Consider the following 57,671-nt stretch of genomic DNA (forward strand, 5'->3'; position numbering starts at 1 on the left):
TGAATTCACTTCCCGCTCCTCTTCTCTTTCTGCTCCCGAACGGACTCGAACCGCCACTACTGGCGTCGGAGGCCAGCGCTCTATCCATTAAGCTACGGGGGCGACTTCCCTAGTTTAAAACAAGTACCCGGAAAATACAAGCTGAAATCAGAAAAACTTTATTTCCGAAGAGAGCATTTTTATTGAAAATAATTTTTTAACATGCTATATTTAATAGAGAATCGTGATAAATGACAGTTGCTCGGAGATGAGCGATAAATGATAAATGATAAATGCTAAGTCATAAGCGCATCGGAAAGAGGAAGCTTTCGGAAAGACAGGTGATTCCATGCAGGAGGATTATCTCACAAAAATACGTTCTGCCTATAATCAGTTTACGAGGGCGGAGAAGAGGGTGGCGGACTTTATCCTCGAAAATCCGAAGAAGGTCCTGTTTATGTCGATCTCTGACCTCGCGGAGGCCTGCGATGTGGGGGATACCTCCGTCTTTCGCTTCTGTAAGACCATGAATATGAAGGGCTATCAGGAGTTCAAGATGACGCTCTCCCTCTCCATGCGCTCCGGACGGGAGGAGCTCCCGGAGACGGAGGAGAGGATCCGGCTGGAGGATGATATCTCGGATCTTGCGAAGAAGGTGCTCACGGAGAATATCTCCGCGATCCAGGAGACCTACTCTCTCCTGGACTTAAAGCAGGTGACGCTTGCGATGGACGCGATTTCCCGGGCGAAGCGGGTGATTTTCTTCGGTGTCGGAGCGTCCATGCTCACGGCGATGAAGGCGATGAACAAATTTCTCAGGGTCGAGCCGAAGGTCTATTGCAGCGAGGTCGCCAATGTGCAGCTTATGATGGCCTCTATGATGGGGCCGGAGGACGCGGCGGTGATCTTTTCCTATTCGGGGGCGACGAAGGATATCGTGGAGATCGCGAGGCTTGCGAAGGGCTCCGGCGCGAAGGTGATCGCGATCACGCGCTTTACGAAATCCGAGCTCACGGAATATGCGGATCTCATCCTCCTTTCCGGTGCCAATGAGGGCGGCCTGCAGAGCGGTTCCACCTCCGCAGAGATCAGTCAGCTCTTCCTCGTGGACATCATGTACTCCGAATACTATAGAAGACATTACAGAAGCTGCATGGAAAATCATGAGAAGACGGAGAGGGCGCTCGCCGATAAATGAGAGGGGATCGGCTGGGCGGAAGCGGAATAGATACACGGCCCGGCGGATCGGGGAAACGGAGCGATCGAGAGCCCGCGGCCCGCTTTTTGCTTGAGACCGGGAGAGGAGGAAGGGATGGAAGAGAGGAAACTGCCTCTCACGGAGGAGCAGTGGAGCTGTCTTCGCGTCCGGATGCAGGAGACGGGGGAGGGGATGAAGAGGGTCGTCCCCTGCCTCATAAAGGCGCTGGAGGGACAGCTCTCCGCAAAGAGAGTGCGGCGCGCTGTAGCGGAGCTTTCGGATGCGGGCTATCTTTCGGAGAGGGAGTACCTCCCGACGAAGAAGGCGGAGAGGCTCTACCGCTATTACCTTCTCCCCTGGGAGGCGATCTGCCATGAGCAGGAGAAGCTCGGGATAGAGCCCGGGGAGAGGGAGAGGATCGCGGATCATCTGCTCGTGCTCTATCCCTCTTCGGCGCTGGAAAGGCTCTCGGAGCGCTGCCGGGAGGAGCAGGAGAGGGCGGCGGGGGAGGTCCACGGGGAGCTGATCACGGATACGGATTTCTCCGGAAAGATCCCCTTTGGAAGCTATCAGGTGGCGTTTGAGCTTTTGGAAGGGGGGAGAGGATCGGATCGGGGGGATGCGGAAGAGAGCATGCGGCAGAGATACCGGGAGGCAGAATTCTCCTCCGCCTTTCTTCCTTCCGCAAGGCTCATTATCGCCCCGCAGAGAAGCTGTCTGGAGCTTAGCTGGATTCGGGAGGGGGAAAGGCTTTGCAGTATCCGCTGCCGCTCGAAGAACGAGCGGACGGATTTCAAAAACGAGGGAGGGAAGGTCCGCATCCCCCTCACGGCCTTCAGCTTCGAATATGTGCCAAACTACAAGATCCTGCAGGGAGAGCTCGCGGTTCAGCTGATCACGGAGGGCGCGGGAGAGGAGGAGACAGAGCGGAAAAGCCGTGCGCTTCTCCTGGAGCTCCCGCTCCTTTTTGACTGAGGGGAGGCAAGGTGGAGAAAATCGACTATCTCAGGGCGCTCCTTGAGGATGGGAAGGAGGATGAGTCCGGCGTTCCCTCCTTGAGCCGGATCGCGAGGAAGCTCAAGGTGAACCGCTCTACGGTGATGCGGGGACTGATGCCCTATCGCGCGGAGGGGATTTTAGATGAAAAGTATCGCTTCACGGAAAAGGGAGACGCCTGGCTCCGCTCGACCAATCAGCGGGTGACGAGACTTCGGAACTGGCTTTTGGCACATCAGGTGGAGGCGGAGAAGGCGGAGGCGGATGCCGCCGCTGTGATCCAGAACTGCTCGGAGGAGGGGGCGATGGTCCTCAGCAATATCGGCGTGCTCTGCTCCTCCTGCGGCTACCGGAATGTCGCCTCGGGAAAGTGGTTCGGGAGCTCGGGGGAGGAATTTCTGCAAAAAAGAAAGCTTCGCTTTCGGGAGGGGCAGCTTCTTTTCCTCAGCTTTTGGAAGGAGCGGAAGGAGAGCAGCATCCGGGAGCTCTCCATGGCGAATGAGGGCTTTGAGCGGACGGGGGAGCTCACGGAGAGGGACGGCGCATGGATGCTCCGGCTTCGGCTTCGGACGCTGACGCATCAGTCCGCCATGGGACAATGGTTTTCCGGGATCGCGAGGGTCTTCGAATTTGAGCGAGGGGAGCAAAACGCGGGAGACTGGGAGAGGGCGGAGATCCGTGAGAAGGAGCTCCTGCTCCCCCTGTCCTCCTTCTGGATCGCCTACCGGGGCGATCTCTCCCGCCTTCGGGCCCGTCTCCATGTACGGATCTCCTGTTCCGTCGGGCCGTTGGCGATGCCGATGGGGAGCGCGTATCTGGAGGCAAGGATGTACGACTGAGCAAAGGCAGACAGCCGCTGCCGCTCGATTTTTGATTTTACGTGTGGAATCCAAATTTCCCATTGGGAAATTTTTCAATAAAGGGGAAGCTTTCGTTGCAGGCTATGCAACGAAAGCTTCCCCTTTATCCAGGCTTTTTGAGCCGGAGCGCCTCGAAAATTCCTCCGGAAGAATGTTGCGTAATCTGCAACGACAAAATTCTCGTATTGACAGGCTGAAAAAGCAACTATATTATACAAAATGATGTTAGTTAAGACGAACTAACTTTACCGCGGGAGAGAAAATCGAGAGGATTCCGCCGGGAGCGCGGAGAGAATTTCGCGGCGGGGAAAAAAGATTTCGGAAGGGGAAAAGGACGGTCTTAGAGCTATGAATCTGGAGAAGACATTCAGGATGCTTCGGAAAAACTGGAAGCTTGGAAAGTATCGGAGGCTTTTGCAAAATGCGGGGCTCTGCGCGGCGACAGCGTGTATCGTGCTTCTCCTCGTCTATTTTGTCCGGGGCAGGGAGGCGGAGAAGGAGATCGAGGCGCTCCGGGCTTTGAAAAATCAGGCGGCGGCGGAGTCCCCCGCCGCACTCCCGAAGCTGGACGGACGGGAGGTCTCCGGGGAGTATCAGGAACTTTTCCTGAAGAATCCGGATCTTGTCGCCTGGCTCACGATCGACGGCACGAAGATCGATTACCCGGTCATGTGGACGCCGGAGGACCCGGAATTTTACAGCCACAGGGGCTTTGACAAGAAGGAATCGCAAAACGGCCTTCTCTTTCTGGACAAGGGCTCCCGCATCAATGAATACGGGGGAAATCTGATCGTCTACGGCCACAACATGAAGAACGGCTCCATGTTTGCGGATCTTCTCCGCTATGGGAAAAAGAGCTACTGGGAGGGGCATAAGAGCATACAGCTCGATACTTTGCAGGAGTCGCGCCGCTATGAGATCTTTGCGGCGGGGAAGAGCGGGGATCCGAAGGCGCTCCCCTATGGCTTTACGACGGCGTCCGAGAAGGAGTGCAGGGCGGCGCTGGAGGGGATGCAGGCGCTGAGCCTCTATGATACCGGGGAGAAGGGAAACTGGGGGGACGATTTCCTGACGCTCTCCACCTGCGACTACAGCACGAAGGACGGGAGATTCGTCGTGATGGCGCGGCGAGTGAAGTAGGGGCGAGGATCTTTTCATGAGGAGAGCTTTTCAAAGAGCGGTTTTTTCCGTGTTTTTCCTCCTGGCATTGCTGGGAAGAGCGCCCCTCGTATGGGCGCTTCCGAAGGGGAATTATCTTGTAACGGTGAGTCCGAGCTACCGCGATCCGGAGAGCGGAGAGATCGAGGACCCGGGAAACAATGAGGCTATAGGGCAGGGCATGACGGAGAAGCTCTGCGGAAGGAGCGGCCTTCTGGAGGTGGGAGAGGGCGGAGAGATGTATCTCACGGTCCGCTACTATCTGAGCCAGTTCGTGCGCGACGTGGGCTTCGAGGAGCGTTCCGGAGGCTCCTTCTCCCCTCTCTCCTTTCAGGAGATGCAGACGAGAGCGCCCCGGGAGGGAGCCGACAATATCGACGAGAAGTACGGCTACACGGATTACCGGATGAAGGTCAAAAGCATGGATTCTGTCTTCCGGGGGAAGGCCTATGTAGAGCCGATGGGGAGAAATGTCGTCTATTTCTTCCGCTTCGGAAATCCGGTTCCGGGGAGCGGGGATTTCGTGCTTTCTCAGGAGAATGCCCGGGCGGAGAGCTCGGGGGCTCAGGGGAGAGAGAGCAGAGGATCGGAGAGGGAAGCTTCTTATTCTGTTTCTGAGGGAGGATATCCCGAGGAAAGGGGCAGAGAGCAGAGCGAAGTCTCCCCTGATCCGGCGGAGCGCCCGGCAGCTTCCTTCTATCGGGAGTATCGGGAGAGGGATGCGGGAGATGGAGGAAATGGTGGAAATGGAGGCAATGAAGGAAATGGAAGCGGAGACGCGGATTCTCCTGTGACAGGCATCCCGGAGAAGCCCGCGGATCTTAAAGCGAGGAGAGCTTCTTCGGACGGCAGAGGGCTTTCGGGAAGCGGAGACTCTTCAGAAAGCGGAGAGAGTCTTTCCGGAAGCGGGAATCCCTCCGGAGACGGAAGCTTATCGAGAGGCGAAGGCTCCTTCGTATCCGGAGGTGAAAGCTTATCGGGAAGCGGGGATTCCGGGGACAGCGGCTATCATTTGGATACCGATTACGATCTCTCGGCGCAGCCCATGGAGGAAGCGAGGAAGCTGACGGAGCCCCTCCTGAAAAATGCGGTCGGGATCTCCGGTGAGAGCTGGAAAAAGGACGAAGCCTCCTCTCCGGAAGAAAAGGGGGAGAAAAACCATAAGAGTGAGTTCTCCGCTTCGAAGCTTGTCATGCTCTTACTGCTCGCTCTCTCCGCTGTCCTCTTAGGCTGCTTCTTCTTTTTCGGAAGGAGGAGAGATAGGGGATCGGCCGGGGATGAGAGAGCGAATGCGGAGAAGAATGGAGAAGGAAGGCCCAAAGAGCGGGGAGGAAGAGAGGAAAGATGAGGCTTTTGAGAGGAAGAGGGGGAGCTTTTTGCAGGGGAGCGGCGCTTCTTCTCGCAGCGGCAGTCCTCCTTGGCTCCTGCATCGATCAGAGCGGGGGCAGAGGGGGACAGGGGCTTTCGGAGAGCGCGGAGAGCGGGAGTGAGCTCCCCGAAAAGGAGAATACAGAAGGCGGGAGAGAGCTTCCGAAAAAGGAGAGCGCGGAGAGTGAAAGAGGGGTCCGGAAGGAGGAGAGCGAAGAGGACAGAAGCGAAGCCTCTTCCTCCCCGAGGATCGTCGCGACCAGTCCCGCGACAGTGGAAATTATGGCGAGGCTCGATCTTTCGCTGGTCGGCGTCCCGGAATCCAGCCTCTCTTCCCTCCCGTCCCGCTACAGCGCGGTGACGAGGGTCGGGACCGCCATGGGGCCGGATATGGAGATCATCAAGACGCTGAAGCCCGACTATGTCATCGGCCCCGCCTCTCTGGAGAAGGATATGGAGCCGAAGCTCCGGGCAGCGGGGCTTCAGGGGATCTTTCTGAATCTGGAGAGCGTGGAGGGACTGTATAAGAGCGTGGAGGAGCTGGGGGCACTCCTTGGAAGAGGGGAGGAGGCAGATCGGATGGTCGATGAGTTTTCCGCCTTCTACTATGCCTATCAAAAGGAACATGCGGGCCGGGAGAGTCCGAGCGTTCTGATCCTGATGGGGCTTCCGGGCTCCTATGTCGTCGCGACGGGGAAGAGCTATGTGGGAAGTCTGGTCCGGCTTGCGGGCGGGAGAAATGTCTATGAGGACGAGGCACAGGACTTCATTGTCGCAAATACGGAGGATATGCAGAGGAAGGACCCGGACATCATACTGCGGGCGGCCCACGCTCTGCCGGAGGATGTAGAGGCCATGTTTCATCAGGAATTCGAGACGAATGAGATCTGGAGACATTTCCGGGCGGTAGAGGACGGATGTGTCTACGACCTTCCCTACCAGGAGTTTGGGATGAGCGCGAAGTTCAATTTCCCGGCGGCGCTCCGGATACTGGAGCCCATGCTCTACGGAGAATGAGAAAAAAGGGAAGGAAGAAAATGAAGGAAACGAAGGAAATGAAGGGAAAAAGGGAAACGAGGGGGGAGAGATGAAGGAAATGACAGCGGAAGGAAATACGGGGAGGAGGGGGCGCACAGCAGTGTTTTTCCTCGTCGCGGCGCTGCTCCTTCTCCTTCTTTTCTGGTTTTCCGTGAACACGGGGAGCCTTCCCATCACACCGAGGGAGCTCTATCTGGGACTCTTCGTGCGCTACGATCAGAATGTCGCCGCGGTCTGGGATCTCCGCTTCCCCAGGATCCTCATCGCAATGCTCGGCGGGGCGGCGCTCTCTGTCTCCGGTGTGCTGTTCCAGGCCTGCATGAGAAATCCGATCGCCGATCCCGGCATCATCGGGATCAGCGCGGGGGCGGGCTTCGCATCCGCTCTGACCACGGCCCTCTTCCCCTCTCTCTACTTCTTCCTTCCGATCTTTTCCTTCGCCGGAGGGATCGCCGCCTGCGTGCTCGTCTATCTCCTGGCCTTTCGAAACGGACTGAATCCGCTTCGCATCATCTTAGTGGGCGTCGCGGTGAACGCGGTGTTCACGGGACTGATGCAGGCCTTCACCGCGATGAGCGGGGGAAATCTCTCCGGTGTCGCCGGGATCGCGAACGCGGGCATCTCCCAGAAGACCTGGGAGGATGTCTTCCTCCTCGCCGGCTATGCGGTGCTGGGGCTCACGCTCTCCTGGATGCTCTTCTACCAGTGCGATCTCCTGCTCCTTAGTGATCAGACGGCGGAGGGGCTCGGGCTCAATGTGACGGCCGCTCGGATCGCGGTCTCTCTGGTCGCCGTGGTGCTCGCATCCTCCGCTGCCGCGGAGCTTGGCGTAGTATCCTTCCTGGGGTTGATTGTGCCCCACATCGCAAGGCTTCTCGTCGGCTCCCGGCATAAGATCCTGATCCCCTTCTCCGCACTGGGAGGGGCGCTTCTTCTCCTTCTCGCGGACACGATCGGGCGGAGGATCGCCTTCCCCCACGAGATCCCGGCTGCGATTCTCCTCTCGATCGTCGGAGGACCGCTGCTCATCCTGCTGATCAGAAGGAGCGATAAAAGCTATGGCATATAGACTGGAAAAGGAGAGGGACATGGTGGAAGCATCGGACGCGATGGAGATCCGGGATCTCAGCTTCTCCTACGACGGGCGGGAGAAGGTGCTTTCACATATCGATCTTTGCATCCCGAAGGGAAAGATCACCGTGCTCCTTGGCGCAAACGGCTGCGGGAAGACGACGCTCTTTCGCCTTATGGCGAGGAATCTCTCCCCGGATGAGGGGGAGATTCTGCTCGGCGGAGTGAGGATAGAGGAGCTCAGCCGGAAGGAGTTCGCCCGGAGGGCGGCGATCGTTCATCAGAGCAATACTGCGCCGCCGGACCTTTGTGTGGAGACGCTGGTCGGCTACGGGAGGACGCCCTACCTCCACGCCTTCCAGAGCGCGGGATCGAAGAGTGACTGCGAAGCCATTCGCTGGGCGATGGAGCTTACGGATGTCTTAAAGCATCGGAAAAAGATGGTCTCGGAGCTCTCCGGGGGACAGCGGCAGCGGGTCTGGATCGCGGCGGCGCTGGCCCAGGAGACGGAGCTTCTGATGCTGGATGAGCCGACGAGCTTCCTCGATATCCGCTATCAGATCGAGCTTCTTCAGCTCATACGGAGGCTGAACCGGGACTACGGCATGACCATCGTCATGGTGCTCCACGACATCAACCAGGCGATCCGCTACGCGGATGAGATCGTGGGGATGAAGGACGGCAGAATCACGGCGCAGGGTCTGGCGGAGGAGCTCGTGACACCGGACTTCCTTCGGGAGCTCTACGGCATCGCGCTCCCGCTCACGGAGCTGTCGGGGCAGAAATTCGTGCTGGCGGTATGACTTATCTTCCTATTTTGCGCCGCCCGGCCGTTCCATAGGCAGGCTGCCTGCCGCAGACAGCGGCGCATAAGCAATTTACGTGCGTAAGACTACCTTTCCTGCTGCTTTGCCGCCCCGACGCAGGACGCTCTCGCTCCGACTGCCGCGGCCAGCGGCCGATAAGCGATCTTGAGAAACCAGATCGCTAAACGCCGGGGCGGCAGACGGCCTGCTCACAGGTCGACAAAGCGGCAGGCGGCAAAGGAACAGTTTTTTCGGAATTTTCGGAGAGGTGGATGCCGGGCGGAGGGAAGGCCTCCGTATCGAAAGAACACTCGATGCTCTGGAAGGGGCGAGAGGAAAACATTGTTTGATTTACAGAAGGAGGAATCAAGATGAAGACAAGAAACAAACTGGCGTCGGTAATTCTTACCATGGCTCTGCTGATCGGGACTTCCCTTTCCGCATTCGCCAGCAACCTGAATGGGCCCTTCCTGTTCCGCGATGCGGCGCTCACGAAGCAGTATCCACAGCACGCGCAGGCCTGCTTCCGGCAGGTTTTGACAGAGGAAGGAGAAGAGACGACGGGGCTGAAGGTCTACGTGAAGGATGTGACCTACTTCTTCATCACGGGGAGAATCACCTCGATGACGATTAACGGAGAGAGGAGGGAGCCTGATAAAAACCAGGTGATCACCTTCTCCGCGGTCGACAATGATCTGATCTCAAAGGACGGCGCCGTAAAGGTCAGCCTCGAGCTGAGCTATCTCGGACACAAGCACGATGTGAGAAACGTCTACCTGGATGTGATCAACTAAGGCTCTCGGGCGAAGGGCGCCCGTAAGGCATCAGGGCGGAGGGCGAAGCAGACTGCCCTCCGTCCCTCACAGGCTCTGCCCGCCGCAAAAGAGCGGGCGGAGCCTAAGTCAAGGAAAGGACCTGAATCATGAAAAAGCTTTGGAAGAGGATGATACGGAAGGGACTCGCGGGGCTCCTCTGCCTTTCGCTCCTTCTGGCTCCGGCGGCACTTCCCGGCTCTCTGCATCCCCTCGCGGCCCCGAAGGAGCAGGATCTTGCAGAGGGGGAGAGCTATCTCGTCCCGATGGAGTTCTATACGGCGGGCGCTAATACGGACTGGAGTCATCCGAAGCTGAAGAAGATGGGTCTTTTCAGTACGGTGAGGACGCAGATCTATGATCTTGCGGAGATCCGAAGGCTCGGCGGGAAGTACGAGGTCAGTCTCTACTACCACGGCTTCCATGTCTCGGATATGGTGCAGCTCATGGATATCGAAGGGGCAAAAAGGGCGGAGAAGGACGGCTACGCCTACTGCGATAAGGTTCCGATGGGAAGCTTCAATAAGCCCGCGCAGTACAAGGATCCGGGGGCAGAGGGACTGGAAAAATCCGTGAGTGCGGCGGGAGACCGCTATTGCAGGACGGACGCAAGGACCGTCCTCTTCGATGAGGAGAGGGATACGGGAAAGATCACGCTCACGCTGGAGGAGCTCTCCGGCGGGCTGTATTTCCGGAGCCTGTATACTCCAAACTCCGGTCTTCCCGTATCACAGTACATCAGCTTTGATCTCTCCAAGGCAGAGCGGATCGCAAGCTACGGGGCGGGACAGTATACGCTTGGCTATGACTGGTGCAATTACGTGGCCGCAATCAAAAGAGATGACTTTTCCCGGAAGTACACGGATCAAAGCGTAAAGATGTATGAGCGAATCTCAAAGCTTTTTGAGAGAGCCGTGGAGACGGAGGCGGACGGAGCGGGAAGGCTCCGGGCGAGCCTTCGGCTTCGCGACACGGAGGGAATTGAGAGCATCTCCCTCGCCGGGAAGAAGGGGCTGGACTTTGGCGACTCCAATAAGGCGAGGAAAAGGCTGGAGCAGGAGTTTGAGGGGACAGACTTTACGGAGCTTTGGAAAAAGGGATCGGGAAAGGATACGATCACGCTGGACTTTAAGGATATCCGGGACGGCCGCTATCTCCAGATTCTGACGGAGGAAGACAGCGCGTACAACAGCAAGAAAAAGCCGAATTCCGTACTTCGAAGGGGCTGGTATGCCTATCTTCGGCTCACGCCGAAGGTGAAGGAGGAGAGCGAGGAGGAGCGCCTCCTCTCCGGAGAGGCGGAGCTTCGCATGGCGAAGGGAGTCATACCGGAGAACAGCGAGTTCCGCTTTGAGCGGGTGGAGGGCGCGGTGAAGCCGCTCTACTGCTCGGAATACGACCTTAAGGGGGCAGCGCGCTTCAGCAGAAGCGGGAGTGCCTGCGTGAGCTACAACAGCTCCTTAAAGGCGAATGGGGAGCAGTTTTCTCTGAACGGGCAGGTGACGCTCCGCCTCAAGCTTCCGGAGGACTTTGACCTTTCGACGACGACGGTACAGATCAGTAAGAGTAGCGGAGAATTCGAAAATACCTACAGTAAGTACATCGACAGGGACAGCCGGACCTTCGTTTTCACGACGAGCCAGGCGGAGGATCTGAACGCGACCTACAGCTTCTACGATTACGGGCAGCATCTCCGGCCGGAGGAGCTTGCGGAGCTTCCGGCGGGACTCTACCGGGTGCGGCTCACGATGGCGCACGCCTCTCTGCCCTATTTCCCCTCCATGTCGAACCAGTCCATCGTGGACAATACGGGCTATCTCGAGGTCTCTGAGGCGGAGGGGAAAAAGAGCTTCCGGGTCTACTACGCCCTGGAGCCCGTCTATGTATCCGGGATCACCGGATATATGACGGGGGAGTTCTGCTGCGACGGAGAGGATCAGAGTGTCTATACGCCGGTGGAGGTCCATTCGTATTATACGGCGGAGGACGGCGGTCTCGGCTTCGACGCCTGGGCGAGGGAATATCATTTTCAGTATCTGAAGAGCCTGAGCTTCCCCCTCGGGAAAGCGCGGGACGACGGCTCCTACCTGATACGCTTCACGGTTCCGGCGATGGATGTGCACACCGGGGACGGGACCGGCGTCCAGGTCGCATCCCTTCGGATCAGCGAGCCGGAAAAGCTTGAGGACGGGGCGGCAAATCCCCTTGCAGGCCACGATAAGTCTGTACTTCGAGCCGTGATCGAGAGGGCGGAGCGCGCTCTCGAGAGCATGGATAAGGCGGGGGAGGCCTACCGCTCGCTGCAGAGCGCGGTCTCGGAGGCGAAGCAGTGCTACGCCGGGAATCCGTCGGAGGAGGAGCTCCTGAAGGGGAGGGATAAGCTTCTGCAGGCGATGAAGGATTCCGGAGCGGGAGAGGGGAAGCGTCTCTCGGACGGGGTCTATCGTCTTCCCTTTACCGTCTATGAGAATGGAGGAGAGGCTCCCTCTTCGCTCAGCGGATACTTCGGCCGCACGCTGATCCTGACAGCAGCGGGCAGTACGATGAAGCTTAAGCTTCCCCTTTCGGAGCTGGACGGAGACAGCGTCACGGAGCTTCAGTATGATAACGGGGTGATGTTAAAGGATGCGGAGAAACTTAAGGACAAAGAGGGAAGGCTCAGTGCCTTTTTGATCGACCGCGCCTATACGGAGGCGAGCTTCGAGATCGACATAAAGACAAAGCGGAAGGATTATCAGCAAACCCTCTATCTCCGGCCGGATTTCTCAAAGGCGGAGGAGTCCGCGGCGCCGGAGGAGGAGATCCGCACGCTGAAGGAGCTGATCCTGGAGCTTCAGGCACTTCGGGGAGAGGACTATACGAAGGCCTCCCTGGGGGAGGCCCGGAAGGCGGCACAGGAAGCGGCGGCGGTCTATCGGGAAACGGCGCCGGAGCGGGACGCCGTGCGGGAGCAGATCGAGAGCTTAAGACGCGCGAAGGAGGGGCTGGTCTCCCTGAAGGAGCTCCGGGAAGCGCTTTCCGAGGCGAAAAAGCTCACTCCTACGGAGGCTCTCTCTGCGGCGATTGCGAAGGCAGAGCAGCTTCTCTTAAAGGAGGATGCGACGAAGGAGGAGGTCCGGGACGCGCTCTCCGCCCTGCACTTTGCATCGGGAGGTGCCGGCGGCATCTCGCAGCTTTCCGACGGCTATTATCTCCTTCCGCTCCGGATCCTCTCTAACGGCGCGGTATCGGAAAAGTGGAAGGAGGTCTTTCGGAGGGCGGAGCTCTCTGTGAGCGGGGACAGCGCGGAGCTGATTCTTTGCCTTCGGAAGAATACGCTGCGCTCTCTGGACTTTGCCCTGTCCGGGAAGGATTTCGAGAACATGGAAATCCTGGGAAGGGACGGAGACAGCCCGGAGAGAGTGAGGATCCGTTTCCTTCGCTCGGAGGCCGAGGGGTATAAGCTTCTCCTAAGGCTTCATCAGGATCAGGATCAGGGCGAGGAGAATGTGGAGCTGCAGCTTGATTACGCTTCTTCGCAGAGCGCTGCGGATCCCGCAGAACTCTATCAGGAGCTTCTCCGCGCGAGAGCTTATCTTTCGGACGGGGAGCGCTATACAGAGGAGACGAGGGGACGGCTTTTACAGGAGATCTCCCGGACCGAGGAAGCGCTTTACGGAAGTGCTTTGAGCGAGGAGAGGATCTCCGGGCTTCTCCGGGAGCTCAGAGCCGCGGAAGCGGGACTTAAGAAGGCCGCGGATCGGAGCGCTCTGGAGGGAAGGATCGGGGAGGCCGGCGCGCTCTCCGAGCGAAGGGAGCTCTATACGGAGGAATCCTACGCGCTCCTTGCGGAGGCACTCTCCGCAGCGCGGAGGGTCTATGCGGATCCGAATGCCTCTCAGGAGGCCCTGGACACAGAGCTTCGGGCACTGGAAGCGGCGATCGACGGACTGGAGCTTCGCTCCCGGAGAGAGCTCCGCTCGGAGATCGAGGCGGCGGAGCGCTACCGCGAGGGGGAATACAGCGCAGAGAGCTGGAAGGCCTTCTCCGAGGTCCTCTCGAGAGCGAGAGAATGCTATGGGGACAGGAAACGATCCGACGCGGACTACCGGAAGGCGCTCTCCGAGCTGAGACAGGCGGAGGAGGCCCTTCGGAAGCTTCCGGAGGAGAGTGAGGCGAGACAGGCTCTCGAGGAAGCGATCCGGCTTCTCCAAAAGGAGGCGGGGGATGGCTCCCGCTATGAGGAGACGAGCTTCCGCTCCTTCTCCGGCTCACTTCACGCGGGACAGGATCTCCTGGATCACGCTGCGGACTACGGCGCGGGGGACGCGCAGTATGAGGCGGCGAAGCGGGCGCTCGCCGCGGAGTATGACGCCCTGCTTCTTCCCGATGGAATGGCGGCCGGAAGCTCCGGGCTCTCTGTCTTTGCTTCAGAGGGATTTTCGTACGGGATGGAAGAGGAGGATGCGGGATATGCGGGAGAGCTTCCCTTTGGAAGAGACAGCGCGATTGCCGCGGAGATCGCGACCCCGTCCGAGCTCCCGGATTTTGGGGAGGGGGAGCTTCCGCAGTGGGCCCTCGAGGGAGCGCTCGACAGCTCCGGCAATCTTACGGACAGCTTCGGGGAGAGTTATCCTGACGGCATCTACTCTGTGAACTGCAGTCTATGGCAGTTTTCACAGAATAAGGCGTCCATGGGAGACGGCGCCCTGGTGGATGCCTTCCCGGATCGCCCCGGGAAGCAGGCGAAGCTTCTCCTCGAGGGCGGAAGGGCCTATCTCTACGCGGGATTTCAGAGGATGGAATTCAGCGGGCTCAGCGGACATCTCCTCGACATCGTCATGCTGGACGGGCTTAAGAAGACGAACGGCGTGATCGATGAGGGAAGCTATACCGAGGTCCCCCCGGAGATCCTGGAGGAGAGCGAGGAGACGGATCGCTTCGGACCGCCTGCGGGACGGAAGTACCCGAGTCTTGTCCGCTTCGATATCACAAAGTATATGGCGGCGAGGAATCAGTACATCCCGGTCATGGTAAATGTCCCCGTCATGGGGGCGAGTGCGCGGCAGCCGGCCTATCTCCGCTGCTACTGGAGCAGTCTTGCTTTGGTCGAGGGGAAGGAGCCGGAGAAGCCGGATGAGCCGAAGAAGCCGGAGCAGCCGGGAGCAGACTTTACGGGATTTGAGACAGTGCTCAATCAGGTCAGCGCTGCGAGGGAATCGGAATATACCGAGGGGAGCTACAACGCGCTCTCCCTGAGCGTCGCGGCCGGAGAGAGGCTGAAGGCGCTGAAGGGGGCCCCGCAGAACAGCGTGGACCGGAGAATAGAGGCGCTTCGCGCGAGCTATGCCGCCCTGATTCTTAAGAAAAGGGCGGAGCCGGAGAGCCCGGATCAGCCCAATCAGCCCAAGCGTCCGGATCAGCCCAAGCGTCCGGATCAGCCCAATCGTCCGGATCAAAAATCCGATCCGTCGGCACTTCGGAGCAGGCTGCAGCTTAAGTATATGGAAGGGATCAAGGCCCTTCAGGGGAACTACACGGAGGCCTCTCTCTCCGCGCTGGAGGAAGCGATGAAGGCCGCGGTTTCGGTCCTGAACGATAAGGAGGCGACGAAGCTTCAGCTTGAGAGAGCGGTGCAGAAGCTTGAAAACGCGCTCTCCGGGCTTATCCTAAAGGAGGAGAAGCCGTCGGGGACGGTCAATCGGAAGGCGCTCTCCGCCCTGATCGCGATGGCCTCCGCCATGGATTCTTCCGCCTATACGAAAGAGAGCTGGACGAAGCTTATGGCGGCACTTGCTCTTGCGAGAAATGTATATAGCGATGAGAAGGCGACACAGGCGGAGCTCGACTCGCAGGAGGCGGCACTTCGGCTTGCGATCGAGTCCTTAAGTCCTGCGGGAAATCCCGGGGACTCCGGGGACGGCGGGGCGAAAAGGAAAAAGTCGGAGGAGAAGGAAGGCTATTACAAAGTGGGCGTCCGCCTCTGGCACGCCAGTATGAACAAGGCCTCCATGGGAGACCCGGCGGTGGGAAGCACGGCCTATGTGAAGATTGAAAACGGAGATGTCACGATGCGCCTCATCACAAAGGAGATGAAGACGAGCGGCATCACCGCGCACCTCCATCACTTCTGGATCTACCAGGACAGTGAGTATAACGAGGCAGAGCTGATCTACGAAGAGAAAAACCGCTGGATCTATGAGTTCAGCCTGCCAAACGACAGCAGCAGCTACTATAAATGTGAGGTGGATCCCCAGGTGGAGGTCATGGGGACGGATCCTGTGAAGGCGCGCCTTAAGGTGAACTGGAGCGGGAAAAAGAAGATCAGCGAGAGCAAGTGGGAGGATCTCGGCGGCTACTCCGCAGAGAGCGGGAGCAAGGAGAAAGCGAAGCTCGGCAGCACTTCCTCCGGCTCTTCTTCCTCCGAGCTTCGAAATGCAGAGACCGGGATTAGTCTCCGCGGCGCGACAGGGGGACCGGAAAATAAGCTGGAAGCGGAAAAGAAGGAGAGCGGGGAGGAGTTTGAGCGCGCAAAATCCGCTCTTTCCGATAAGGCATCGCGCTTCGTCCTCTACGACATCCGCTTAAAGTCCGGGGAGAGAGAGCTGCAGCCCTCCGGGACTGTGACTCTCCGGCTGCCGATCCCGGCGGACTATGATCCCTCGAGGCTCGCCCTCTACCGGATCAACGATGACGGGACTGCCCTGCAGCTCCCCGGATCTGTGAGCGGCTCCTTCTATGAGGTGAGTCTCGATCACTTAAGTCTCTATGCGCTCGCGGAAAAGCTTCCGGCTCCTTCGGAATCCGCGGCCCCGGGAGAGCGTGCGCTGAGCCGGGCCGGAAACGGAGGGGGCAGCGGCACAGTCCAGAGGAGCGCGGCCTCCGTCCTTCGGAGCGGGGCAGCCAGGAGCGCATCCTCCGGCGGCGGAGCGGTCAACGGGAGAAGCATCCCCTATACGGGAGACCGGATGCCGCTCAGAGGGATTCTGGCGCTGGGCCTTTTCGGACTTCTTCTCTTTATCGGAGGAGCGGCGGACGAGAGGAGGCGGAGACACGGGCGCCGTCTTTTGGGCGGCGTCTCCTCCGAGGGAGAGGGAAGGATTTCATGAAACAACTGTTTAACGGGGTCTGTATCGCACTTGGCTTTTTCTTTGCCGGGATCGGATGCGTCGGAATCGCGCTTCCGATCCTGCCCACAACCCCCTTTTTACTTCTCTCGCTCTTTTTCTTTGCGAGGGGCTCGGAGCGCTTCTGCCGCTTTTTCATGGGGACCAGGATGTATCGGAAATACCTCTTGGAGCTCAAGGAGAAAAGGCCCATGCCGCCCGGGAGAAAGCTTCGGATCCTCGCCTCGGTGACAGGAGTCTTTGCCGTCGGATTTTTCTTTTCGCCGCCCTTTGCGCGGGGGATTCTCGCACTGGTTCTGGCTCTTCATTATATCTATTTTCTCTTCTTTGTGCGGACGAAGGGAGGGGAGAGCGGGGCGGAAGCGGAGGGGGCAGAGTCCCTCTCCGAGAGGGGAGGAGATTTATGATTCGAAAGCGGCTTTTCTCCCTGATGTCGGAGTCGTCCCGGGGCGCCGTGCTTCAAAACGTGCTCTGGCAGTGGGGGACGCTTCTGTCCTCCGTCCTGAGCATGAGTATCGTGGGGCGCCTTCTCGAGTCACTCTATCTTGGGAGGATCCGCTCGGGGACGCTTCTCCTCTCCGCGGCTTTCCTTTTGCTCTCCCTGCTCCTTCGGCTGCTCTGCACGAGGAGGGCGGCGGAGGCCTCCGCGAGAGCGGGGAGCGAGGTGAAGCAGGTCCTTCGGGAGAAGCTTTACCGAAAGCTCACAGCTCTTGGCGTGGCCTATCACGAAAAGCTCGGGAGCGCGGAGGCGGTGCAGCTTTCTGCGGAGGGAGTGGAGCAGCTCGAGGTATACTTCAGTCAATATCTTCCGCAGCTTTTCTACAGTCTGCTCGCTCCGCTCACACTGTTTTTCTTCCTCTCGTTTTATTGCCTTAAGGCGAGCCTTGCGCTTCTCCTCTGCGTTCCTCTGATCCCGCTCACGATCCTTCTCGTGCAGAAGATCGCAAAGCGCCTTTTGAAAAAATACTGGGGCTCGTATACGGAGCTCGGGGGGAGCTTTCTCGAGAATCTGCAGGGACTAATCACGCTTAAGATCTACGGCGCGGACGGGAAGAAGGCGGAGGAGATGGACCGGGAGGCAGAGCGCTTCCGGAGGATGACGATGCGGGTCCTCTCCATGCAGTTAAACTCCATTATCGTGATGGACCTGATCGCCTACGGAGGCGCGGTACTCGGGATGGGGATCTGCCTTTTGGAGTTTCAGAAGGGGGCGGTCAGCCTGAGCGGGCTTCTGACCCTTCTCCTTCTCTCCGCGGATTTCTTCCTCCCGGTGCGCCTTCTCGGAAGCCTCTTCCATGTGGCGATGAACGGGATGGCGGCGTCGGACCGTCTCTTTTCGATTCTGGATCTCCCGGAGGGGAAAAGGGGGGAGAAGGAGCTTTTGGAGGGGGAGACGGAGATCCGGCTTTCGGATGTCCGCTTCTCCTATGATGGGGATCGGAGGATACTGAAGGGGATCAGTTTATTTCTTCCCGCCCGGGGCTTAAGCGCCCTCGTTGGCCTCTCCGGCTGCGGAAAGAGCACGATAGCCGGGCTTCTTGGTGGGAGAGTGAGGGGGTATGAGGGACAGATCCTTCTGAACGGGACAGAGCTTTCGGAGCTCTCGGAGGAAAGCCTCATGAGAACCGTCACCCTGGTGCGGCACGACAGCTATCTCTTTCGCGGGACGGTCCGGGAGAACCTCCTCATGGCTTCCCCTGGGGCCTCGGAGCAGAAAATGTGGGATGCCCTGAGAGAGGTAAGGCTGGAGGGATATCTCCTCTTGCAGCAGGGACTTGACACGCCCCTTTCAGAGCGAGGAGAGAATCTCTCGGGGGGGCAGCGGCAGCGCCTTGCGATCGCCCGGGCCCTTTTAAGGGATACGCCGGTCTATCTCTTTGACGAGGCGGCCTCCAATATCGACTCGGAGAGCGAGGAAAAAATCATGGAGGCGATACGGCGGCTCTCCGAAAGACGCTCTGTGCTTTTGATCTCGCACCGCCTGAAAAATGCGGTGCAGGCGGACTGCATCTATCGGATGGAGGACGGGAGAATCGCAGAGAGGGGAAGTCATGAGGAGCTTATGAGGAGGAAGGGAGGCTACGCGGCGCTGTTTTTGGCGCAGAGTGAGCTGGAGAGCTATGCCGCGGGACTCTGTCCGCTTTCGGAAGGGAGGAAATGCTATGCCTAGCAAGAGAAGATCGGGGATCCGGATCATGGGAAGGCTTTCGGTCCTGGTTCTTCCCCTCCTTCCCGTCATGCTGCTCGCCGCACTTTCCGGAGTCGCCGGGCATCTCCTTGCGGCCTTTCTCACGGTGATTGCCGCTGCGGGGGGGCTTGAAATTCTCGCTCTCCCGGTCCCCTCCTTCCTTCCCTCTACCCTCTTTGGGATCGCCGTCTTACTTATGCTTTCCGCTTTGCTCCGGTCTTTCCTTCATTATGTCGAGCAGTACTGCAACCATTACATCGCATTCCGTCTGCTCGCGCTTCTTCGGCAGAAGGTCTTTTCGGCGCTTCGGCGTCTCGCCCCGGCGAAGCTTGAGGGGAGGGAGAGGGGAGAGCTCATCTCCCTCATCACGAGCGATATCGAGCTGCTGGAGGTCTTTTACGCGCATACTCTTTCGCCGATCCTCATCGCCGCTGTGAGCTCTGTCCTCATGATCCTTTTCCTCGGAAGCTTTCATCCTCTCCTCGCTCTGCTCGCTTTCTTCGCCTATCTGACGCTCGGCGTACTCCTTCCTATGAGAAGCAGTGCCCGGGGGAGGGAGAGCGGCGTGCTCTATCAGGAGAGCTTCGGGGAGATGAACGGCTTTTTGCTGGACAGCTTCCGCGGGATGCAGGAGACGATACAGTACGGAAGGACAAAAGAGCGGCTTTCTGAGCTTAGGGAGAGATCCGGGAGACTCGCGGAGCTTAAGAGACGGCTGAAGCTTCTCGACGGAGACGCGAATGCGGAGGCGGGGGCCTGCATCAGCTTCTTCTCCTTCGGCATGCTCTTTCTCGGCATTTGGCTCAGCCTCCGGGGTCAGCTCTCCTTTTCGGCGGTTCTACTCTCTGCGACGGCCATGATGAGCTCCTTCGGCCCGACGAGCGCGCTCCTTCGGCTCTCCGGCACGCTGAATCAGACGCTCGCCTGCGGGGAGCGGGTGCTCTCCCTTTTGGAGGAGGAGCCGGAGACAGAGGAGATCGAGGGGCAGGAGGAGACGGTGTTTTCCGGCGCATCCTTTTGCGGGGTCAGCTTTTCCTACGGAGGAGAAGAGGTACTGAGGGATCTCAGTCTTCGCATCCGGGAGAGGGGCATCCTCGGGATCCACGGGCCGAGCGGCTCCGGGAAGTCGACGCTGCTCCGCCTTTTGCTGCGCTTTTGGGATGCGGACAGGGGGGAGGTGCAGATCTCCGGGAAGGATATCCGAAGAATCAATACCGCGGATCTTCGCAGGATGGAGAGCCTGCTCACGCAGGAGAGCGTGCTCTTTCAGGATACGATCGCGGAAAATATCGCACTCGGGAAAATCGGCGCAGGGCCAGAGGAGATCCGGGAGGCCGCGAGGAAGGCGTCCGTCCACGACTTTATCGAAGCGCTTCCGAAGGGCTATGATACCCCGCTCAGCGAACTCGGGGAGAATCTCTCCGGCGGAGAACGGCAGAGAATCGGCCTTGCGAGAGCCTTTCTCCACGGGGCGCCCCTACTCCTTTTGGATGAGCCTACCGCAAACCTCGATGTCCTGAATGAGGGCGCGATTTTGAAGTCTCTGAAGGAGGAGAGGGAAAACCGGACGGTCGTACTGGTCTCACACCGGGCCTCGACCCTCGGCATCGCGGATGAGATCCATGAGCTCTGAGAGCTCGGCGGAAGAAGCAGTCGATGAAGCTCTTCCGCGTCCCTTTCTTCCGGCCGATCGCTCTATAGCTTACGCCCCGGAGCGCGGTTTTTCCAGGCTTCTGTCGGCTCCCCCTATCCTTCTCCCTCTTTTTGCTTTCGAAGCTCCTCGATTCTGTCCCGGCAGAGGGCGGCCTCCTCGAAGTTCAGCTCGGCGGCGGCAGCCCTCATTCTCTTTGTGAGCTCCCGGATGAGCTTTTCCAGCTCCCGGGCACTCATGGACTCCGCGTCCTTCTGGATTCCGCTTCCGCCGTCGCTGACCGCCTTTGAGATCGCGATGAGCTCCCGTACGGCCTTTTTGATCGTGGTCGGCGTGATGCCGTGCTCTTCATTATAGGAGATCTGTATTTTCCGCCTTCGCTCGGTCTCCTGCATCGTGCGCCGCATGGAGTCTGTGATCTGATCCGCATACATGATGACATGCCCCTCGGCATTCCTCGCGGCGCGGCCTACGGTCTGGATGAGAGAGGTCTCGGAGCGGAGGAAGCCCTCCTTGTCCGCGTCCAGGATCGCGACCAGTGTGATCTCCGGGATGTCGAGACCCTCCCGGAGGAGATTGATGCCGACCAGCACGTCGAACTTTCCGAGGCGCATATCCCTTATGATGGCGGCTCTCTCCAGCGTGTCGATGTCGGAGTGGAGGTACTTGACCAGGATGCCTGCCTCCTTCAGATATTTCGTGAGATCCTCGGCCATCCGCTTTGTGAGAGTGGTGACGAGGATCTTGTGCTTTTTCTCCGTTTCCCTCCGGATCTCTCCGATGAGATCATCGATCTGGCCTCTGATCGGGCGGACGGAGATCTCGGGGTCCAGGAGGCCGGTGGGGCGGATGATCTGCTCCGCCCGGAGAAGCTCGTGCTCCGCCTCATAGTCCCCCGGCGTAGCGGAGACGAAGAGCATCTGGTTGATCTTTCTCTCGAATTCGCCGAAATTTAAGGGGCGGTTGTCCAGCGCAGATGGGAGGCGGAAGCCGTAATCGACGAGCGTCGTTTTCCGGGAGAGATTTCCGTTGTACATCCCCCGGATCTGCGGCAGACTGATGTGGCTTTCGTCCACGATGATGAGGAAATCCTCCGGGAAGTAGTCCATGAGTGTGTAGGGCGGTTCTCCGGGCGCGGAGAAGTTCAAATGCCTCGTGTAGTTCTCGATGCCGGAGCATACGCCGGTCTCCCGCAGCATCTCCACATCGAAGTTCGTCCGCTCCGAGATCCGCTGTGCCTCGAGAAGCTTGTCTTCGGACTTAAAGTAATTTACCCTTTCCTCCAGCTCCTTCAGGATATTATCGCAGGCGAGACTCAGCTTCTCCGGAGGGATGACATAGGGGCTCGCCGGAAAGATCATGACATGAGAAAGCTCCGACTTCGCCTTCCCGCTCAGCGGGTCGATGATCCGGATCCTGTCGATCTCATCTCCGAAGAATTCGATCCGGTAGGCCTGCTCTCCTTCGGACGCGGGAAAGACGTCCACGATATCTCCCATGACCCGGAAGGTCCCGCGGTGGAAGTCCATGTCGTTTCGATTGTACTGGATCTCGATCAGGTGCCGGATCATCTCGTCTCTGTCCTTGCTCTGCCCGGGTCGGAGAGAGAGGGCCATGTTGAGATATTCCGTCGGGGCACCCAGCCCGTAGATGCAGGAGACGGAGGCCACGACGACCACATCCCTTCGCTCCGAGAGGGCGGCCATCGCGGAGTTTCTGAGCTTGTCGATCTCCTCATTGATGTCGGAGTCCTTCTCGATATAGGTGTCCGTGGAGGGAACATAGGCCTCCGGCTGATAGTAATCGTAGTAGGAGACAAAGTATTCCACCGAGTTTTCCGGGAAGAATTCCTTCATCTCCGAGTAGAGCTGGGCCGCGAGCGTTTTATTGTGGGAAATGATGAGAGTCGGCCGCTTCAGCCTTTCGATCACATTCGCCATGGTAAAGGTCTTGCCGGAGCCTGTCACTCCCAGTAAGGTCTGGAATTGATTGCCCTCCTGAAAGCCCCGTACCAGCTCCTCAATGGCCTTAGGCTGGTCTCCCGTTGGCGCATAGTCCGCATGCAGTTTAAAATCCATGGATCTCTCCCCCTATACTCGGTGCATAAGGCGCAAAAATCTCCATCAGGCGCAGGATATCCCACAGGCGCTTGTCCCGGCATCCATCCCGGCATTCGAGAAGAGAGCGGGACAGAGCCATATCCGATCGGGCGGAAAGCGGAGCGCTGTCTGCACTGCGGCGCTATGAACGCGGCAGTATGACGCTGCTTCTGCGGTGCTGAAAAGAGAAACATGACTAGTATAGCAAAAATATATTGCCCGGGGAATCGAATCCGCGATATGCTCTTCAAAGAACAAAGTGACGGAAGGGCGCAGCACGCTGCGGCATCCGGAAGGGAAGCGGGGGGAGCCGGGACCTGCTGCCGGGCCATAAAGAGTGCAGCGTCCGATCAATGCTTTCAGGAGGAAAAATGGAATACAGGATTGCTGTGATAGAGGGAGACGGGATCGGTCCGGAAATCGTCCGGGAGGCAAGGAAGGTACTTCTCAGGATCGCCGCGCTTTACGGACATCATTTTGAGTTCCGGGAGCTCCTCATGGGCGGCTCTTCGATCGATCGCTTTGGAGAGCCGCTGACGGAGGAGAGCCTCGAGAAATGCAGAGCTTCGGACGCGGTGCTGATGGGATCGATCGGAGGAAAGGTCGGCGTCTCGCCCTGGTATCTTCTCCCGCCGGAAAAAAGACCGGAGGCCGGTCTTTTGAAGCTTCGGAAGGGGCTCGGGCTCTTTTGCAATCTCCGGCCGGCGAAGCTCTACCCGGAGCTTCGGAATGCCTGCCCGCTTCGGGAGTCCGTCATCGGGGACGGCTTTGACCTTATGATGGTGCGGGAACTCACCGGAGGGCTCTATTTCGGCGAAAGGAGCACAGTGAGGGAGGAGGGAGAGCTCGTCGCGAGGGACGAGCTTTGCTACCGGGAATCCGAGATCCGGAGGGTCGCGCGGAAGGCCTTTTCGATCGCCGGAGGGCGGAGAGGGAGGCTTTGCTCCGTGGACAAGGCGAATGTTCTGGACAGCTCGAGGCTTTGGAGAAGGATCGTGGAGGAGGAAGGGAAGGCTTATCCGGAGGTGGAGCTGAGCCATGCCCTCGTGGATTCCACCGCGATGCTTCTCGTGCGGAAGCCGGGCAGCTTCGATGTGATCCTGACAGAAAACATGTTCGGAGATATTCTCTCCGATGAGATGGCGGAGATCGCGGGCTCCCTCGGGATGCTTCCCTCCGCCTCCCTCCGGGAGGACCGCTTCGGTCTCTACGAGCCAAGCGGAGGCTCTGCGCCGGATATCGCGGGACAAAATATCGCGAACCCCCTGGCTGCGATACTCTCCGCCGCGATGCTCCTCCGCTATTCCCTGGAGCTTCCAAAGGAGGCAGAGGACGTGGAGACAGCCGTGGAGAAGGTCCTTCGGGACGGCTGCCGGACAAAGGACATCCTGGAGGAAAAGAAAGGGCTCAAGCTTCTCTCAACGAGAGAAATGGGAGAGGAGGTCGCAGCAAAGCTCCGCGGCCCGCTCCGCTGAACGGCCTCTCCCATGCTCTGCCGCTCTGTATGCGGAATACTCCCATCTTTTCCACGGGATAAAAAATCGAAGGGAGCAGCGAAAAAGACAGTGCCTTGATTTATGCCCCTGATTTACTTATACTGTAAAAGTCCCGTCCAATGCCCATCTGGATGCTGTGCCTGCACAGGCAGACAGCCTGAGCACGGATCAAAAAAGCTTTGGGACTGGAAGCGCCGCAGTTTTGAAGTTCATATGCTGTGGACAGATCAGCTATGGAATGCGAATATAAAAATTATAGATTCGGCCCGCCTTTTCGGCGGTGCCTTTTTCGGCATAAGGAGAGAGCATGAATGAAAACGATCTGAGAGACGGAGGACGTCTGCCCGGTCCGGGGCAGTCCTTTCTGATTTTGATCATCGCCGCGGTGCTGACCTTCTTCATCTACTCGATGGTGCAGCATTTCTTTTCGGTGCCGGATCCGCAGGAGAAGAGCTACAGCGAGTTCCTCACGATGGTGGAAAAGGATCAGATCCAGAAGGTAGAGTGGGGGGACAGCCAGATCGCCGTCTATCCGAAGGAGGGCGTGGGGGAGATCAGTGCAGCCGGGGAGAAGGATAGCTCCGAAGCCTCCCGCGGAAAGGGGAGCGGGACATATTTCGTCGTGCCGATCAATGCCGATGCGGGGCAGCTTGTGCAAAGACTCTATCAGCATCAGGTGGAGATCTATCGGAAGAAGCCGGACAATTCGAGCCTCATCATGCAGACCATGATCGGTCTTGTGATTCCCCTTATCCTCTTCTTTATCGCGATGAATTTTATGATGCGCAGGATGGGGGGCGGATCCGGCGGGGTCATGGGCGTCGGGAAGTCCACGGCGAAGATGTATATGCAGAGGGAGACCGGCGTGAGCTTTAAGGATGTCGCCGGGGAGGATGAGGCGAAGGAGAGCCTCGTGGAGATCGTGGATTTTCTGCATAATCCCGAAAAGTATGTGGATATCGGGGCGAAGCTTCCCAAGGGGGCGCTTCTCGTGGGACCGCCGGGGACGGGGAAGACCCTCCTCGCAAAGGCCGTGGCGGGGGAGGCGCAGGTTCCCTTTTACTCGCTCTCCGGCTCGGATTTTGTGGAGATGTTTGTCGGCGTTGGCGCAAGCCGGGTGAGGGATCTCTTCCGGCAGGCGGCGCAGAATGCCCCCTGTATCGTCTTCATCGATGAGATCGACGCCATCGGAAAGACGAGGGACAGCCGCTACGGCGGAAATGATGAGAGGGAGCAGACCTTGAACCAGCTCCTCTCGGAGATGGACGGCTTCGATGCGGGGAAGGGCATCATGGTGATGGGAGCAACGAACCGCCCGGAGATCTTGGATCCGGCGCTGCTTCGCCCCGGGAGATTCGACCGAAGAGTGATCGTGGAGAAGCCGGACTTAAAGGGGAGGGTCAATATCCTGAAGGTCCATGCGAAGGGCATCCAGCTCGATTCCACGGTGGATTTCGATGAGATCGCACTCGCGACGAGCGGAGCGGTCGGGGCGGATCTCGCGAATATGATGAATGAAGCCGCAATCACGGCTGTGAAGAAGGGAAGGCGGAAGGTCTCCCAGGAGGATCTTTTCGAGTCGGTCGAGGTCGTACTGGTCGGAAAGGAGAAGAAGGACCGTATTCTCTCAAAGGAGGAGCGGAGGATTGTGTCCTACCATGAGGTGGGTCACGCTTTGGTTGCGGCGATTCAGAAGCACTCCGAGCCGGTGCAGAAGATCACGATCGTCCCGAGGACCATGGGGGCGCTCGGCTATGTGATGCAGGTGCCGGAGGAGGAGAAGTATCTCAACACGAAGGCGGAGCTCCACGATATGATGGTCGGTTTTCTGGCCGGGAGAGCGGCGGAGGAGCTGGTCTTTGAGACTGTGACCACCGGGGCCGCCAATGATATCGAGAATGCGACGAAGATCGCGAGATCAATGGTGACGCAGTACGGGATGTCGGACAAGTTCGGCCTCATGGGACTTGCGACACAGGAGAGCATGTATCTGAGCGGAAAGAGCGTGATGAACTGCGGGGATTACACCGCGACCGAGGTGGACCGGGAGGTCGCCCTCATCTTAAAACAGTGTTACGGGGAGGCGAGGAGGATTCTGAGCGAGAACCGCTATGCGCTGGACCGGATCGCGGAATTTCTGATCGAGCAGGAGACTATAACCGGAAAGGAATTCATGAGGATTCTGGAGGAGGTCCGGAGCGAGCAGGGAAATGCGGGATCATCCGGCGTCTCCGGAGAGAACGGGGGAGCCGCGGGATCGGAGACAGCGGGCACAGAGGAGGGAGAGAAGGGAAGCGAGGGCGCGGAGACGGAGGACCCGGAGCGGAAGCGGAGCTTCGAGGAGGCGAGAGCCGCCTATACGGACTACGGGAGATAGCTCACATACTCCATCACATCGGAGACCCCGCAGCCGAAAATCTTGCATATCTCATGGATGGTCTCCGTGGAGACCGGCAGGTTTTTCCGGAGCCTGTGAAGCTGGCTCGCGGAGATTTTGTGATGGTGGATCAGATGATACTGCGTGACTTTAGTGGCGGAGAGCAGCCGCCAGAAGGGGGAGTAGCTGATCATGATTTCTCCTTTTTTGGGAAAGAGGCTTCGAAGCCGGAATTATAAAACGAATCGAAATTATAATAAGAAAAAGGGATGCCTGCATGGTAAGGGATGCCTGCACGCTTTGGGAGAAGGAAGTCTCCCTCCCTTTCATAATAGCAGGAAATGCGGGACTTTGGCGAAGATCTTCATCGGGGCATTGAACATATTTTCTGTGCTGGCTTTGGTGATCTTTCTGAAAAAATGTTCGGACCGGGAAAGAAATCAGCTTCGCCTGGAGAGCTATTGCTTTCGCTCCGGAAAGATCAAGAGGGCGCACCGCTTTCTTTTTTTGACGGATGTCCATGAGAAGGAATTCGGGGAGAAGAATGAGGAGCTGCTCCGAAGGATCCGCGCGCTCCGCCCCGACTTCATCCTGCTCGGCGGAGATCTCGTGGTCTGCCATAAAAGGAGGAGCGAGCGGGATAGGGTGCGAAAATCGGTTCGCCTCCTCCGCGCCCTGGGGAGAGAGTTTCCGGTTTATCTCGCTCTCGGGAATCACGAGGAGCGCCTCTTTGAGAAGGCCGGCTGGAGGGGGCGGTATTTTCGCGCAGAGTACCCGAGGAGGGAGCATGCAAAGAGCCGGGAAAATGCGGCCCGCCTCGAGCGGGGGATCGGGGCCGTCCGCCTTTTGGATAAGGAGACCGTTCTTCCGAAGGGCGAGCTCTCGGATCTCAGCCTGAGCGGGGTGAGCCTCCCGATGGAATATTACCGGCCGCTGCCCTTTCGGAAAAAGGAGCCGCTTTCGCCCGCGGAGCTTCGCCGCGCCGCGGGCTTTCCGGAGGATGGGGCGAAGGGGCGCTACCATATCTTTCTCCTTCACACGCCGCTCTACGATGAGGAGGCGGTCCGAAGCGGGGCGGATCTCGTACTTTCCGGGCATCTGCACGGCGGGATGATCCGGCTTCCCCTGATCGGGGGAGTGATGACCCCGCAGTACCGCCTTTTTGTGAAAAAGGTGTCGGGACTCTTTCCCCTTCGCGGGGGAAACCTTGTCATAAGCCGGGGAATCGGGACGCATACCGTCAATATCCGTCTGAACAATCCGCCGGAGCTCAGCCTCATCACGCTGCTGCCGGAGAGGGAGGAAGAGAGAGGGAATGGAGAGACTGCGCTATAAGCTGGATGTCTTCGAGGGTCCGCTGGATCTTCTCCTGCAGCTCATCGAAAAAAATAAGATCGATATCTATGATATTCCGATCGCGGAGATCACGGAGCAATACCTGGATTATGTAAACCGGCTCGAGGAGGAGGATCTGGACATCGTCTCGGACTTTCTCGTGATGGCCGCGACGCTGCTCGAAATCAAATCCAGAATGCTGCTCCCCCGGGAGCTCGACGAAGAGGGAGAGGAGATCGATCCCCGGGCGGAGCTTGTGGAACGCCTCCTCGAATACAAGAAGTACAAGTATATCAGCCGGATCCTCCGGGAGAAGGAGGAGGACGCGGACAGAGTTTTCTACGGGAGCGGGGCGATGCCGGAGGAGGTCCTCCGCTACACGCCTCCTCTGGATCTCACGGAGCTTCTCAAGGGGCTCAGTCTGGAAAAGCTTTGGGAGGCCCTTGAGGATCTTTTCCGGAGGAGAGAGGATGCGGTGGACCGGGTCCGCTCGAAGTTCGGCGTGATCCGGAGGGAGAGAGTGAGCCTCTCCGGCAGGATCCGGGATGTCCTGTCCTATGCGAGGCGCCATGGGCGCTTCTCCTTCCGGCACATGATCCGGAAAAAGGAGGACCGCATGGACATCGTGGTCAGCTTTCTCGCGGTTCTCGAGCTTATGAAGATGGGGAAAATCACATTGATGCAGGATGCGCCCTTCTCCGATATGGATATCCAGGTAGTGGGCGGAGAGGAGGGAGAGGGGGAGCCCGATCTCACAGAGGTGGAGGAATTTGACGGATGAGCTTGAATCCGGTACAGGAAAGGCTTGTGGGAGAAATCGACGAGGAATACAAGGAGGAGCTTCGCGAGGAGGAGAAAATCGTGGAGGCTCTGCTTTTTGCGATGGGCCGGGCCGTCAGCAGGGAGGAGATCGCGACGGCGCTTGGGACGGGGCCTGAGGCCGCAGAGGAGGCCGCGGAGAGGCTCTACCGGAGCTACCGGGAGCGAAACGGAGGCATCCTGATCCGAAGACTCGAGGAGAGCTATCAGATGTACACGAATCCCGCGCAGTTTGAGGCGCTGATCCGGGTTGCGAAGCATCCGAAAAAGCCGGTGATGACGGATGTCGTCATGGAGACACTCGCGATCGTCGCCTACCGGCAACCTGTCACAAAGGCGGAGATCGAGAAGATACGCGGCGTGAAATCGGATCATGCGGTGAATCGTCTCGTCGAGTACGGACTGATCTATGAGGAGGGAAGGCTCAATGCGCCGGGCCGCCCCGCCCTCTTTGCGACGACGGAGGAGTTCCTCCGCCGCTTTGGTGCAGAGAGCATAAAGGATCTCCCGGCGCTCAGCGAGGAGATCGAGGCTTCCATCGAGACCGAGGTCAAGGAAGAGCTTGCGGACGCCCTCGGCCTCAGCGGCGAGGAGGAAGAGGCGGCCTCCGGGGACGCCCTTCCGCCGTCCTCCTCCGAAGGAGAGACTGCGGCATCTCCACGTCTTTCTGAAGAAGAGGCCCCGGCAGATCCGCTCTCCTCCGAAGAGGAAGAGAAGGAAGAAGAGACTGCTGGGGAGGCTCTTCCGCCGTCTCCCTCTGAAGAAGAAAAAGAAGAAGAGACCGCGGCGCCTTCGATCCTTTCCGAAGAAGGAACTCCGGCGCCCCCGCATATTTCCGAAGAAGAGGCTCCGGCAGCTCCGCTCTCCTTCGAAGAGGAAGAGAAGGAAGAAGCGGCCGCCGAGGAGGCCCTTCCGCTGTCTCCCTCCGAATGGGAGGAGGAAATCGTTCTCTCTGCCCTGCAGGAAGAGGAGAATGAAGCGGCTGCTTCGACTGCTTTCGAGGAAAAAGAGGAGGCTCCCACGCCGCCCTTATTCCAAAAAGAGGAAATTCCTCCGAAGGCTCCTTCCGAGGGAAGGGATGAGGCAAAGGAGGAAGCGAATGCACCGCACCCGGAAAGCGGGGCAGGAGCCGGAGAAGAGCCCGGGCCGGTGTAAAATGGCGGCGAGGCAAAGGATCCGACTCCTGCCGAAGCATCAGCGGAGGATGGAGGAGCCCCGGCGGGGCAGCGAAGCGAGGGACGAAGGGAGAACGGAAAAAATGGAAGAAAAGCTCAAGGTCCGCTACCACTCGAAGGAGATCGAGAAGCTGACTTATATAGAAGGAAAGGGAGACTGGATTGATCTTCGCTCCGCGGAGGAGCGGAAGATCAAAAAGGGAGAGTTCTGCCGGATCAGTCTCGGAATTTCCGTGGAGCTTCCCCAGGGCTATGAGATGCTGGTCGCGCCCCGGAGCTCCACCTTTCAGAACTTCGGCCTGATTCAGCCCAATTCTCCCGGCGTGGTGGATGAGAGCTACTGCGGAGACAATGATATCCTGATGATGCCGGTCTATGCGCTCCGTGACACAGAGATTCATATCAATGACAGGATCTGTCAGTTCCGCATCCTAAGGCATCAGCCGAGACTCTGCTTTGAAGAGGTGGAAAGTCTGGAAAATGAGGACCGGGGCGGCTTCGGTGCGACGGGCATCCGCTGATAGGCCGCGCTCTGTCTTTTGGAAAACGCGGATATGCCCCGCCCATGCTTTACCGAAGAAGTGGCGGCAGGGCATCGGAGGGAGAATCGCCCCGAAAAGGAGGAACCCGTGAAGAAAAGAAAAGATTTGTCGGGAAAGGGAAAAGCGGCGGCGCTTTTACTTCTGTTTTTCGCCCTGACGCTCTCCTCCTGCGCAAACCGGGAGGCGGAGGAGCTCCGGCTCTCCGGCATAGAGCTCGTGGAAAAGGGAAAATATGAAGAGGCGGTGAAGAAGCTGGATGAGGCCCTCGATAAAAGCCACGGCAGGGTCTCCAGGCTTCAGTTCGACATTCTCACCTACCGCGCGGAATCGGAATACATGCTCGGAGATCTCGATGCGGCATCGCACACACTGGAGATCCTGGAAAAGGTGGATAAGAAACGGGAGGTCTATCAGAAGCTGAAGGAGAGAGTGAACGCGAAGCTCCTCCTTCGGCAGGCATCCCGGAGTCTCGATGAGGGAAAGCTCGAGGAGGCGAGGAGCTTTTTGGATCAGGCGAGAGCCGCGGGACTGTCCGCGGACCGGGACCTCGTCTTTGACGAAGCCGTTTACCTGGAGCGCTCCGCGAGATGGGAGGAGGCTTACCGCGCCTTCACGGACTATACAAACCGCTGGAACGGAGACAAGGATGCGGAGCGCGAGCTCGCCTTCCTGAAAACCCGTGTCGAAGCACTCAGCCAAAACACCCTCCTCACTGACCAGCCGTTGCAAAGACAATGAACAAAAGCAGCTCCTGATGCGGATATTCTTGCTTGCAAGACAAAAGAGATCAGTATATGATGATTACAGTGTCTAAAGTCCGGGGCCGCGCCGTGCGAGCACGGGCGCGGGAGGAGGACTTTAAGACACGCCCGGACAGGAGCAGGAAGTGGGGGGAAGCCCCACGGGAATGCGACTGTCAGGGCGCATGACGGGAGGCGCGAAGCGCCTTTAAAGATCAGATCAGTGAGGGCGGCAGGAGCAGGATAAGGGAAGCAGAGGAGGCGGGATGAAAGCTTACGAAAAGATGAGCGTGGAAGAGCTTGAGCAGCTGATCCGCGAACTGAAAAAGGAATACGAAAGATATCAGGCGATGGAGATGAGCCTCGACATGAGCCGCGGAAAGCCCTGCAAGGAGCAGCTCGACCTCTCTATGGGACTTATGGACGCGCTGAACAGCGATGCGGACATGTTCTGTGAGGACGGGACGGACTGCAGAAATTACGGAGTGCTGAACGGGATCGCAGAGGCCAAGGTCCTGATTTCCGATATGATGGAGAACAATCCGGACAACATCATCATCTACGGAAACTCCTCTCTGAATGTGATGTATGACTCCATTTCCCGTTCCATGACCCACGGTGTGATGGGGAATGTCCCCTGGTGCCGGTTGGATAAGGTGAAGTGGCTCTGCCCGGTCCCGGGCTATGACAGGCACTTCAGCATCACGGAGTACTTCGGAATCGAGATGATTCCGGTCCCGATGACGCCGAGCGGCCCGGATATGGCTCTTGTCGAGAGACTGGTCAGAGAGGATGAGAGCATCAAGGGGATTTGGTGTGTGCCGAAGTATTCCAACCCCCAGGGCTACAGCTACAGCGACGAGACGGTCCGGAGGTTCGCGAGGCTGCAGCCCGCGGCAAAGGATTTCCGGATTTACTGGGACAATGCCTACGGCGTGCATCACCTCTATGACAAGGAGCAGGATTACCTGATCGAGATTCTCGCGGAGTGCAAGAGGGCGGGGAATCCGGACCTCGTCTATAAGTTCTCCTCCACCTCGAAGATTACCTTCCCGGGCTCCGGTATCGCCGCGATCGCCGCGAGCTCCAACAATCTGGAGGATATTCAGAGACAGCTCCGCTATCAGACGATCGGCCATGATAAGGTGAATCAGCTCCGTCACGTGCGCTTCTTCGAGGATATTCATAATATGATCGAGCATATGAGGAAGCACGCGGATATCCTGCGCCCCAAGTTCGAGACTGTGGAGACGATACTGGAGAAAAACCTGGGAGGCCTCGGCATCGGGAGCTGGACCAAGCCGAAGGGGGGCTACTTTATCAGCTTTGACACCATGGACGGCTGCGCGAAGGAGGTGGCCGCGAAGTGCAAGAAGGCCGGCGTGAAGCTGACTCCTGCCGGTGCGACCTATCCCTATGGGAAGGACCCGCGGGATTCCAATATCCGCATCGCCCCGACCTATCCTCCGATCGAGGATCTCCGCACGGCGTCGCAGCTCTTCTGTCTCTGCGTGAAGCTTGTGAGCGCACAGCATCTTCTGAAGGAGAAGAGCAAGGGAAAGGGCGCGGAGCCCAAGGCCTGATAAGCGGGGGAGGATCACTGCCCTCCGGGCGCGGGGAAGCGGCCGGGGGGATGTTTTTGCAGGGCGCGGAGACTTGCCATGAAGGATAAGATCAATAAACTGGCCAGGGGCATAGTGGATCTCAGTGCTCCGAGCCTCTATGTCGCGGAGTCCTCTCTGGAGGGAGAGCTGGAGCCGGGGGAGAATGAGAGGTTTCGCTTGAACATTTCCTCCCGGAACGGGGTCAGCATGAAGGGGCTGGTCTACTCCGATCATATTTTTGTAAAGGTGGAGAGAGCGGCCTTCGGGGGGATCCGCAGCAGTGTTCCCCTCCTCGTCGAGGGGGGAGATCTCTCCGCCGGGGAGGAGTTAAAGGGGAAGCTCTCCGTGATAAGCAACGGGGGGGAGCTTCAGATCCCCTATTGCTTTCGCGCGAGGCTTTCTCCGGAGCTTCGGGAGATCCGGAGGCTTCGGCGCACAGAGGATTTCCTCCGCTTATATGAGGAGGATCCAAAGCTCGCCCTGCAGCTTTTTCGGAGAAAGGATTTCCGGGAGGCTCCTTTTCTGGAGGATTCGCGCGCAAGGCTTTATTTTCGCGCCTTTTCCGGAAACGCCGGAAATGCCGGGAAGCGGGAGCTGCAGGAGTTTTCCGCCGCGCTGAGAAGGCAGAGCCGGGGAGCGGAAACAGAGCGGAGAGAGAGGGGAGCAGAGACCGGGACAGCTCCCTTCGGAGAGAGAAGCTTTTATCTGAGCGAGGAGGAGCTCAAGGACCCAAGGAGAGTCGAGGAGATGGCCCGCCGCCTGATCGAAGCGGATATCGCGGACCCGGAGGCCTTCCTCATTTATCAAAGAGCGATAGAGAGCGGCTCCCGCCTCACAAGGCTCTACGAGTACTGCATCTATGCCCTGCCGGACAGCGGGATTAGGCTTCCGAGGGAGCTCTACCTCTACTTCGCCTATGAGAGCCGCCTCGAGGAGAGGATGAAGCTTCCCCTTTACAGCAATGTCCTTCGGAACTTCCAGGAGGACTCCGATATTTATCAGAGCTTTGAGCGGGAGATCCAGCGCTTTGCCATCGACAAGCTTCTCGCCGGGAAGATCGATGAGCGCCTCTCCCTGATCTATGAGCGGATGATCTATCCGGACATGGTGGACCGCAGGATCGCGAGGGTTCTGCCGCAGCTGCTCTACACCTGTGAGGTCTTTGTGGAGGACCCCAGGATGAAGAAGCTCATCCTGCTGCAGCCGGAGCTTCGCCGGGAGGAGAGCTTCCCGATCCGGGACGGACGGGTCTTTTTCCCGCAGTATTTCCCGGAGGCCGTCATCCTCTTTCAGGATGAGGAGGGGAGGCGCTACGGGGGAGTTCCCTATGAAAAGCGGCGTCTTCTGCATAAGCCGGAGCTGGAGAAGCGCTGCATGGAGCTTGTCCCGGAGCAGGTCTTTTTCCGACTTCTCCGGGCGGAGCAGGTGCTCCGAAGCGGGATCCGGAGCACCGCGGAGCTCGCCTTCCTGGAAAAGGAATCGGAGAGTCCTCTGATCTCCTCGGACTTTCGCCATGCGATCCTGGTATCCGTCCTCCGCTGCCACAGCAAGCTCACGGAGCGGGAGGCGGCCTCCCTTACGAAGAGGGATCTGGATTATCTGAAGGGGATCGCAAAGGAGGGGAAGAGCCTCGGGGAGAGGACGCTTCTTTTTTCTGATCTTCTGAAGCGGGGGGAGTATGAGAGCGCTTCGGAGCTCCTTCTGTCCCACAGAATCGGATGGGACAGGCTCCTCATCTCTGATTTCTTTCACGGGAGCATGGAGAGGGAGAGCCATGAGGAGCTCTTTTTGCTGGAGGGGAAGAAACTCTTTGACAGCGGAGCCGGGGATTTCACTCTCCTTCAGTTCCTGCTGGAGCATTACAATGGTCTTTCCGACGAGATGGATCGAATTCTTAGAAGGGCGCTGGAGAAGGAAAGAGGAGAGGACGCGAGAGAGACAGGCGGCTTCCGGGAGGCGGAGCGGAGCATGGCAGAGCGCCTGCTCGCCCAGCTCCTTTTTACGGAGCGCAGGGAGAAGCTGGATGAGGTCTACGACATCTATGCCTCCCTCGGGGGCGGGGAGCTCCTTAAGAGAGCGTGGCTCAGTCAGAGGGCTGCGGACTATTTTCTGCTCGGAAGGTCTGTCCCCGAGCGCATCTTTCAGCTTTTGGGAGAGGAGATCGACAGCGAGAGCAGGATAGAAAAGATCCCGCTTCTCTACCTCCTCTCTCTGAGCCTTCATTACTCGGAGAAGAAGTCTCTCACGGAGAAGGAGAGGGAGCTTTTGTCCGGGATTCTGAGGGAGCTCAGGAGGAAAAACATCTTTTTTCGCTATATGGAGAAGTTTCGCGATTCGCCGCTGCTCCCGGAGCTTCCGGCAGGGCGGAACTTTCTGGAGTATCGGGGGGAGAGAGAGGGAAAGCCGAGGCTCTTCGTGCGGATTCTCCCGGGGGAGAAGAACTTCCACGAGGAGGAATTTCAGCGGGCCTTTCAGAATATCTATACCGCCGCTCTGCCCCTTTTTGCGGGGGAGGAGGCGGAGTATCGGATCTATGAGGGGAACGGAGCGGAGCCGGTAAAGAGCGGAAGCATACGTCCGGAGAGGACGGCCGGCTGGGCGGAAAACGGTCTCTTCGGCCTGCTGGATCGGATGGGGCGCCTCTATGAAGAGGGAAGAGGAGAGGAGCTCAGGGACACCATGCTTCTCTATCTGGAGAAGGAAGCCATGATCGAGACACTCTTTTCCGATTGAGGAAGATCAGGCATCGCTGACAGGCATTCGCGTTTCGGCCCCCCGAGCTATGGAATAGGATATGAAATGATACGAAATGGGAAGACGAAACGGGCAGAAGAGGCGGAGAAGGACAGCGGGAGGATGCGGGAGATGGTAATGGAAGAGACGGAGAGACGGATCGGCCTGTCCCTTGGGGAGAGGCGCACGGCTCTTTGTACGGATGGGGGGAGGAAGCAGCTTTCCTTCCCCACTGTGCTCTGCCGATCAAAGCGGGGAGAGGAATGGAGGATCGGGGAGGCTGCTCTGGAGATGGGCCGGGAAGGCTCCGGCTTCCTGCTGGAGCAGCTTTTTTCCCTTTACCGAAAGGGAGAGAGCGCGTCGCTCGGGGATCGGAAATACAGCGCAGAGGAGCTCATGGAGACCTTTCTCCGACTCGTCCTGGAGGAAGCCGGCGGAGGGGAGAAAAGAGACGGGAAAGAGGAGGAGAAGGAGAAAGAGCAGGAGGAGAGCGGAGAACAGGAGCAGGGCCCGGAGGCCCTGATCGAGGAGATCGAGGATGTGGTTTCGGAGCCGGAGGATCCTCCCGTTTCCGAAGAGGCGGAGGCAGAAGCGGAGGAGGAGTCCGGCGGAGAGGCTTTTCCGGATTTTCTGCCCGGCAGATCGATCCTCGTCGTCTCGCTCCGCTTTATGGACCAGGCGCTCATGGAGCGGCTCCGCGCTCTCCTTTCCGCCATGCTCGGGGAGAGCTTTGAGCTATGCATCCTCACGCACACAGAGAGCTTCATCCACTATATGCTGAGGCAGGAAAAGCTCCTCTACAACCGAAAGGTCGGGATGTTTGAGCTCGAGGACCGAAGCCTCTCTTACTATGAGCTCCGCGTCACACAGGGGGCGAAGAAGTGCGCCTTCGCGTTTTCCGAGCCGCAGGATGAGTCCATCTCGCTGGAGGCTTTGGAGACGGAGTCCGGGCAGAAGACGGGGGACAGGATCCTGCGAAGGCTCGCGGAGAGAAAGCTGCAAAAGGGAAACTACGGTCTTGTGATGCTCTGCGGAAAGGGCTTCGAGAATACGGACTTTGCGAGAAACTTCATGTCCTATCTCCTGAAGGGAAGGAAGGTGTGCACGGAGCAGCAGCTCATTGCCTTGGGAGCGCTCTACTACAGCGAGGTGCTCGCCGCGGAGAGGACGGAGGACTGCAGACTTCTCTGTGACAGCAGGGTCTGCTGCGATATTTCCCTCCGGGTCAGCGTGAGGGAACGGGACAAGAGCCTGATTCTGGCCTCTGCCGGGGAGCCCTGGATGGGGCTTTCCACCGAGCACGAGCTGATTCTGGACGGCCAGAACTATATTGACTTTCGCTTGAGTCCCGCGAGCTCGATGGGGAGTGCCTCCCAGCTTCGCATGCATCTGAACGGCTTCCCGGAGAGGAAGGACCGGAGCGTGCGGATCGTCCTTAAGACGAGCTTTCCGGATGGGGAGCATTTCCGGGTCGAGGTGAGGGACGATGGCTTCGGAGAGATCTACCCCTCCAGCGGAGCGGTTCTGACGGAGGAGCTGGATCTTAGAAAAACGGCGGGAGGAGCGTAATGGGACTGATCCTTTGCACGAAGAAGGCGGAGCATCCCTTCTACTATGAGACTCTGGATAAAAATCTCTGGAGCATGCAGGAGCTCTGCTATGTGCTTTTGCATTATCCAGTCCTCCTGCCGGAGAGCATCGTGGATGAGAAGCTCTGCCAATGGCTCCAGGAGGAGCTCGGCTTTTCCTATCTCGCGGAGAAGCTGAAGAGCTATATCGGGCAGGAGGAGAAGCGGAATCTCGCCCTGCTCCGCATTCTGCGGGAGGGGAATTACTGCGCGGAGTGGGAGCTGAGGGAATACGAGCAGAGGCTCGCCGCGATCCGGGTCCTCTCCCCCGCGGAATTTTCGGAGAAGCAGGGGGATGCGTATCTTTCCCTCAAGCGTTACCGGAAGGCCGCGGAGGCCTATCAGAAGGCGGAGTCGGAGGAGCACAGCCCGACGAGGAAGAGAAAGCTGGCGGACAGCTATGTGGCACTCACCCGCTTCCATCAGGCCGGTGAGATCTATGAGGAGCTCTATCAGAGTGAGAAGATGAAGGAGGCTCTGAAGCGGCTCTATTTTCTCGGGCGGCTGGAGCCCTCGGAGAACCGGGGGAGAAGATATGCGAAGGACTTCCGGGAGGCGGGGAAGGAGGCCTGGGACCGACAATATGCCGCGGCGAGAAAGAATGCGGAAAATACAGAGAAAATCAAACGGCTCCGTGCGCTCTATGAGAAGGATCCGAAGGACTTCTGCCGCCTGGCGGGGGAGGAGATCGGAAGATGGAAGGCGGAGTACCGGAGCAGAAATTGAGCGCGCTGCCATTATGCCCGGGCACGGAATCGGAGCGCCTGAGTGCCTGGGCCAGCGCCAGAGCGTGTAAAATTTATAGCTATACGTCATGCCTGAGAACAGACGAGAGAAGCAGCAGGGAGTAAGGCTTTAGCGTCGCCGGAAAGCGGCACAGGATTTTCAGTGGATACAAGTTGAGGGAGAAGACGAATGAAAGAACTGGCAAAAACCTATTGCCCGGAGGAAGTGGAGGAGCGCATCTATGAGATGTGGCTTAAGGGGGGATATTTCCACGCGGAGGTCAATCCGAAGAAGAAGCCCTATACGATTATGATGCCGCCGCCCAATATCACCGGGCAGCTCCACATGGGGCACGCTTTGGACAATACGCTCCAGGACAGTCTGATCCGCTGGAAGAGGATGGAGGGCTATGAAGCCCTCTGGCAGCCCGGCTGCGATCACGCCGCGATCGCGACGGAGGTCAGGGTCACGAATGAGCTGAAGGCGCGGGGGATCGACAAGCATGCACTCGGCAGAGAGGGCTTTCTAAAGGAGGCCTGGAGCTGGAAGGAGGAGTACGAGAAGCGGATCGTGAATCAGCTTCACAAGATCGGATCCTCCGCGGACTGGGACAGACTTCGCTTTACGATGGATGAGGGCTGCTCCCGGGCCGTGCAGACGGCCTTTCTTTCCCTCTACAGAAAGGGCTATATCTACCGCGGTTCCCGCATCGTGAATTACTGTCCGCACTGCAGGACCTCCCTCTCCGACGCCGAGGTGGTCCATGAGGAGCAGGACGGCTTCTTTTGGCATATCGACTATCCCATCGTCGGAGAAGAGGGGAGATTCGTGGAGATCGCGACGACCCGCCCGGAGACTCTGCTCGGAGACAGCGCGGTCGCGGTCAATCCGGAGGATGAGAGATATCAGGATCTTGTGGGCAAGGAGCTGATCCTTCCGCTCACGGGGCGGAGGATCCCGGTGATCGCGGACAGCTATGTGGATCGGGATTTCGGGACCGGCTGTGTGAAGATCACCCCGGCCCACGACCCGAATGATTTCGAGGTCGGAAAGCGCCACGGGCTCCCGGAGATCAATATCTTAAATGACGATGCCTCGATTCATCTTCCCGGCTCGAAGTACGACGGCATGGACCGCTACGAGGCCAGGAAGCAGATCGTGGAGGATCTGAAGGCGGAGGGACTTTTGGTAAAGGTCGTGCCGCATCGGCACAATGTGGGGACCCACGACCGCTGCGGGACCACGGTGGAGCCCATGGTAAAGCCCCAGTGGTTTGTCCGGATGGAGGAGCTCGCGAAGCCCGCGATCGAGGCGCTTAAGAGCGGAGAGCTCCGCTTTATCCCGGAAAATTACGGAAAGACCTATCTCCACTGGCTGGAAAATATCCGCGACTGGTGCATTTCGAGGCAGCTTTGGTGGGGACACAGGATCCCGGCCTATTACTGCGATGACTGCGGGGAGCTGATCGTCTCCGAGGAAGCGCCGAAGTGCTGCGAAAAATGCGGCTCTACTCATTTTCATCAGGACGAGGACACACTGGACACCTGGTTTTCCAGCGCGCTCTGGCCCTTTGAGACGCTCGGCTGGCCGGAAAAGACGGCGGAGCTCTCCTATTTCTATCCGACGGATGTCCTCGTCACGGCCTATGACATCATCTTCTTCTGGGTCGTCCGCATGGTCTTCTCCGGGATCGAGCAGACCGGAAAGCTCCCCTTCCGCCATGTCCTGATCCACGGCCTGGTCCGGGACGATCAGGGTCGGAAGATGAGCAAATCCCTCGGAAACGGCATCGACCCCCTGGAGGTCATCCGAAAATACGGGGCGGATGCGCTTCGCATGACGCTTCTCAGCGGAAACGCGCCGGGAAATGATATGCGCTTTTACTGGTCGAAGGCCGAGGCGGGCAGAAACTTCATGAACAAGGTCTGGAACGCCTCCCGCTTTATCATGATGAATCTGGACGAGGAGAGTCTCTCTGACCTCCGGGGAGAGGGGGGCGGAGAGCTGGATGCCATCCTGGAGAGAAGCCGCCCGAAGGAGCTCTATGCGGCGGACCGCTGGATCCTCTCCCGCATGAATCATACTGCGCAGGAGATCGAGAGAAACCTCTCTTCCTATGATCTCGGCATCGCCCTGGATAAGATCCAGAGCTTCCTCTGGGAGGAGTTTTGCGACTGGTTCATCGAGATGGTAAAGCCGCGCCTTCACGGGGAGGACAGGGAGAGCCGGATCGCCGCGCTCTGGACGCTCTGTGAGGTGCTCATGTGCTCTCTGAAGCTTCTGCACCCCTTCTGTCCCTTCATCACGGAGGAGATTTATGACACGCTCTCCGAGCTCTTCCTCGCGGAGGGGAAGGTCCCGCTTATGAGGAGCAGATGGGTTTTCTACCGGGAGGATTTCAACTTCCCGGAGGACGAGGAGGAGATCGAGGCCGTGAAGGAGGCCGTCCGCGCGATCCGCGCCGTCCGAAACGAGATGAACGCCGCGCCCTCCCGGAAGACCAGAGTTTATCTTGTGAGCGGGGACAGCCGTGTAAGAAAAATGTTTCGGCATAGTAAGGTATTCTTCGCTACCCTTGCCTTCGCCTCCGATGTTATAATTCAGGACGACAGGAATGGAATCGCAGAGGGCTCTGTCTCCGTTGTGATCCCGAAGGCGAATATCTACATCCCGCTCGAAGAGCTTGTGGATATCAAAAAGGAGCTGGAACGACTCGGGAAGGAAGAGAAGCGTCTTCTCGGGGAGATCAGCCGCTCGGAGGGGATGCTCTCCAATGAGCGCTTTGTCCAGAAGGCGCCGGAGGAAAAGGTCAAAGAGGAGAGGAGCAAGCTGCAAAAATATCAAGAGATGCTCACGGCTCTCCGGGAGAGGCTTTCACAGCTTCGGGGGAGTGCCGCGCTCTGAATGCCGGCGGAGGACGCTTTTTCAGATTTTCCCTCTGCCGGAAGGTATGGAGGGTAAAATGAAGTTCAAGATAAAAAATTTCGGATTTCTCGTCGTGTTGCTTTTTCTGTCGCTCTCGGCTCCTCTCCTTTGCCGCGCGGAGGAGAGAAGCGCGGGAAAGGAGGAGTTGAAGGCGGTGAAGGCGGGGAAGCAGGCCGCCTTTCAGTGGGAGAACAACGGAAGCTACTGGAAGCTTCTCTATCTCGATACGAAGAATGCCGCCTGGAAGTATGCGAGGAGACAGTGGGTGCAGATCGGGGATCGCTACTACTACTTCCTCGACGATGGGAAGCTCGCGGAGGGCTGGTTTCAGGATCCCGCAAAGAAGGAGAGCTGGTATTTCGCGGAGTGCGACAGCGCAAAGCACGACAACCCGAATGCGGGGAGAGTCCTGACCGGCTGGGCGGTAATCCCGGACAGTACGGGCGTGACGCAGCATTTCTACTTCGGTGCATCGGCGAAGGGACGCCCCAGCGGCATGTACCAGGGAGAGGGGGAGTACTACAAGAGCTACGAGATCGACGGCAAAAAATACAGCTTCGATGCCGCCGGACATTGCTCCTCGAAGGACTATCCCGCGGGCATCGAAAGCTTCGCTCTGAAGAGAGTCTGATGCGCTTTGAAGGGATTTGATATGAAGCTTCGGCTTATCGCTGCCGGAAAAATAAAGGAGAGGTCTCTGAGGGACGCTGCCGCGGAATACGTGAAGCGTCTCTCTTCCTTTTGTACGCTGGAAATCGCGGAGGTCCCGGATGAAAAAACTCCGGAGCACGCTCCGGAGGCCATAGAAAGAAAAATCAAGGAGATCGAGGGGAAGAGGCTTCTCGCGAAGGTGCCGGGAAAGTCCTTTCTCATTGTGCTTGCGATCGAGGGAAGAGCGCTCTCCTCGGAGGAGCTCGCCGGGAAGCTCTCGGAGCTTATGCTCCGAGGTCAGTCCGACATCAGTATCCTGATCGGAGGATCCCTCGGGGTATCGGAGGAGGTCCTGCAGAGAGCGGATTTCCTTTTGAGCTTTTCCCGGATGACCTTCCCGCACCAGCTGATGCGCCTCATCGCGCTGGAGCAGCTCTATCGCTCCTTCAAGATCAACGCGGGGGAACCCTATCACAAATAGGATTTACTGTCTGCATTCCCTCACTTCCTCCTCCTCGGAGACGAAGCGGCGGATCTTATCCTCGATGAGGCTCCGGTCCAGAGAGAGGGAGAGGGAGAGCTCCTCATAGAGCGTGCTCTCCGCCTGCTCCATATAGTGGAGGTCGCAGAGCGTGAGCTTCTTCCCCTGCCTTGCCCGTTCCGTCTTCCGGTGCTGCAGCGTCTTAATGACGCGGAGGAGCTCATCGGGTTCGCAGCTTCTGATGCATTCCCGACAGGCCTCCTCTCTTGCTCTTGGATTCCGAATGGACAGGGGAAGGATGAGCCCCATGCTCTGAAGGAAATGCTCCGCCTCCTCCCGACTCATGACCGGCCTCATCCGGATCCGCATCTCCTCGACAGGGGCGTAGATCGCTGCCTGCGCTTTTTTGAGCGGCTCCAGAATATAGTAATTTTTGTCCTTTGGGATGCCCTCCAGATTCAACGTAGTGATGCCCGTAATTTTATGCACTCCTTTGCATCCGTAAACGACGTAGGTTCCGGACTGAAACATTCTGCCCTCCTTTCTTTAATTTATAGAGTCCTCTTGACAGAAAAAGACAGAACCCATATAATACAAATTTTATCAGAGCGGAGACGGCATTTCCAGTCTTTTCCGGGATTTCGGAAAAGATTAGCGTTATACCCAAATACTGACATTTTTCTGAAGAAAATCAGGGCATAAAAGGAAGAATTTTAAATTGCACGGGATTTTATACAAAAAGTGCATGAGTCCGCCTTCCTGCACCGCCTGATCTCTGTGCATACAGCGGAGTTTTTCCGACGGGCAGCATCGCTTTTTCCGCTTCCTTCCGCCCCGGCACTGACTTTTCGCCGGGGCTTTTACAGCGCCGGAGGATATGCTAAAATATCAGGCGGCTTCGTTTTCGGGAAAGATCGGAAGAAAGGGTTTTCTCATGCGTTTTTCGGGGAAGAAGGAGGGCAGGGAGGCACTGCTCTATATCGTCACGGGAGTCTTCACGACTCTTGTGAATTTTTTCGTCTTCAGTCTCCTGGATTTTGGACTTGCCCGACTCGGAGTAGCGGGGAAGCTGGCCTATAAGTTTGCCTATGCCGCCGCCTTTCTCGCTGCGGTGATCTTTGCCTATTGGAGCAATAAGCTCTATGTCTTTCAGAATAAAGACATGTCCCTTCCGCGGCTTTTGCGGGAATTTTCCGCCTTTCTCGCAGCGCGGCTTTTCTCGGGGGCGGTATGCTTCCTCCTCATGATCCTCCTTGTGGACATCATGGAGCTCGGGCACAGTCTCGCCTGGGCGCTGAGCTCCGTCTTCAACCTGGGCTTTAATTATCTTGCGAGCAAATTCTGGATCTTCAGGGAGAAAATGCATGAATAAAAAGATCGTCCGCTCATCTGACGCCTACCTTCTGTCCTTCCTCATACCGGTGCTCAGCATGATCGTCATATTCTTCGCGCGGGGCATCTTTCCCTTCGGGAGGGAGAGCTTTCTCAGGACGGATATGTATCATCAGTACGCCCCCTTCTTCTCGGAATTTCAATATAAGCTCCGCCACGGCGGGAGTCTTCTCTACAGCTGGAATGTGGGCCTCGGCGTGAATTTCTCCGCGCTCTATTCCTATTATCTCGCGAGCCCGGTGAACTTTCTGATCCTTCTCGTGCCAAAGAAGCTCGTCATTGAGTTCATGACCTATCTTATCGTTTTAAAGATCGGCCTCTCGGGACTTTCTGCGGCATTTTACTTTCGGAAGCATTATCACAGGACGAACTTCGGCTGCTGTTTTTTCGGCATCCTCTATGCCATGAGCGGCTACGTTGCGGCATATTCCTGGAATATCATGTGGCTGGACTGCATCCTCCTCTTCCCACTCATTCTCCTCGGGATGGAGCGCATGCTCTCCGGCGGAAGCCCCGTGCTCTACACACTGACACTGGGGCTTTCCATCCTCTCGAACTATTATATCTCCATCATGATCTGCCTCTTTCTGTTTCTCTCCTTCCTCTCCTATCTTATCCTGGACGGGAGGGAGGGGCTGCCGTTCCTCTGGAGGAGGGCAGGGCGCTTCTTTCTCTATTCTCTGATCGCGGGGGGACTCGCCGCCGTGACGCTCCTTCCGGAGATCTATGCCTTAAAGGGCACCGCGTCCGGGGATATCAACTTCCCCGAGACCGCAAAGCAATACTTCGGGATCATCGATATGTTTGCCCGCCATATGCCGCTTGTGGAGACGGAGCAGGGCCTGGATCACTGGCCGAACCTCTACTCCGGAACTGTCACCTTCCTGCTCCTTCCGATGTATTTTCTGAACGGGAAAATCTCTCTTCGAAAGAAGCTTGCGAGCGGACTGCTCCTCCTCTTTTTTTATCTGAGCTTTTCCATCAATATCCTGAACTTCATCTGGCACGGCCTTCATTACCCGAACAGTCTGCCGTGCAGACAGAGCTTCCTCTATATCTTCATGCTGCTCTGCCTTTGCTATGAGGCCTACCTGAAAAGAAAGGCCACGGGGCTCAGAGAACTCGGGATTTCCCTCGCCTCAGCCCTCTCCTTTATCATCCTTTGCCAGAAGGTGGTGACTGACGACGCCTTTCACTGGGCTGTCTTCTATACGGCGATCCTCTTCGTACTGCTCTACTACCTTCTCTTTTACCTGGAGAAGAAGGGAGGGCTGAATTATAATGCGCTCCTTCTCTCCGCCCTCGCACTCCTCGGCATGGAGTGCGCGATCAATATGGCCGCGACCTCGGTCACGACCACATCGAGGACCTCCTATACGGCGGACAATGCGGATACGATACGGCTCGTGCGGGCCGTCCGGGCGGAGGACAAGAGCTTCTGCCGCTTTGAGAAGATGACGAGAAAGACGAAGGATGACGGGGCATTTCTGAATTTTCCGAGTGTATCTATCTTCTCCTCGACCGCCTATAAGGAGTGCTCTGACTTTTTCCGAAAGATCGGCTGCGAGGCCTCTACGAATGCCTATTCCATCACCGGCTCGACTCCGCTTGTCAATATGCTTTTTTCCGTGAAGTATGATATCTACTCCGAGGAGCCCGCGGCGGCGGAAAAGAGGGGCCTGTCCTATCGGGACGGCTCCGGAGAGATGCTCCTTTATCAAAATGAGTATTCCCTTCCGCCGGGACTCTTCCTGAGAGAGGAGGAGCTCACGAACTGGCACACAGATATGGGGACGCCCGCTCTGGTGCAGAACTCCTTCTGCGACGCGATGCAGAGCTCCCCGGTGCTGATCCCGGTGATCGGGAATTTCCAGGAGAAGGATTACAGCTTCACGGCGGATACGGCGGGGGAATACTATGTCTATGTGACGAATCCGAAGCTAAAGCAGGTGAAGGCGAAGCTCGCCTCCGGGGAAAAGAGCTTTGAAAATGTGGACCGGGGCTATTTTCTGGAGCTTGGCTATCTGAGCGAGGGGGAGGAGGTGCGTCTCACGGCGGATACCGCGGGGCAGAGCATGGACTGTGAGGCCTATCGCTTCGACTTTACGGCGCTGAAGGAGCTCTATCGAAAGCTCTCCGGAAGAAGCTGGGAGCCAAAGCTTCACACGGACACAAAGCTCTCCGGCTCGGCGACACCCTCGGAGGATTCCACACTCCTCCTCTTTGTGCCCTATGATGAGGGCTGGAGCGCCAGAGTGGACGGGAGGAAGGTAAAGCCGGTGAAGGCGCTGAACTGCTTTCTCGGGATCCCGCTGGATGCGGGAGTGCACGAGATCACGCTCAGCTACATTCCAAAGGGGCTTTTCCTCGGAATCCTCTGTTCGATTCTCTCCCTTTGCCTCTTCCTCCTCCTCTTTTTCCTCTCCCGGAGAAGCTGGAGGGAAGGGAAATGGAAGAGAAGGGAGAAGAGATACCGGGGGGCTCCGGATTTTATCGCTCTGACCTCCGAGAGAGCGAATACTTCCGAAGAGGATGAGTTTTCCGAAGGGGATGAGCTTCTCAAAGAGAATGAGCTTCCCGAAGAAGATGAGCTGCCCGCGGGGGGAGAGGAAGTAAGGGAAGGAAAGGAGGATTCCCCGTCTTTTTCGGAGGAGAGAGAGGCGGAAGAAAGAGGAGTCTTTTCGGACTTTGAAGACCTGGAGGACTGCGAGGAACTGGAGGAGTACGGGGATCCGGAGGACTGCGAAGAGCTGGCGGGCGAAGAAGAGCCGGAGGAGAAACCGAGCCGGAACCCGCGGGAAGGAAGAGCAGAGGAAGAGGCTGAAGCAGAAGAGCCGGAGGATTTCTCCCTTCCGCTGATGGAGGAGGAGAGAGCGGCAGGGGACAGAGCAGCTGCGCCGGAATTTAAGCAAAGTCCGGAGGAAGGCGGCTCAGAGCCGGAAGAGAAACCGAGCCGGAACCCGCGGGAAGACAAAGCGGAGGAAGAAAAAGGCTGGAATCCGTGGGAAGGAAGAGCAGAAAAGAAGAGGGGACGGAATCCGCGGAGAAATGAGGCAGAGGCAGAGGCGGAAGAGATGGAGCTGGAGGATCTTTTCGCTGAGGAGCTGAGTGAGCTTCCGGACAGTGGAAAGAGCGAAGGAGAGGAGAAGGAATGAAGCTTTGGGGAGGGAGATTCAGAGGAAAGACAGACGAACTGGTGGAGAGATTCAATGCCTCTCTCCCCTTCGACAGAAGGCTTTACCGGGAGGATATCGAGGGCTCCGTCGCTCACGCCAGGATGCTCGGAAAGCAGGGGATTCTATCGGAAAAGGACGCGGAGAGCATCATCAGAGGACTCTATGGCATCCTGTCGGACATCGAGAGCGGAAGGCTTGTGATCGAAGGGGACTCGGAGGATATCCACAGCTTTATCGAAGCGGAGCTTACGAAGCGGATCGGAGAGGCGGGGAAGCGTCTTCACACCGGGAGATCCAGAAATGATCAGGTGGCACTCGACATGAAGCTCTATACGAGAGAGGAGCTGGACCGGATGAAGGAGGAGCTCGCGGAGCTGATCGGGGTCCTCACAGAGCTCATGGAAAGGCACAGGGAGAGCTATATGCCGGGCTTTACACACCTGCAAAAGGCGCAGCCCACGACTCTTGCGCATCATCTCGGCGCTTACCGGGAGATGTTTCGGCGGGACTGCTCAAGGCTTTCGGACTGTAGGAATAGACTCAACGAATCGCCGCTTGGTGCGGGTGCCTTCGCCGGGACGAGCTATCCTCTGGACCGGGAGATGACGGCCGCGGAGCTTGGCTTTGACCGGGCGAGCGAGAATTCCATGGATGCTGTCTCCGACCGGGATTATCTCCTGGAATATCTCTTCGATCTCTCTCTCATCGCCATGCACCTGTCCCGCCTCAGCGAGGAGCTCATCCTGTGGAATTCCAATGAATACCGTTTTCTCCGGCTTTCCGACGCCTATTCCACCGGCTCCAGCATCATGCCGCAGAAGAAGAATCCGGATATCGCGGAGCTCATCCGCGGGAAGTGCGGGAGGGTATACGGGGATCTCTTCTCGCTCCTCACAGTCATGAAGGGGCTTCCCCTTGCCTATAATAAGGACATGCAGGAGGATAAGGAGGCCGCCTTCGACGCCATGGATACCGTGCGGGATTCCGTGCGGCTGATGAGTGGAATGCTGAAGACGATCGAATGGGACACGGAGCGGATGAGGGAGAGCGCAAAACGCGGCTTCAGCAACGCAACGGATGTCGCAGACTACCTGGTCGGAAAGGGGATTCCCTTCCGCACTGCGCACGGCATCGTCGGGGAGCTCGTCCTCTACTGCGAGGGGAAGGGGTGCTCCCTGGACGAGCTGAGCCTTCCGGAATTTAAAGCGATTTGTCCGGAGATCGAGGACGATATCTACGGGGAGATTTCTCTGGAGAGCTGTGTGAAAAAGCGGAGAACGAAGGGAGCCCCGGGGGCGCTCTGAGAGGGAATACGGCATCTTGTTGAATAAATTTCATAGAAAATAGAATAAAAATCCAAATTCTGCTTGCCTTTTCCGTCCTCCGGTAGTAAGATACAGCTTGATTTCGGAACGGGCGGACTGCCCGCGGGATGAATTTCAGGGCGGGGGAGGATCCGCCGGAAAGGCAGGATATATGGGAAAGCTGATGCCGAAAAACAAGACGCAGGGGGAAAAGGTTGTGCTGGCGTATTCCGGAGGACTGGATACGACGGCGATTATCCCCTGGCTGAAGGAGAACTTCGGCTATGAGGTCATCTGTGTCTGTGTCGATGTAGGACAGGGGGAGGAGCTGGACGGCCTCTCGGAGAGAGCGAAGCTCTCCGGGGCGGCGAAGCTCTACATCGAGGACATCAGCGATGATTTCTGTGAGAACTATGTGCTTCCCTGCATCCGGGCCAATGCCTGCTATGAGAATAAGTATCTGCTCGGAACCGCGATGGCCCGCCCGGCTATCGCAAAGCGCCTTGTGGAGATCGCGCGGAAGGAAGGCGCGAAGGCGATCTGCCACGGCGCAACGGGAAAGGGAAATGATCAGATCCGCTTTGAGCTTGCCATAAAGGCCCTGGCTCCCGACCTCGATATCCTCGCACCGTGGCGGATGAGCGATGTCTGGACCTTCCGCTCCAGAGAGGATGAAATCGCCTACTGCAAGGAGAAGGGGATCGATCTCGCCTTCGGCTCCCACGAGAATTCCTACAGTCGGGACCGAAATCTCTGGCATATCTCCCACGAGGGGCTGGAGCTGGAAAATCCGGAGAACGCGCCGGATTATGAGCACATGCTCGTGCTTTCCGTGACTCCGGAGAAAGCCCCGGACCAGAGGACGGAGCTCAGCATCGACTGGGAGAAGGGGAAGCCCGTCGCCCTGAACGGAAGGAAGATGAGCCTGCGGGAGATCCTCACGGAGCTCAACCGGATCGGCGGAGCGAACGGCATCGGCATCACGGATATCGTCGAAAACCGTGTGGTCGGCATGAAGAGCCGGGGCGTCTATGAGACACCCGGCGGAACGATCCTGATAGAAGCCCATAAGCAGCTGGAGGAGCTGATCCTGGATCGGCAGACCATGGAATTCAAGGAGCTTGCTGACGTGAAGTTCGCGCAGACCGTCTACGAGGGAAAGTGGTTTGCTCCGCTCCGGGAAGCGCTGGAGGCCTTCGTCTCCTCCACACAGAAATACGTGAGCGGGAGAACGAAGCTTGCGCTCTATAAGGGAAATATCATAAGGGCCGGCGTGAGCTCCCCCTACTCCCTCTACAACGAATCTCTCGCAAGCTTTGCGACCGGTGATCTCTACGACCATCACGATGCCTCCGGCTTCATCACCCTCTTCGGTCTTCCGGAAAAGGTGCGCGCCGTGAAGCTGCAGGAGACAGAAAAAGCATAATAGAGCAGGAAAGACCCGTTTATGGCAAGCAAAACAGCCGCTCGCGAAAGCAGGGCGGCTGTTTTGCTGCGCCCAAAGTATCACCGTGATTTACAGAGAAATATGCGAAAAATTCTGAAAAGCATCCCAACTAAGCTATGCAAAAAGCATAATTTTGTATATAATGATTCCAGTGCCGGGCGTTTTCGCCCGTGATATCTGCATAAAAAGGGATACCGGAGCCTGGGACACGTCTCTCTATAAGAGAGAGGGGGCCTGACAATGAGTCCTTATAGTTATAATTTGCCTGTCTGATGGTTATGGATTTGTCTTCGCAGGAGCGGAATCCGCATCGATCTTCATCGGATAGGACTTTTACAGCATCATATAAAGGAGGAAAGCAAATGGCAGAGGAAAAAAAGGAATCCGGGACAAAGAGACTGGGAGATCAGGAGCTCGGTGATTTCCTGACGAGGCTCGCTTCCGCATCTCCGATCCCCGGCGGAGGAGGAGCGTCCGCTCTTTCCGGAGCCTGCGGCGTATGCCTCGGAATGATGGTCGGGAATCTGACGACGGGAAAGAAGCGCTATGCGGACTTCGAGGAGAGGCTCGGGGAAATTATGAAGGAGCTCTCCGTTTTGAAGGAGGATTTCATGCGCCTTGCGGAGAGAGATGAGGAGGTTTTTCTGCCGCTCTCGAAGGCCTACGGACTCCCGAAGGAGACGGAGGAGCAGCGCCTGGAAAAGGACAGGATTATGGAGAAATGCCTTCATGAGGCGAGCCTTGTGCCGCTGGAGATCATGGAGACCGCGGTAAAGGCGCTTCTGCTCGTCGAGGAGCTGGCGGAGAGAGGGTCCCGGATTGCGGTTTCCGATGCCGGAGTCAGCGCGGAATTTCTGAATACCGCGGTCCTCGGGGGCGCGATGAATGTCATCATCAATGTAAAGGCCATGAAGGATCGCGACTTTGCGGAGAAGACAAAGGAGAAGCTTCTCAGCCTGAAAAAGGAGGGGGCAGAGCGCGCGGAGAAGATCTACTGCATGGTGGAAAAGAGCCTGGAATCATAGACGGGATGTCCACACCGGGATCGCCGGTGTGATGATAGGAAAGGTCCCTTCGAAAGACGGCATTGGCCGTCTTTCGGAGGGGGCGGAAAGAGGTGAAAAATGCAGGAATTACGGGGAAAACTGGTTGTGGAGAAGCTGAAGGAGGAATGCCTTAAGCGCTGCGAGAGCCATCACGGGAAGGTTCCTACGCTTGCGATCATCCGGGTCGGGGCGAAGGAAGCGGACATCTCCTATCAGAGGGGGGTGCGGAAGCGCTTTCTTGATTTCGGCCTGGAGGTAAAGGACTATGAGCTCCCGGAGGACGCGAGCGATGAGGAGTTCCAGAAGGCCTTCGATTTCATCAACGATGACCCGGAGATCAACGGAATTCTTATCATGAGACCGCTGCCTCCCAAGATCAATGAGAAGGAGATTCTCCGAAAGCTCCGCCCGGAGAAGGACCTGGACTGCATTACGAAGGAAAATATCGCGGGGGTCATGCTGGGAGAGCCCTCGGCCTTCGCCCCCTGTACCGCGCAGGCCGTCATTGAAATGCTGAAGGGCTATGAGATCCCGATCGCGGGGAAGAGAGTGGTTATTCTGGGGCGCTCCATGGTCGTGGGGAAGCCCCTCTCGATGCTTTTCCTGAAGGAGAACGCGACCGTCACCGTCTGCCATTCAAAGTCCGAGAATCTGAAGGAGATCACAAAGGAGGCGGATATCCTGGTCGTCGCGATCGGAAAGGCGAAGTTCGTCGGGTCGAGCTATATCCGAGAGGGCGCGATCGTGGTCGATGTCGGCATCAACATGGACGAGGAGGGCAAGCTCTGCGGAGACTGCGATTACGATACCATGACGGAGAAGGCCTCCATGCTGAGTCCGGTGCCGGGAGGACTCGGCTCCGTCACGACGGCAGTGCTCGCAAAGCATCTGATCCGAGCAGCAGAGCTCCAATGGGGAGAGTAAGGAGCAGCCGGGAAGGGCCGATCCTAGGAGAGGGAAGAGAGATTCCGGAAAAGAGAGCGATGAAAAATATCAAAAGCTATAAAAATATCGTCTTCGACATGGGAAATGTCCTGATTGATTACGATGAGGATCGTGTGAGCCGGAAATTCAGCGGGAACGAAGCGCTGATCCGGGAGGTCCACAATACGGTTTTCTGCTCTTCGGAGTGGCTGAAGCTGGACGCCGGTCTGATTTCGGAGGAGGAGGCGGAGAGGCGCTGGCTCCCCCGCCTCTCCTCGGAAGAGGCGAGGGAGCTCGCAAGAAAGGCCTTTTCCCAGTGGCATCTCTATAATATGAGGGAAAAGCCCGGGAGTGCGGAAATTATCCGCGGTCTCCACGAGAGGGGGCAGCGGATCTTTATCCTTTCCAACGCGAACCTTCGTCTTCCGGGCTGCTACCGGAGGGTGATGCCGCTGCCGGAGCTCTATGACGGCGTTTTCTTTTCCGCGGAGCACCGCTGCATTAAGCCGCAGGATATCATTTACGAGCGCTTCTTCCGGCTCTTTTCCCTGCGGCCCTCGGAATGCTTCTTCGTCGATGATCTGCCGGAGAACATAGAGGCCGCGTCTATTGCGGGGATGGATGGTTTCGTGTTTTCGGACGGAAGGGCGGAGACGCTGAAGGAACTCTTTGAACTGTAACCGCTTACAGACAGGATAGCCCTTTACTGAAAAAATATCCTGGTTTATAATAAAATTTGGATATCAAAGGTGATTCTGCGGGACCTTGTTTCGTCTGCAGCTGCGGAGGGACATGTCTTAAGGCTTTTCCTCTGCGCCTTTTTAACGGCAGCGGGAAGGGACGGCGGAATCACAGTATCTCCGGATCCAGGATAGGCGACAAGATGACTTTAGGAGGCTAAGCGATGGCTAGAAAATGGGTTTACCTGTTCACGGAAGGAAATGCCGACATGAGAGAGCTCCTCGGGGGCAAGGGGGCAAACCTCGCGGAGATGACCAATATCGGTCTCCCCGTCCCGCAGGGCTTTACGATCACGACGGAGGCCTGTACGCAGTACTATGAAGACGGGCGGGAGATCAATCCGGAGATCATGGCTCAGATCGAAGAGTATGTGAAGAAAATGGAGGGAATCACCGGGAAGAAATTCGGGGATCACGAGAATCCGCTCCTGGTCTCGGTTCGTTCCGGTGCGAGAGCCTCCATGCCCGGCATGATGGATACCATCCTGAACCTGGGACTCAACGAGGAGGTCGTGAAGGTCATCGCCGAGAAATCAAAGAATCCGAGATGGGCCTGGGACTGCTATCGGCGCTTCATCCAGATGTACTCCGATGTCGTGATGGAGGTCGGAAAGAAGTATTTCGAAGAGCTGATCGATAAGATGAAGGCCCAGAGAGGCGTGAAGCAGGATGTAGAGCTCACAGCGGATGATCTCCGCGAGCTGGCGGAGCAGTTCAAGGCCGCATATAAAGAGAAGATCGGCTCCGACTTCCCGGATGATCCCAAGGCTCAGCTCTACGGCGCGATCAAGGCGGTCTTCCGCTCCTGGGATAATCCCCGCGCCAATGTCTACCGCCGTGACAACGATATCCCCTATTCCTGGGGGACGGCGGTCAATGTACAGTCCATGGCCTTTGGAAATATGGGAGATGACTGCGGCACCGGCGTGGCCTTTACCAGAGATCCGGCGACCGGGGAGAAGGGACTTTTCGGTGAATTCCTGACCAATGCACAGGGAGAGGATGTCGTGGCCGGTGTCCGCACCCCGATGCACATCAAGGAGATGGAGCAGAAGTTCCCGGAGGCCTTCCAGCAGTTTGTCTCGGTCTGCAAGACCCTGGAGGAGCATTATCGGGATATGCAGGATATGGAGTTTACCGTTGAGCACGGGAAGCTCTATATGCTGCAGACCAGAAACGGAAAGAGGACGGCGCAGGCCGCACTTAAGATTGCCTGCGATCTGGTGGACGAGGGCATGAGGACGGAGAAGGAGGCGGTCGCGATGATCGATCCCCGGAATCTGGACACCCTCCTGCACCCGCAGTTTGACCAGAAGGCCCTGAAGGCTGCGACGCCGCTGGGCAGAGGACTGGGCGCATCTCCGGGAGCCGCCTGCGGAAAGGTCGTGTTCACGGCGGATGACGCGGTGGACTGGGCGAAGAGAGGAGAGAAGGTCGTTCTTGTCCGTCTGGAGACCTCTCCGGAGGATATCACCGGCATGAAGTCCGCCCAGGGCATCCTGACTGTCCGCGGCGGTATGACGAGTCACGCGGCTGTCGTTGCGAGAGGCATGGGAACCTGCTGCGTCTCCGGCTGCGGTGATATCGTCATGGACGAGGCGAACCGGAAGTTCACGCTCGCCGGCAAGACCTTCCATGAGGGAGATTTCATCAGCATCGATGGAACCAGCGGAAATATCTATGAGGGACTGATCCCGACAGTGGACGCGGTGATCGCCGGGGAGTTCGGCCGCATCATGGGCTGGGCGGATAAATTCCGGAAGCTCGCCGTGCGGACGAATGCGGATACGCCGAGAGACGCGAAGAAGGCGAGAGAGCTCGGGGCGGAGGGCATCGGCCTTTGCCGGACGGAGCATATGTTCTTTGATCCGGAGAGGATCGAGGCCTTCCGGGAGATGATCTGCTCCGACACCGTGGAGGAGAGAGAGGAGGCCTTGGCGAAGATCCTGCCCTATCAGCAGGGTGACTTCGAGGCCATCTATGAGGCCCTGGAGGGGAATCCCGTGACGATCCGCTTCCTGGATCCGCCTCTCCACGAGTTCGTCCCGACCGAGGAGGCCGAGATCGAGAAGCTCGCTAAGGCGAAGAAGAAGACGGTCCAGGAGATCCGGGATATCATCAGCTCCCTTCATGAGTTCAACCCGATGATGGGGCACAGAGGCTGCCGCCTCACTGTGACTTATCCGGAGATCGCCGCGATGCAGACAAGAGCCGTTATCCGCGCTGCGATCAATGTGCAGAAGAAGCATCCGGACTGGAAGCTCGAGCCGGAGATCATGATCCCGCTGACCTGCGAGGACAAGGAGCTTCGCTATGTGAAGAAAACGGTTGTCGAGACCGCGGATCAGGAGATCAAGGCGGCGGGCAGCAGCTTAAGCTACCAGGTGGGAACCATGATCGAGATTCCGAGAGCCTGCCTCACCGCGGATCTGATCGCGAAGGATGCGGACTTCTTCTGCTTCGGGACGAATGATCTCACGCAGATGTGCTTCGGCTTCTCGAGAGACGACGCCGGTAAGTTCTTAAACGCCTACTATGACGCGAAGATCTTCGAGTCGGATCCCTTCGCAAAGCTCGATCAGGAGGGCGTAGGGAAGCTTATGAAGATGGCGGTCGATCTCGGAAGACCCGCGAATCCGAAGCTCCATGTCGGAATCTGCGGAGAGCACGGCGGAGATCCTTCCTCCGTGGAGTTCTGCCATGACATCGGACTGGACTATGTCTCCTGCTCCCCCTTCCGTGTGCCGGTGGCGAGGCTTGCGGCCGCACAGGCGGAGATCAGGAACCCCAGGTAGATCCTGAGGGCATCGGTCTTTGAGCTGCCGTATTTCATGAGAGAGGAGCTGCCGAAGAGATTCGGCAGCTCCTTTTAGGATTTCAGTATTCAGGCTTTCCTCAGTTCCCGTATAGTTTATAAAGGGAGAGGAATCACGGAAAGCGCGAAAAGCGAAATAGGATCCGGGCTGGGATGGAAACAATGCTGTGTCAGCCTTTGTCGTCCAGCCGGATCCCCGCGAGCAGGGAGCCAAGGCCGAAGCGCATGGGCTCACTGTCCAGCTTCTCCTTTCCGTCATAGTGTATGAGCTGAAAATCAGGGTCCTTTTCCAGCTTTTCGATGATATATCCGGTATTGATGGAGTCATCCAGGCCGTTATGGGCCTTTCCATCCGGCGTGATCCCGCAGAGAGAGAGCGCCTCCTCCAGGCTTACCTTCCGCCCGAGGCGGTAGCGCTCCCCGAAAATTTTCTGGTAATCCACCCAGCGCTCCTGCTCCATGAAGCGTTCGATCGCCTCCTCCGAAATCTCCTTCAGATCCAGCTCCCGACGAAGCTGAGAGTAGTCACTCCCGCTCCAGGTATAAATCTTATATTCCCCCTTTTCCGAGACTCTCTGCTCAAGCTCCAAAAGCGCCTCCCGGAGCTTTTTGCTCTCCTTCACCTGTCTCCTTTGGATACCGGTGAGATTTGCGATGAAGCGGTCGATCACGCCGTGCTCCGGGTGCACGTAGAGACTGATCTCCTCCATATTCCGGAAGCTCTCGTCCAGGAGCACCGCGCCGATCTGAATGATCTCCATGGGGCAAAGGTAGCCCCTGCTCTGATATTCCCTGGGGACCTTGCACATCTCAAGATCCAGGACCAAATAATTCAAGGCGTTTCCTCTTTTCTTTCCGATCACGCGGCACATTTCTCCGCAGGGAGATCATAGCATTCGAAAACAGGATCTGCAAGGCTCTGCGCCCTCTTTTCCGCTTTCGGGGAAGCCGCAGTCCCTTTTATCCTTTCGTTATGGTAGAATGATTCCTGTGGATGAGCTGAGGAGCTCTGCATAAGAAGAGGAAAGGAAGAGATTGGATATGATACGGGGAAGGATTGAAATCTGGGATCGGGAGAAAAGACAGTGCAAGGCAGTTTCCGAGGGGAGTGAGCCCGGGCTCTTCTATCAGGATTGCTATGAGGAGGGAGACTTTATCCTGCTCAGCGGGCTCGTGCCGGGAAAGGCATACCGGGTCCGGCTGGACGCCTGTCTCGACGAAGTGCTGCTCTATGCCAAAAAGGACAGCTTCCGCTATGAGATTCCCTTCGGGGAGGCGACATCCACATATCCGCCCATGGCCTTCACGAAGGGCTCAGGCCTTTTGTATCTCCGGGAGGCTTCCCCGGAGGAGGATGGCGCCTACAGAAACCTCGCCCTGAATCCTTATGATCAGCATGGGGAGACGGGCATCTTCCCCCATGCCCATGCCAATGTGGAGACCCGAGGAGAAGCGGTATTTGCCGCTAAAAATGCGATAGACGGTGTGAAGCTCTGCCAAGGACACGGAAGGTGGCCGTATCAGTCCTGGGGCATCAACCGAAGAGCAGACGCCGAGTGGCATCTTGAATTTGGGAGGCCGGTGGATCTTCGGGAGCTGGTGCTCTATACCCGTGCGGATTTTCCGCACGACAACTGGTGGGTGAAGGCAAAGCTGAGCTTTTCGGACGGCAGCAGTCTTTCCCTGGATCTGGAGAAGAGAAACGGAGAGGGGCAGCATTTTCCGGTGGACAAAAAGGGAATTCGCTCTCTTTGCCTCCGGGAGCTGATCCCGGCGGATGATCCCAGTCCCTTTCCGGCACTGACGGAGCTGGAGGCGTATGGATATCCCTCCCGCTGAGCGTCCAAACCGGAGCATATTACGGAATAAAGCCCGACCAGGAGAGAGAACAGACGCTGTGCTTCCGTGAGCGGATGAGACGGAACAGGCGCCGTACTTCTATAAGCAGCTATGAGGATAGGAGAGTCTTTCGCTTCCTGTGAAGGGAAAAACTTTTGAAGAGGGAGATGGATAAGGAGAGCACAATGAAACAATCCTCTGAAGTCAGGAGCTGCAGGTCTGCTGCCGGGCCCCGGGGAAATGGTACCGAAAAATGCAAGGCGGAGCAGGCTTCCTTTTCCGTGCGGGATCCGGACTGGGAGCTAAGTCCCTATACCGGATTAAACAGAGAGGGCTGGATTTCAGCAGGGAAGTTTCTCTTAAACGGAATTTTCCGGAATGTTCAGGACCCGAGGGCTCCTCTTCTCATGCCGAGATACGAATATGCAATCAGCTATCCCAATCGAAATACTCCGCCTCACAAGGTGCAGGCGGAGTATTTTGAGGGACTGGCCCGCTCCTTTTTCATTGCGGCCCCGCTTTTAAAGGAGGAGCCGGAGCTTAAGATCGCAGGAATATCGCTTTCGGAGTATTACCGCTCTCAGCTTCTTCGGGCCTGCGATCCGGAGGATCCCGCCTATGTCCTGGATTATGCGGCGATGGAGGCCATGGGGGAGCAGCAAAATCCCTTTCGGGTCTACCAGCAGACGGTGGAGGTCTGTGCCCTCGTGATCTGCCTCTGGGCCTGCCGGGAGCTAATCTGGCAAAGCTACAGCCGCCCGGAAAAGGACCGGATCGCGGCTTTTATCCGGGGCTATGCCGAGGGAAATACCGTCCCCCAGAACTGGCGGCTTTTCAATATGCTTGCCCTCGCATTTCTCGAGCGGGAGGGCTATCCCATCGAGGAAGGCCTCATGCGGGATCATGCACAGGCCGTCTTAAACTATTACGCCGGAGACGGATGGTACCGGGACGGACAGTGCTTTGACTACTATTCGGTCTGGGCCTTCAATGTCTACGCTCCGCTTTGGAATCTCTGGTACGGCTATCGAAAGGAAGCGAAGCTTTCCGCTTATTTCGAAAAGTATGCCAATCAGATGATGGAGAGCCTGCCCGCCTTTTTCGATCGGGACGGATATACCAATATGTGGGGGAGAAGCAATATCTATCGAAATGCCGCGACCAGCGCCTTTGCCGCGAATTTCTTTCTCCGAAATCCTTCGGCGGATCCGGGCCTTTCCCGCCGGATTTCCTCCGGCTCTCTCCTCCAGTTTTTGAGCAGAGAGGATGTGTTTTATCAGGGGATCCCATGCCTTGGCTTCTATCGTTCCTTTCCTCCCCTGATTCAGCCTTATTCCTGTGCCGCGTCCCCTTTCTGGCTGGGAAAGGCCTTCCTCTGCCTCTGCCTTCCGAAGGAGCATCCCTTCTGGACGGAGAGGGAAACGAA

Annotated in this window: 41 protein-coding genes and 1 tRNA gene (1 of these 42 running past the window's edge); 37 read left to right on the forward strand and 5 right to left on the reverse strand. The window is 57.7% G+C overall.

Annotated features, from left to right (window positions below; genetic code table 11):
- Positions 1–30: 30 nt before the first annotated feature.
- Positions 31–102 (reverse strand) — tRNA-Arg (locus tag HMPREF1986_RS00160).
- A 226-nt stretch (positions 103–328) separates the two neighbouring features.
- On the opposite strand from HMPREF1986_RS00160, the gene HMPREF1986_RS00165 reads away from it, so the two are divergent.
- The 13 genes from HMPREF1986_RS00165 (at position 329) to HMPREF1986_RS00225 (ending at position 20,213) form a co-directional block, all read left to right on the forward strand.
- Positions 329–1,177: a MurR/RpiR family transcriptional regulator gene (locus HMPREF1986_RS00165; RefSeq protein WP_021772675.1), complete on the forward strand. Its 849-nt coding sequence runs from the start codon at positions 329–331 to the stop codon at positions 1,175–1,177.
- A gap of 114 nt (positions 1,178–1,291) precedes the next feature.
- Positions 1,292–2,152: a hypothetical protein gene (locus tag HMPREF1986_RS00170; RefSeq protein WP_021772676.1), complete on the forward strand. Its 861-nt coding sequence runs from the start codon at positions 1,292–1,294 to the stop codon at positions 2,150–2,152.
- An 11-nt stretch (positions 2,153–2,163) separates the two neighbouring features.
- Complete coding sequence (locus HMPREF1986_RS00175) at positions 2,164–3,012, forward strand: hypothetical protein (protein WP_021772677.1); 849 nt, start codon at positions 2,164–2,166, stop codon at positions 3,010–3,012.
- Between the two features lie 369 nt (positions 3,013–3,381).
- Positions 3,382–4,173, forward strand: coding sequence for a class B sortase (locus tag HMPREF1986_RS00180; RefSeq protein WP_021772679.1), 792 nt, complete (start codon positions 3,382–3,384; stop codon positions 4,171–4,173).
- Positions 4,174–4,189: 16 nt separating this feature from the next.
- Complete coding sequence (locus tag HMPREF1986_RS00185; protein WP_021772680.1) at positions 4,190–5,539, forward strand: heme-binding Shp domain-containing protein; 1,350 nt, start codon at positions 4,190–4,192, stop codon at positions 5,537–5,539.
- Positions 5,536–6,576, forward strand: a complete 1,041-nt coding sequence (gene isdE, locus HMPREF1986_RS00190) for a heme ABC transporter substrate-binding protein IsdE (protein ID WP_021772681.1) — start codon at positions 5,536–5,538, stop codon at positions 6,574–6,576. The genes HMPREF1986_RS00185 and isdE overlap by 4 nt, the downstream gene beginning before the upstream one ends.
- 70 nt (positions 6,577–6,646) lie before the next feature.
- Complete coding sequence (locus HMPREF1986_RS00195) at positions 6,647–7,666, forward strand: FecCD family ABC transporter permease (protein ID WP_021772682.1); 1,020 nt, start codon at positions 6,647–6,649, stop codon at positions 7,664–7,666.
- Positions 7,656–8,471 (forward strand): ABC transporter ATP-binding protein, encoded by an 816-nt coding sequence (locus HMPREF1986_RS00200; RefSeq protein WP_021772683.1) that lies wholly within the window; start codon positions 7,656–7,658, stop codon positions 8,469–8,471. The genes HMPREF1986_RS00195 and HMPREF1986_RS00200 overlap by 11 nt, the downstream gene beginning before the upstream one ends.
- A gap of 374 nt (positions 8,472–8,845) precedes the next feature.
- Positions 8,846–9,268 carry a hypothetical protein gene (locus HMPREF1986_RS00205; protein ID WP_021772684.1) on the forward strand — a complete coding sequence of 141 codons (423 nt, stop codon included), beginning with the start codon at positions 8,846–8,848 and terminating at the stop codon, positions 9,266–9,268.
- 128 nt (positions 9,269–9,396) lie between these two features.
- Positions 9,397–16,374: an FIVAR domain-containing protein gene (locus tag HMPREF1986_RS00210; RefSeq protein WP_021772685.1), complete on the forward strand. Its 6,978-nt coding sequence runs from the start codon at positions 9,397–9,399 to the stop codon at positions 16,372–16,374.
- On the forward strand, positions 16,371–16,799 hold the full coding sequence (locus HMPREF1986_RS00215) for a YbaN family protein (protein WP_021772686.1): 429 nt from the start codon (positions 16,371–16,373) through the stop codon (positions 16,797–16,799). Before HMPREF1986_RS00210 ends, HMPREF1986_RS00215 begins: the two co-directional genes overlap by 4 nt.
- Entirely contained in the window at positions 16,796–18,562 is a 1,767-nt protein-coding gene (locus HMPREF1986_RS00220) for an ABC transporter ATP-binding protein/permease (protein ID WP_021772687.1), read from the forward strand. Before HMPREF1986_RS00215 ends, HMPREF1986_RS00220 begins: the two co-directional genes overlap by 4 nt.
- Complete coding sequence (locus HMPREF1986_RS00225; protein WP_021772688.1) at positions 18,555–20,213, forward strand: amino acid ABC transporter ATP-binding/permease protein; 1,659 nt, start codon at positions 18,555–18,557, stop codon at positions 20,211–20,213. Before HMPREF1986_RS00220 ends, HMPREF1986_RS00225 begins: the two co-directional genes overlap by 8 nt.
- Before the next feature lie 113 nt (positions 20,214–20,326).
- Here the strand turns inward: HMPREF1986_RS00225 and uvrB are convergent, their stop codons facing one another.
- Positions 20,327–22,309, reverse strand: a complete 1,983-nt coding sequence (gene uvrB / locus HMPREF1986_RS00230; protein ID WP_021772689.1) for an excinuclease ABC subunit UvrB — start codon at positions 22,307–22,309, stop codon at positions 20,327–20,329.
- A gap of 392 nt (positions 22,310–22,701) precedes the next feature.
- On the opposite strand from uvrB, the gene leuB reads away from it, so the two are divergent.
- Both leuB and ftsH read left to right on the forward strand, forming a co-directional pair.
- Positions 22,702–23,805, forward strand: a complete 1,104-nt coding sequence (gene leuB, locus HMPREF1986_RS00235; RefSeq protein ID WP_021772692.1) for a 3-isopropylmalate dehydrogenase — start codon at positions 22,702–22,704, stop codon at positions 23,803–23,805.
- 328 nt (positions 23,806–24,133) lie between these two features.
- A complete protein-coding gene (ftsH, locus tag HMPREF1986_RS00240; RefSeq protein ID WP_021772693.1) occupies positions 24,134–26,203 on the forward strand; it encodes an ATP-dependent zinc metalloprotease FtsH in 2,070 nt (689 codons plus the stop codon).
- Here the strand turns inward: ftsH and HMPREF1986_RS00245 are convergent.
- Positions 26,191–26,397, reverse strand: a complete 207-nt coding sequence (locus HMPREF1986_RS00245; RefSeq protein WP_009214503.1) for a helix-turn-helix domain-containing protein — start codon at positions 26,395–26,397, stop codon at positions 26,191–26,193. The genes ftsH and HMPREF1986_RS00245 overlap by 13 nt on opposite strands.
- A 157-nt stretch (positions 26,398–26,554) precedes the next feature.
- Here HMPREF1986_RS00245 and HMPREF1986_RS00250 point away from each other — a divergent pair, with 157 nt between their 5' ends.
- From HMPREF1986_RS00250 to rlmH, 12 genes are all read left to right on the forward strand, one after another.
- A complete protein-coding gene (locus HMPREF1986_RS00250) occupies positions 26,555–27,538 on the forward strand; it encodes a metallophosphoesterase (protein WP_242837335.1) in 984 nt (327 codons plus the stop codon).
- A complete protein-coding gene (locus tag HMPREF1986_RS00255; RefSeq protein WP_021772695.1) occupies positions 27,519–28,319 on the forward strand; it encodes a segregation and condensation protein A in 801 nt (266 codons plus the stop codon). Before HMPREF1986_RS00250 ends, HMPREF1986_RS00255 begins: the two co-directional genes overlap by 20 nt.
- Positions 28,316–29,512, forward strand: coding sequence for an SMC-Scp complex subunit ScpB (gene scpB, locus HMPREF1986_RS13650; protein WP_021772696.1), 1,197 nt, complete (start codon positions 28,316–28,318; stop codon positions 29,510–29,512). The genes HMPREF1986_RS00255 and scpB overlap by 4 nt, the downstream gene beginning before the upstream one ends.
- Before the next feature lie 103 nt (positions 29,513–29,615).
- Positions 29,616–30,053 carry a dUTP diphosphatase gene (locus HMPREF1986_RS00265; protein WP_036598568.1) on the forward strand — a complete coding sequence of 146 codons (438 nt, stop codon included), beginning with the start codon at positions 29,616–29,618 and terminating at the stop codon, positions 30,051–30,053.
- 108 nt (positions 30,054–30,161) lie between these two features.
- Positions 30,162–30,812 carry a hypothetical protein gene (locus HMPREF1986_RS12420; protein ID WP_051273825.1) on the forward strand — a complete coding sequence of 217 codons (651 nt, stop codon included), beginning with the start codon at positions 30,162–30,164 and terminating at the stop codon, positions 30,810–30,812.
- 268 nt (positions 30,813–31,080) lie between these two features.
- Positions 31,081–32,397, forward strand: coding sequence for a hypothetical protein (locus HMPREF1986_RS00275; RefSeq protein WP_021772699.1), 1,317 nt, complete (start codon positions 31,081–31,083; stop codon positions 32,395–32,397).
- Between the two features lie 78 nt (positions 32,398–32,475).
- Positions 32,476–35,151 (forward strand): DUF5717 family protein, encoded by a 2,676-nt coding sequence (locus tag HMPREF1986_RS00280; RefSeq protein ID WP_021772700.1) that lies wholly within the window; start codon positions 32,476–32,478, stop codon positions 35,149–35,151.
- A 66-nt stretch (positions 35,152–35,217) separates the two neighbouring features.
- Positions 35,218–36,720, forward strand: coding sequence for a DUF5716 family protein (locus HMPREF1986_RS00285; RefSeq protein WP_021772701.1), 1,503 nt, complete (start codon positions 35,218–35,220; stop codon positions 36,718–36,720).
- Positions 36,720–37,505, forward strand: a complete 786-nt coding sequence (locus HMPREF1986_RS00290) for a hypothetical protein (RefSeq protein ID WP_021772702.1) — start codon at positions 36,720–36,722, stop codon at positions 37,503–37,505. Before HMPREF1986_RS00285 ends, HMPREF1986_RS00290 begins: the two co-directional genes overlap by 1 nt.
- A gap of 189 nt (positions 37,506–37,694) precedes the next feature.
- A complete protein-coding gene (locus tag HMPREF1986_RS00295) occupies positions 37,695–40,409 on the forward strand; it encodes a valine--tRNA ligase (protein WP_021772704.1) in 2,715 nt (904 codons plus the stop codon).
- Between the two features lie 58 nt (positions 40,410–40,467).
- A complete protein-coding gene (locus HMPREF1986_RS00300) occupies positions 40,468–41,061 on the forward strand; it encodes a hypothetical protein (protein ID WP_036598574.1) in 594 nt (197 codons plus the stop codon).
- Positions 41,062–41,082: 21 nt separating this feature from the next.
- Positions 41,083–41,562 (forward strand): 23S rRNA (pseudouridine(1915)-N(3))-methyltransferase RlmH, encoded by a 480-nt coding sequence (rlmH, locus tag HMPREF1986_RS00305; protein WP_021772706.1) that lies wholly within the window; start codon positions 41,083–41,085, stop codon positions 41,560–41,562.
- Positions 41,563–41,565: 3 nt separating this feature from the next.
- On the opposite strand, the gene HMPREF1986_RS00310 is transcribed toward rlmH, so the two are convergent.
- The gene (locus HMPREF1986_RS00310) at positions 41,566–42,093 is read right to left on the reverse strand and encodes a CarD family transcriptional regulator (protein ID WP_009214517.1); all 528 of its coding nucleotides are present in this window, start codon (positions 42,091–42,093) and stop codon (positions 41,566–41,568) included.
- A 346-nt stretch (positions 42,094–42,439) separates the two neighbouring features.
- Between HMPREF1986_RS00310 and HMPREF1986_RS00315 the strand changes: the two genes are divergently transcribed.
- From HMPREF1986_RS00315 to ppdK, 8 genes are all read left to right on the forward strand, one after another.
- Positions 42,440–42,934 (forward strand): GtrA family protein, encoded by a 495-nt coding sequence (locus HMPREF1986_RS00315; protein WP_021772709.1) that lies wholly within the window; start codon positions 42,440–42,442, stop codon positions 42,932–42,934.
- On the forward strand, positions 42,927–46,109 hold the full coding sequence (locus HMPREF1986_RS00320; protein ID WP_021772710.1) for a YfhO family protein: 3,183 nt from the start codon (positions 42,927–42,929) through the stop codon (positions 46,107–46,109). The genes HMPREF1986_RS00315 and HMPREF1986_RS00320 overlap by 8 nt, the downstream gene beginning before the upstream one ends.
- Positions 46,106–47,434 (forward strand): argininosuccinate lyase, encoded by a 1,329-nt coding sequence (argH, locus tag HMPREF1986_RS00325; RefSeq protein ID WP_021772711.1) that lies wholly within the window; start codon positions 46,106–46,108, stop codon positions 47,432–47,434. The genes HMPREF1986_RS00320 and argH overlap by 4 nt, the downstream gene beginning before the upstream one ends.
- Before the next feature lie 172 nt (positions 47,435–47,606).
- A complete protein-coding gene (locus HMPREF1986_RS00330) occupies positions 47,607–48,860 on the forward strand; it encodes an argininosuccinate synthase (protein WP_021772712.1) in 1,254 nt (417 codons plus the stop codon).
- A gap of 383 nt (positions 48,861–49,243) precedes the next feature.
- On the forward strand, positions 49,244–49,906 hold the full coding sequence (locus tag HMPREF1986_RS00335) for a cyclodeaminase/cyclohydrolase family protein (RefSeq protein ID WP_009214524.1): 663 nt from the start codon (positions 49,244–49,246) through the stop codon (positions 49,904–49,906).
- Positions 49,907–50,005: 99 nt separating this feature from the next.
- On the forward strand, positions 50,006–50,851 hold the full coding sequence (locus HMPREF1986_RS00340) for a bifunctional 5,10-methylenetetrahydrofolate dehydrogenase/5,10-methenyltetrahydrofolate cyclohydrolase (RefSeq protein WP_021772714.1): 846 nt from the start codon (positions 50,006–50,008) through the stop codon (positions 50,849–50,851).
- Positions 50,839–51,531 carry an HAD family hydrolase gene (locus tag HMPREF1986_RS00345; protein WP_021772715.1) on the forward strand — a complete coding sequence of 231 codons (693 nt, stop codon included), beginning with the start codon at positions 50,839–50,841 and terminating at the stop codon, positions 51,529–51,531. The genes HMPREF1986_RS00340 and HMPREF1986_RS00345 overlap by 13 nt, the downstream gene beginning before the upstream one ends.
- Before the next feature lie 224 nt (positions 51,532–51,755).
- Entirely contained in the window at positions 51,756–54,386 is a 2,631-nt protein-coding gene (gene ppdK, locus HMPREF1986_RS00350; protein ID WP_021772717.1) for a pyruvate, phosphate dikinase, read from the forward strand.
- A gap of 190 nt (positions 54,387–54,576) precedes the next feature.
- On the opposite strand, the gene HMPREF1986_RS00355 is transcribed toward ppdK, so the two are convergent.
- Positions 54,577–55,242: a 3'-5' exonuclease gene (locus tag HMPREF1986_RS00355; protein WP_036598583.1), complete on the reverse strand. Its 666-nt coding sequence runs from the start codon at positions 55,240–55,242 to the stop codon at positions 54,577–54,579.
- A gap of 205 nt (positions 55,243–55,447) precedes the next feature.
- Between HMPREF1986_RS00355 and HMPREF1986_RS00360 the strand changes: the two genes are divergently transcribed.
- Together HMPREF1986_RS00360 and HMPREF1986_RS00365 are read left to right on the forward strand one after the other, a co-directional pair.
- Positions 55,448–56,245, forward strand: coding sequence for a DUF7402 domain-containing protein (locus HMPREF1986_RS00360; RefSeq protein WP_021772720.1), 798 nt, complete (start codon positions 55,448–55,450; stop codon positions 56,243–56,245).
- A gap of 185 nt (positions 56,246–56,430) precedes the next feature.
- Positions 56,431–57,671 carry the 5' portion of a DUF2264 domain-containing protein gene (locus HMPREF1986_RS00365; protein WP_242837336.1) on the forward strand. The gene runs 886 nt beyond the window's last position, so only the first 1,241 of its 2,127 coding nucleotides appear in the window; it begins with the start codon at positions 56,431–56,433; the stop codon falls past the right edge of the window.

The organism is Oribacterium sp. oral taxon 078 str. F0263, from assembly GCF_000469565.1.
In the GTDB taxonomy this organism is placed as follows: Bacteria; Bacillota; Clostridia; order Lachnospirales; family Lachnospiraceae; genus Oribacterium.

Coding starts and splice junctions, on each gene's coding strand:
- HMPREF1986_RS00165 (WP_021772675.1), top strand. CDS start 329: ATGCAGGAGGATTATCTCACAAAAATACGTTCTGCCTATAATCAGTTT.
- HMPREF1986_RS00170 (WP_021772676.1), top strand. CDS start 1,292: ATGGAAGAGAGGAAACTGCCTCTCACGGAGGAGCAGTGGAGCTGTCTT.
- HMPREF1986_RS00180 (WP_021772679.1), top strand. CDS start 3,382: ATGAATCTGGAGAAGACATTCAGGATGCTTCGGAAAAACTGGAAGCTT.
- HMPREF1986_RS00185 (WP_021772680.1), top strand. CDS start 4,190: ATGAGGAGAGCTTTTCAAAGAGCGGTTTTTTCCGTGTTTTTCCTCCTG.
- isdE (WP_021772681.1), top strand. CDS start 5,536: ATGAGGCTTTTGAGAGGAAGAGGGGGAGCTTTTTGCAGGGGAGCGGCG.
- HMPREF1986_RS00195 (WP_021772682.1), top strand. CDS start 6,647: ATGAAGGAAATGACAGCGGAAGGAAATACGGGGAGGAGGGGGCGCACA.
- HMPREF1986_RS00200 (WP_021772683.1), top strand. CDS start 7,656: ATGGCATATAGACTGGAAAAGGAGAGGGACATGGTGGAAGCATCGGAC.
- HMPREF1986_RS00205 (WP_021772684.1), top strand. CDS start 8,846: ATGAAGACAAGAAACAAACTGGCGTCGGTAATTCTTACCATGGCTCTG.
- HMPREF1986_RS00210 (WP_021772685.1), top strand. CDS start 9,397: ATGAAAAAGCTTTGGAAGAGGATGATACGGAAGGGACTCGCGGGGCTC.
- HMPREF1986_RS00215 (WP_021772686.1), top strand. CDS start 16,371: ATGAAACAACTGTTTAACGGGGTCTGTATCGCACTTGGCTTTTTCTTT.
- HMPREF1986_RS00220 (WP_021772687.1), top strand. CDS start 16,796: ATGATTCGAAAGCGGCTTTTCTCCCTGATGTCGGAGTCGTCCCGGGGC.
- HMPREF1986_RS00225 (WP_021772688.1), top strand. CDS start 18,555: ATGCCTAGCAAGAGAAGATCGGGGATCCGGATCATGGGAAGGCTTTCG.
- uvrB (WP_021772689.1), bottom strand. CDS start 22,309: ATGGATTTTAAACTGCATGCGGACTATGCGCCAACGGGAGACCAGCCT.
- leuB (WP_021772692.1), top strand. CDS start 22,702: ATGGAATACAGGATTGCTGTGATAGAGGGAGACGGGATCGGTCCGGAA.
- ftsH (WP_021772693.1), top strand. CDS start 24,134: ATGAATGAAAACGATCTGAGAGACGGAGGACGTCTGCCCGGTCCGGGG.
- HMPREF1986_RS00245 (WP_009214503.1), bottom strand. CDS start 26,397: ATGATCAGCTACTCCCCCTTCTGGCGGCTGCTCTCCGCCACTAAAGTC.
- HMPREF1986_RS00255 (WP_021772695.1), top strand. CDS start 27,519: ATGGAGAGACTGCGCTATAAGCTGGATGTCTTCGAGGGTCCGCTGGAT.
- scpB (WP_021772696.1), top strand. CDS start 28,316: ATGAGCTTGAATCCGGTACAGGAAAGGCTTGTGGGAGAAATCGACGAG.
- HMPREF1986_RS00265 (WP_036598568.1), top strand. CDS start 29,616: ATGGAAGAAAAGCTCAAGGTCCGCTACCACTCGAAGGAGATCGAGAAG.
- HMPREF1986_RS00275 (WP_021772699.1), top strand. CDS start 31,081: ATGAAAGCTTACGAAAAGATGAGCGTGGAAGAGCTTGAGCAGCTGATC.
- HMPREF1986_RS00280 (WP_021772700.1), top strand. CDS start 32,476: ATGAAGGATAAGATCAATAAACTGGCCAGGGGCATAGTGGATCTCAGT.
- HMPREF1986_RS00285 (WP_021772701.1), top strand. CDS start 35,218: ATGATACGAAATGGGAAGACGAAACGGGCAGAAGAGGCGGAGAAGGAC.
- HMPREF1986_RS00290 (WP_021772702.1), top strand. CDS start 36,720: ATGGGACTGATCCTTTGCACGAAGAAGGCGGAGCATCCCTTCTACTAT.
- HMPREF1986_RS00295 (WP_021772704.1), top strand. CDS start 37,695: ATGAAAGAACTGGCAAAAACCTATTGCCCGGAGGAAGTGGAGGAGCGC.
- HMPREF1986_RS00300 (WP_036598574.1), top strand. CDS start 40,468: ATGAAGTTCAAGATAAAAAATTTCGGATTTCTCGTCGTGTTGCTTTTT.
- rlmH (WP_021772706.1), top strand. CDS start 41,083: ATGAAGCTTCGGCTTATCGCTGCCGGAAAAATAAAGGAGAGGTCTCTG.
- HMPREF1986_RS00310 (WP_009214517.1), bottom strand. CDS start 42,093: ATGTTTCAGTCCGGAACCTACGTCGTTTACGGATGCAAAGGAGTGCAT.
- HMPREF1986_RS00315 (WP_021772709.1), top strand. CDS start 42,440: ATGCTAAAATATCAGGCGGCTTCGTTTTCGGGAAAGATCGGAAGAAAG.
- HMPREF1986_RS00320 (WP_021772710.1), top strand. CDS start 42,927: ATGAATAAAAAGATCGTCCGCTCATCTGACGCCTACCTTCTGTCCTTC.
- argH (WP_021772711.1), top strand. CDS start 46,106: ATGAAGCTTTGGGGAGGGAGATTCAGAGGAAAGACAGACGAACTGGTG.
- HMPREF1986_RS00330 (WP_021772712.1), top strand. CDS start 47,607: ATGGGAAAGCTGATGCCGAAAAACAAGACGCAGGGGGAAAAGGTTGTG.
- HMPREF1986_RS00335 (WP_009214524.1), top strand. CDS start 49,244: ATGGCAGAGGAAAAAAAGGAATCCGGGACAAAGAGACTGGGAGATCAG.
- HMPREF1986_RS00340 (WP_021772714.1), top strand. CDS start 50,006: ATGCAGGAATTACGGGGAAAACTGGTTGTGGAGAAGCTGAAGGAGGAA.
- HMPREF1986_RS00345 (WP_021772715.1), top strand. CDS start 50,839: ATGGGGAGAGTAAGGAGCAGCCGGGAAGGGCCGATCCTAGGAGAGGGA.
- ppdK (WP_021772717.1), top strand. CDS start 51,756: ATGGCTAGAAAATGGGTTTACCTGTTCACGGAAGGAAATGCCGACATG.
- HMPREF1986_RS00360 (WP_021772720.1), top strand. CDS start 55,448: ATGATACGGGGAAGGATTGAAATCTGGGATCGGGAGAAAAGACAGTGC.